Source organism: Shewanella sp. 30m-14, assembly GCF_052977125.1.
In genome coordinates this window covers 115,344-173,014 of sequence record NZ_JBRILW010000005.1, presented here as the reverse complement: position 1 = coordinate 173,014, position 57,671 = coordinate 115,344, and the positions used below count along the sequence as shown (strand labels likewise).

At 45.1% G+C, this 57,671-nt stretch carries 53 protein-coding genes (1 of these 53 only partly in view); 40 read left to right on the top strand and 13 right to left on the bottom strand.

The genetic code is table 11. The features are described 5' to 3' along the window. From ACVBIU_RS05875 to ACVBIU_RS05760, 24 genes are all read left to right on the top strand, one after another. A protein-coding gene (locus ACVBIU_RS05875; RefSeq protein WP_447163287.1) for a GspE/PulE family protein crosses the window boundary here: on the top strand, positions 1-273 show its end. 1,461 nt of this gene lie to the left of the window's left edge; only the last 273 of its 1,734 coding nucleotides appear in the window; the start codon falls outside the window, past its left edge; the stop codon is at positions 271-273. Between the two features lie 2 nt (positions 274-275). Then, positions 276-1,496: a type II secretion system F family protein gene (locus ACVBIU_RS05870; protein WP_447159773.1), complete on the top strand. Its 1,221-nt coding sequence runs from the start codon at positions 276-278 to the stop codon at positions 1,494-1,496. A 36-nt stretch (positions 1,497-1,532) separates the two neighbouring features. Then, positions 1,533-2,024, top strand: a complete 492-nt coding sequence (locus ACVBIU_RS05865; protein WP_447159772.1) for a hypothetical protein — start codon at positions 1,533-1,535, stop codon at positions 2,022-2,024. A 69-nt stretch (positions 2,025-2,093) separates the two neighbouring features. Then, positions 2,094-2,702: a type II secretion system protein gene (locus ACVBIU_RS05860; RefSeq protein ID WP_447159771.1), complete on the top strand. Its 609-nt coding sequence runs from the start codon at positions 2,094-2,096 to the stop codon at positions 2,700-2,702. A 63-nt stretch (positions 2,703-2,765) separates the two neighbouring features. Then, on the top strand, positions 2,766-3,287 hold the full coding sequence (locus tag ACVBIU_RS05855) for a type II secretion system protein (RefSeq protein WP_447163286.1): 522 nt from the start codon (positions 2,766-2,768) through the stop codon (positions 3,285-3,287). A 26-nt stretch (positions 3,288-3,313) separates the two neighbouring features. Continuing rightward, a complete protein-coding gene (locus tag ACVBIU_RS05850; RefSeq protein ID WP_447163285.1) occupies positions 3,314-3,829 on the top strand; it encodes a type II secretion system protein in 516 nt (171 codons plus the stop codon). 26 nt (positions 3,830-3,855) lie between these two features. Next, the gene (locus ACVBIU_RS05845) at positions 3,856-4,377 is read left to right on the top strand and encodes a type II secretion system protein (protein WP_447163284.1); all 522 of its coding nucleotides are present in this window, start codon (positions 3,856-3,858) and stop codon (positions 4,375-4,377) included. 344 nt (positions 4,378-4,721) lie between these two features. Beyond that, positions 4,722-5,207 (top strand): pilus assembly FimT family protein, encoded by a 486-nt coding sequence (locus ACVBIU_RS05840; RefSeq protein WP_447163283.1) that lies wholly within the window; start codon positions 4,722-4,724, stop codon positions 5,205-5,207. Then, positions 5,194-5,769, top strand: coding sequence for a type IV pilus modification PilV family protein (locus ACVBIU_RS05835; RefSeq protein WP_447159766.1), 576 nt, complete (start codon positions 5,194-5,196; stop codon positions 5,767-5,769). The genes ACVBIU_RS05840 and ACVBIU_RS05835 overlap by 14 nt, the downstream gene beginning before the upstream one ends. Beyond that, positions 5,769-6,707, top strand: coding sequence for a PilW family protein (locus ACVBIU_RS05830; protein ID WP_447163282.1), 939 nt, complete (start codon positions 5,769-5,771; stop codon positions 6,705-6,707). Before ACVBIU_RS05835 ends, ACVBIU_RS05830 begins: the two co-directional genes overlap by 1 nt. Then, the gene (locus ACVBIU_RS05825) at positions 6,697-7,227 is read left to right on the top strand and encodes an MSHA biogenesis protein MshP (RefSeq protein WP_447163281.1); all 531 of its coding nucleotides are present in this window, start codon (positions 6,697-6,699) and stop codon (positions 7,225-7,227) included. The genes ACVBIU_RS05830 and ACVBIU_RS05825 overlap by 11 nt, the downstream gene beginning before the upstream one ends. Next, positions 7,220-11,656: a DUF6701 domain-containing protein gene (locus tag ACVBIU_RS05820; protein WP_447163280.1), complete on the top strand. Its 4,437-nt coding sequence runs from the start codon at positions 7,220-7,222 to the stop codon at positions 11,654-11,656. Before ACVBIU_RS05825 ends, ACVBIU_RS05820 begins: the two co-directional genes overlap by 8 nt. 172 nt (positions 11,657-11,828) lie before the next feature. Beyond that, entirely contained in the window at positions 11,829-12,878 is a 1,050-nt protein-coding gene (locus ACVBIU_RS05815) for a rod shape-determining protein (RefSeq protein ID WP_447159762.1), read from the top strand. 41 nt (positions 12,879-12,919) lie between these two features. Further along, the gene (gene mreC / locus ACVBIU_RS05810; protein ID WP_447159761.1) at positions 12,920-13,807 is read left to right on the top strand and encodes a rod shape-determining protein MreC; all 888 of its coding nucleotides are present in this window, start codon (positions 12,920-12,922) and stop codon (positions 13,805-13,807) included. Beyond that, entirely contained in the window at positions 13,804-14,292 is a 489-nt protein-coding gene (gene mreD / locus ACVBIU_RS05805; protein ID WP_447159760.1) for a rod shape-determining protein MreD, read from the top strand. The genes mreC and mreD overlap by 4 nt, the downstream gene beginning before the upstream one ends. Positions 14,293-14,404: 112 nt before the next feature. Continuing rightward, positions 14,405-15,013: a Maf family protein gene (locus tag ACVBIU_RS05800; RefSeq protein WP_447159759.1), complete on the top strand. Its 609-nt coding sequence runs from the start codon at positions 14,405-14,407 to the stop codon at positions 15,011-15,013. 201 nt (positions 15,014-15,214) lie between these two features. Beyond that, entirely contained in the window at positions 15,215-16,681 is a 1,467-nt protein-coding gene (gene rng, locus ACVBIU_RS05795) for a ribonuclease G (protein ID WP_447159815.1), read from the top strand. Beyond that, a complete protein-coding gene (locus ACVBIU_RS05790) occupies positions 16,681-21,042 on the top strand; it encodes a YhdP family protein (RefSeq protein ID WP_447163279.1) in 4,362 nt (1,453 codons plus the stop codon). Before rng ends, ACVBIU_RS05790 begins: the two co-directional genes overlap by 1 nt. Next, the gene (locus ACVBIU_RS05785; protein ID WP_447159757.1) at positions 20,966-21,796 is read left to right on the top strand and encodes a carbon-nitrogen hydrolase family protein; all 831 of its coding nucleotides are present in this window, start codon (positions 20,966-20,968) and stop codon (positions 21,794-21,796) included. The genes ACVBIU_RS05790 and ACVBIU_RS05785 overlap by 77 nt, the downstream gene beginning before the upstream one ends. A gap of 89 nt (positions 21,797-21,885) precedes the next feature. Next, a complete protein-coding gene (gene tldD, locus ACVBIU_RS05780) occupies positions 21,886-23,334 on the top strand; it encodes a metalloprotease TldD (protein WP_447159756.1) in 1,449 nt (482 codons plus the stop codon). A gap of 113 nt (positions 23,335-23,447) precedes the next feature. Next, complete coding sequence (locus ACVBIU_RS05775; protein ID WP_447159755.1) at positions 23,448-24,839, top strand: TolC family protein; 1,392 nt, start codon at positions 23,448-23,450, stop codon at positions 24,837-24,839. Further along, on the top strand, positions 24,829-25,800 hold the full coding sequence (locus ACVBIU_RS05770) for an HlyD family secretion protein (protein WP_447159754.1): 972 nt from the start codon (positions 24,829-24,831) through the stop codon (positions 25,798-25,800). The genes ACVBIU_RS05775 and ACVBIU_RS05770 overlap by 11 nt, the downstream gene beginning before the upstream one ends. Positions 25,801-25,830: 30 nt before the next feature. Continuing rightward, complete coding sequence (locus ACVBIU_RS05765; protein ID WP_447159753.1) at positions 25,831-26,994, top strand: ABC transporter permease; 1,164 nt, start codon at positions 25,831-25,833, stop codon at positions 26,992-26,994. 1 nt (position 26,995) lies between these two features. Beyond that, the gene (locus tag ACVBIU_RS05760) at positions 26,996-28,132 is read left to right on the top strand and encodes an ABC transporter permease (RefSeq protein WP_447163278.1); all 1,137 of its coding nucleotides are present in this window, start codon (positions 26,996-26,998) and stop codon (positions 28,130-28,132) included. 320 nt (positions 28,133-28,452) lie between these two features. On the opposite strand, the gene ACVBIU_RS05755 is transcribed toward ACVBIU_RS05760, so the two are convergent. Continuing rightward, entirely contained in the window at positions 28,453-31,047 is a 2,595-nt protein-coding gene (locus tag ACVBIU_RS05755; RefSeq protein WP_447163277.1) for a hypothetical protein, read from the bottom strand. 187 nt (positions 31,048-31,234) lie between these two features. Next, on the bottom strand, positions 31,235-31,777 hold the full coding sequence (gene yjgA, locus ACVBIU_RS05750) for a ribosome biogenesis factor YjgA (RefSeq protein WP_447159750.1): 543 nt from the start codon (positions 31,775-31,777) through the stop codon (positions 31,235-31,237). A 217-nt stretch (positions 31,778-31,994) separates the two neighbouring features. Here yjgA and pmbA point away from each other — a divergent pair, with 217 nt between their 5' ends. The 6 genes from pmbA to ACVBIU_RS05720 all read left to right on the top strand — a co-directional run bounded on the left by pmbA (position 31,995) and on the right by ACVBIU_RS05720 (position 39,325). Then, positions 31,995-33,335 carry a metalloprotease PmbA gene (pmbA, locus tag ACVBIU_RS05745; RefSeq protein ID WP_447159749.1) on the top strand — a complete coding sequence of 447 codons (1,341 nt, stop codon included), beginning with the start codon at positions 31,995-31,997 and terminating at the stop codon, positions 33,333-33,335. Between the two features lie 215 nt (positions 33,336-33,550). Further along, the gene (locus ACVBIU_RS05740) at positions 33,551-33,895 is read left to right on the top strand and encodes a metalloregulator ArsR/SmtB family transcription factor (protein WP_447163300.1); all 345 of its coding nucleotides are present in this window, start codon (positions 33,551-33,553) and stop codon (positions 33,893-33,895) included. A gap of 58 nt (positions 33,896-33,953) precedes the next feature. Further along, the gene (gene arsB, locus ACVBIU_RS05735; protein ID WP_447163276.1) at positions 33,954-34,997 is read left to right on the top strand and encodes an ACR3 family arsenite efflux transporter; all 1,044 of its coding nucleotides are present in this window, start codon (positions 33,954-33,956) and stop codon (positions 34,995-34,997) included. 182 nt (positions 34,998-35,179) lie between these two features. Then, complete coding sequence (locus tag ACVBIU_RS05730) at positions 35,180-36,190, top strand: ArsJ-associated glyceraldehyde-3-phosphate dehydrogenase (RefSeq protein ID WP_447163275.1); 1,011 nt, start codon at positions 35,180-35,182, stop codon at positions 36,188-36,190. A gap of 235 nt (positions 36,191-36,425) precedes the next feature. After that, a complete protein-coding gene (gene arsJ, locus ACVBIU_RS05725) occupies positions 36,426-37,643 on the top strand; it encodes an organoarsenical effux MFS transporter ArsJ (RefSeq protein WP_447159746.1) in 1,218 nt (405 codons plus the stop codon). Between the two features lie 302 nt (positions 37,644-37,945). Next, positions 37,946-39,325, top strand: a complete 1,380-nt coding sequence (locus tag ACVBIU_RS05720; protein WP_447159745.1) for an alanine/glycine:cation symporter family protein — start codon at positions 37,946-37,948, stop codon at positions 39,323-39,325. Between the two features lie 78 nt (positions 39,326-39,403). On the opposite strand, the gene ACVBIU_RS05715 is transcribed toward ACVBIU_RS05720, so the two are convergent. The 5 genes from ACVBIU_RS05715 to ACVBIU_RS05695 form a co-directional block, all read right to left on the bottom strand. Continuing rightward, positions 39,404-39,583, bottom strand: coding sequence for a PA3496 family putative envelope integrity protein (locus tag ACVBIU_RS05715; RefSeq protein WP_447159744.1), 180 nt, complete (start codon positions 39,581-39,583; stop codon positions 39,404-39,406). A gap of 330 nt (positions 39,584-39,913) precedes the next feature. Next, complete coding sequence (locus ACVBIU_RS05710; RefSeq protein ID WP_447159743.1) at positions 39,914-40,606, bottom strand: TorF family putative porin; 693 nt, start codon at positions 40,604-40,606, stop codon at positions 39,914-39,916. A gap of 241 nt (positions 40,607-40,847) precedes the next feature. Beyond that, positions 40,848-41,120, bottom strand: coding sequence for an HU family DNA-binding protein (locus tag ACVBIU_RS05705; RefSeq protein WP_447159742.1), 273 nt, complete (start codon positions 41,118-41,120; stop codon positions 40,848-40,850). 136 nt (positions 41,121-41,256) lie between these two features. Further along, the gene (locus tag ACVBIU_RS05700; RefSeq protein ID WP_447159741.1) at positions 41,257-42,054 is read right to left on the bottom strand and encodes a response regulator; all 798 of its coding nucleotides are present in this window, start codon (positions 42,052-42,054) and stop codon (positions 41,257-41,259) included. Between the two features lie 120 nt (positions 42,055-42,174). Beyond that, the gene (locus tag ACVBIU_RS05695) at positions 42,175-42,567 is read right to left on the bottom strand and encodes a hypothetical protein (protein ID WP_447159740.1); all 393 of its coding nucleotides are present in this window, start codon (positions 42,565-42,567) and stop codon (positions 42,175-42,177) included. Positions 42,568-42,745: 178 nt separating this feature from the next. On the opposite strand from ACVBIU_RS05695, the gene ACVBIU_RS05690 reads away from it, so the two are divergent. Beyond that, positions 42,746-43,255 (top strand): DUF4240 domain-containing protein, encoded by a 510-nt coding sequence (locus ACVBIU_RS05690; RefSeq protein ID WP_447159739.1) that lies wholly within the window; start codon positions 42,746-42,748, stop codon positions 43,253-43,255. Positions 43,256-43,337: 82 nt separating this feature from the next. Here ACVBIU_RS05690 and ACVBIU_RS05685 read toward each other — a convergent pair whose 3' ends face one another. Together ACVBIU_RS05685 and ACVBIU_RS05680 are read right to left on the bottom strand one after the other, a co-directional pair. Continuing rightward, on the bottom strand, positions 43,338-43,646 hold the full coding sequence (locus ACVBIU_RS05685; RefSeq protein WP_447159738.1) for a hypothetical protein: 309 nt from the start codon (positions 43,644-43,646) through the stop codon (positions 43,338-43,340). A gap of 402 nt (positions 43,647-44,048) precedes the next feature. Then, the gene (locus ACVBIU_RS05680; protein ID WP_447159737.1) at positions 44,049-44,351 is read right to left on the bottom strand and encodes a hypothetical protein; all 303 of its coding nucleotides are present in this window, start codon (positions 44,349-44,351) and stop codon (positions 44,049-44,051) included. Between the two features lie 291 nt (positions 44,352-44,642). Between ACVBIU_RS05680 and ACVBIU_RS05675 the strand changes: the two genes are divergently transcribed. Continuing rightward, positions 44,643-45,167, top strand: coding sequence for a DUF3016 domain-containing protein (locus ACVBIU_RS05675; protein ID WP_447163274.1), 525 nt, complete (start codon positions 44,643-44,645; stop codon positions 45,165-45,167). Positions 45,168-45,238: 71 nt separating this feature from the next. Here the strand turns inward: ACVBIU_RS05675 and ACVBIU_RS05670 are convergent, their stop codons facing one another. Further along, positions 45,239-46,981 (bottom strand): EAL domain-containing protein, encoded by a 1,743-nt coding sequence (locus ACVBIU_RS05670; protein WP_447163273.1) that lies wholly within the window; start codon positions 46,979-46,981, stop codon positions 45,239-45,241. A gap of 152 nt (positions 46,982-47,133) precedes the next feature. Then, complete coding sequence (locus tag ACVBIU_RS05665; RefSeq protein ID WP_447159734.1) at positions 47,134-47,445, bottom strand: prephenate dehydrogenase; 312 nt, start codon at positions 47,443-47,445, stop codon at positions 47,134-47,136. Between the two features lie 45 nt (positions 47,446-47,490). Between ACVBIU_RS05665 and ACVBIU_RS05660 the strand changes: the two genes are divergently transcribed. From ACVBIU_RS05660 to ACVBIU_RS05650, 3 genes are all read left to right on the top strand, one after another. Continuing rightward, the gene (locus ACVBIU_RS05660) at positions 47,491-48,375 is read left to right on the top strand and encodes a TraB/GumN family protein (protein ID WP_447159733.1); all 885 of its coding nucleotides are present in this window, start codon (positions 47,491-47,493) and stop codon (positions 48,373-48,375) included. Positions 48,376-48,482: 107 nt separating this feature from the next. Next, a complete protein-coding gene (locus tag ACVBIU_RS05655) occupies positions 48,483-49,349 on the top strand; it encodes a MaoC family dehydratase (protein ID WP_447159813.1) in 867 nt (288 codons plus the stop codon). Between the two features lie 259 nt (positions 49,350-49,608). Continuing rightward, positions 49,609-51,321: a formate--tetrahydrofolate ligase gene (locus tag ACVBIU_RS05650; RefSeq protein WP_447163272.1), complete on the top strand. Its 1,713-nt coding sequence runs from the start codon at positions 49,609-49,611 to the stop codon at positions 51,319-51,321. A gap of 71 nt (positions 51,322-51,392) precedes the next feature. Here the strand turns inward: ACVBIU_RS05650 and ACVBIU_RS05645 are convergent, their stop codons facing one another. Continuing rightward, positions 51,393-53,009 carry a mechanosensitive ion channel family protein gene (locus tag ACVBIU_RS05645; protein WP_447163271.1) on the bottom strand — a complete coding sequence of 539 codons (1,617 nt, stop codon included), beginning with the start codon at positions 53,007-53,009 and terminating at the stop codon, positions 51,393-51,395. Between the two features lie 245 nt (positions 53,010-53,254). Here ACVBIU_RS05645 and ACVBIU_RS05640 point away from each other — a divergent pair, with 245 nt between their 5' ends. Beyond that, complete coding sequence (locus ACVBIU_RS05640; protein WP_447159730.1) at positions 53,255-53,524, top strand: hypothetical protein; 270 nt, start codon at positions 53,255-53,257, stop codon at positions 53,522-53,524. Between the two features lie 230 nt (positions 53,525-53,754). Here ACVBIU_RS05640 and ACVBIU_RS05635 read toward each other — a convergent pair whose 3' ends face one another. After that, positions 53,755-53,880, bottom strand: a complete 126-nt coding sequence (locus tag ACVBIU_RS05635; protein WP_447159729.1) for a hypothetical protein — start codon at positions 53,878-53,880, stop codon at positions 53,755-53,757. A 231-nt stretch (positions 53,881-54,111) separates the two neighbouring features. Between ACVBIU_RS05635 and ACVBIU_RS05630 the strand changes: the two genes are divergently transcribed. From ACVBIU_RS05630 to ACVBIU_RS05615, 4 genes are all read left to right on the top strand, one after another. Beyond that, positions 54,112-54,393 carry an ABC-type zinc uptake system zinc chaperone gene (locus ACVBIU_RS05630; RefSeq protein ID WP_447159812.1) on the top strand — a complete coding sequence of 94 codons (282 nt, stop codon included), beginning with the start codon at positions 54,112-54,114 and terminating at the stop codon, positions 54,391-54,393. Between the two features lie 77 nt (positions 54,394-54,470). Continuing rightward, positions 54,471-55,667 (top strand): hypothetical protein, encoded by a 1,197-nt coding sequence (locus ACVBIU_RS05625; RefSeq protein ID WP_447163270.1) that lies wholly within the window; start codon positions 54,471-54,473, stop codon positions 55,665-55,667. Next, entirely contained in the window at positions 55,651-56,577 is a 927-nt protein-coding gene (locus tag ACVBIU_RS05620; protein WP_447159727.1) for a metal ABC transporter solute-binding protein, Zn/Mn family, read from the top strand. Before ACVBIU_RS05625 ends, ACVBIU_RS05620 begins: the two co-directional genes overlap by 17 nt. A 99-nt stretch (positions 56,578-56,676) precedes the next feature. Continuing rightward, complete coding sequence (locus ACVBIU_RS05615) at positions 56,677-57,480, top strand: metal ABC transporter permease (RefSeq protein WP_447163269.1); 804 nt, start codon at positions 56,677-56,679, stop codon at positions 57,478-57,480. The last annotated feature ends 191 nt before the right edge of the window (positions 57,481-57,671 follow it).

Below are 57,671 nucleotides of genomic sequence, written 5' to 3'. Positions count from 1 at the left end.
AAAATAGGTACGGGTTGTCAAAGCTGTAATGGCAGTGGTTATCGCGGCCGTATTGGTGTGTTTGAGATCTTAGAGCTTGATGAGCCTATGATTGAGGCGATGCGTAGTGGTAACCCACAAGACTTTACTCACGCAGCTTACCAGAGTCCAAACTTTACTCCGCTTGCAAAGTCGGCCCTAAAATATTTAGCACAGGGCATGACGACCATAGAAGAGGTCGCCAAGTTGGTTGAAGATGTTAGCGATAATTCATTAGATTTGGGTGAGGCTTAAACATGCCTACATATCAGTACCGCGGTCGAAGCGCTCAAGGTGAGCAGATAAAAGGGCAAGTTGATGCTAGCTCAGAGAGTGCGGCTGCCGATCAACTGATGTCTCGTGGCGTGATCCCCTTGGAGCTAGTATTAGCGAAAGAAGCTAAAGAGTTTGACTTAAAGTCTTTATTTAAAGGTAAGGTCGCCTTAGAAGAACTGCAGATATTTACTCGGCAGATGTACTCCTTGACTCGTTCAGGGATCCCGATCTTAAGAGCGATCGCAGGGCTTTCGGAAACGACGCATTCAGTGCGCATGAAAGAGGCGCTCGATGATATTTCAGCACAGTTGACCTCAGGTCGCCCTCTATCATCAGCGATGAATCAGCATCCCGATGTATTCGATGCACTGTTTGTCTCTATGGTTCATGTGGGTGAAAACACCGGTAAGCTTGAAGACGCCTTTATTCAGTTGTCGGGTTATATCGAACGCGAGCAGGAAACCCGCAGACGGATTAAAGCGGCGATGCGTTACCCGATATTTGTCTTAATAGCGATCGCGATAGCCATGGTTATCTTAAACATCATGGTGATCCCCAAGTTTGCAGAAATGTTCTCGCGTTTTGGTGCCGATCTGCCATGGGCGACTAAACTGTTAATTAATACATCAAATATTTTCGTTAATTACTGGCCTGCGATGATCCTGGTTATTGTTGCGAGTTTCGTGGGCATTCGTTATTGGCATAACTCTGAAAAAGGCGAGAAGCAGTGGGATAGATGGAAGTTAAATATCCCCATAGTTGGCAGTATTATCGAACGTTCAACGCTATCGCGCTATTGCCGCAGCTTTTCAATGATGTTGAGTGCAGGCGTGCCAATGACGCAAGCATTGAGTCTTGTTGCTGACGCCGTAGATAATGCCTATATGCACGACAGTATTGTGGGTATGCGCCGTGGTATCGAGTCAGGCGAGTCGATGCTAAGAGTATCGAATAACAGTCAGCTATTTACGCCTCTTGTACTACAGATGGTGGCAGTAGGTGAAGAGACCGGTCAAATTGATCAGTTGTTAAATGATGCGGCTGACTTTTACGAAGGTGAAGTGGACTACGATCTTAAAAACTTAACCGCCAAGTTAGAACCCATTCTGATTGGCTTTGTTGCCTGTATTGTATTGGTGCTAGCACTGGGTATTTACCTACCTATGTGGGACATGCTCAATGTCGTTAAAGGTGGGCGCTAGTGAAGTCATTGTCAATGAACGCATGGGCTGGTTAACGTGCTTAGCCAACAAAAAGCAGAAGCAGAGCTGATCACTATCTATGGCAAAGTGATTGCCTTGATTATTTTGCTCATTATTTTATTTTTCTTAGGCTTTCATTACTTTGGCGGCATTAAGCAGCTTAGTCAGCCAAGTATTCGGGTAGAGCATACACGACTGCTTAATGTTATGGCGGTGGCGCGCTCACAATGGCTGATGCGTAGTAAGCCAGACGTTTTATTGTTGGATTGGTACTCAGATAGTGAAGATCGTGTTTCATCCACGGGGCAAGTGCGTATGGCTGCTGGTGGTTGGCCCATTTTGAATGAGACAAGTGTTGCTGGTTGTCAGCAGTTATTGTCCGAATTGTTGGGTCAAGGTTATGTGCAACAAATTGATACTGAGTTCAACTTAGATACAGGAGTATGCCGATATATTGGCGAGTCTGGCGATAGTATTAGCTATCAAACTAGCTCTGGACGGGTCATTTTTTTGACTAGGGCCGACTAAAGAGCGAAATTATCTGTTTTCTAATTTTAACAAACTGCTAGAATAGTCGCATACAACACTGGGGGTAAAATGAAACAACAGTATCAAAAGGGGTTCTCCCTTATCGAATTAGTCATAGTCATAGTGATCTTAGGTTTGTTGGCTGCGACGGCTATCCCCCGTTTTTTAAACGTAACTGATGATGCTGAAGATGCCAGTGTCGACGGCGTAGCAGGTGGCTTAAGCACCGCTGTGAGCTTTGTTCGCTCACAGTGGGAAGTCGATGGTCGTCGTAATAATACCGTGTTGCTAGATGGTACAACGGTATCACTCGATACTCGTTTTGGTTATCCAACGGGTGCAACTAACACAGATGCAAAAGGCATGGACCAAAATTCTTGCCAACAAGTGTTTGATCTTGTTTTACAAAATTCACCAAGAAGCGTAGTTTCAGGAGAAGATGCGCGTAAAGCAAGATATGTAGTGAGCGTGGCAAAAGGAGCGGGTGGTAGCTCAAATACCATAGATGGCGTGCTTGTTAGCGATCTTGATGTTTGTTTGTATTACCTAGCCTCATCACTCGTGTTAAATCCACAAACGGGAATACCGTCTGGGGATTTGTCTGATTTGAACAATTTGGCAGGTAAAGGGGTGACTTACAACCCAGGTTCAGGCCAAGTAGCGAGTTTTATTGACTAAATTTTTTACAACTTAACGAGTAGATTCGTTAGTTGTATTTGTTACGTGATCGAGGAATTTTATATGCAAAAGCAAAATGGTTTTACCCTAATCGAATTAGTGGTTGTGATCATCATTCTTGGTATTTTGGCTGTTACAGCAGCGCCTAAGTTTATCAACCTACAAAGCGACGCACGCGCATCAGCACTGCAAGGTGTTAAAGGTGCCATTCAAGGCGCTAATGGCCTAGTGTTCGCTAAAGCTGCTTTAGCTGGTGAAGAACGAGCGAGTGTTATTACCGGAACTGATGTAAATATCGGAACGGTTGCAGCTCCTATTAATGTGAAGACTCTTTACGGTTACTTATTAGCAACAGGTACTGATTTCAATACTGCTATTGATGCTTCATTTGAAGCCAAAGCTGCTACACAAACAGGCAATGCTGATTGGATTTACACCGTGACTGCAGGTACAGCGAGTACTCCAGGAACTATGGTTATCAATCAAGTTGACGCCCCAAATGACAGTAATACTTGCCAAGTAACATATACAGAGGCTACAGCAACAACTACGCCTACTTATGTAATTGTAGACACTGGCTGTTAATCGGATCTATTTAAGAGTAACTGAAAATGCAAAAGCAAAATGGTTTTACCCTAATTGAATTAGTGGTTGTGATTATCATTCTAGGTATCTTGGCTGTTACAGCTGCGCCTAAGTTTATCAATCTACAAAGTGACGCGCGTGCATCAGCACTGCAAGGTGTTAAAGGTGCCATTCAAGGCGCTAACGGCCTAGTGTTCGCTAAAGCTGCTTTAGCTGGTGATGAGAAGAAAGCGGGTTCATCTTGGGCTACTGATGAAGGTGTAGAAATTGGAGCTGAAGACCCAGCGCAAACTAACTTTGGTTACCTGCAAGCAACTTTAGCAGAGCTAAATAATGCTGTTGATGCTGATTTTGGTACTGCAGATACTGATTGGATTGTGACTTTTGCTGATGTAGGTGGCGTAGCTACGGCCACAATTACGCAGGCTGGTGCTCCAGACCCTGTAACTGGACCGCCAGCAAAAGCTTGTAACCTTGTTTATACTCAAGCAAAAGATGCGAGCACTGTTCCAACTTATGTAATTACAGATAACGGCTGTTAATCGGACCTGTTGAAGAGAAAATGAAAATGCAAAAGCAAAATGGTTTTACGCTAATCGAATTAGTGGTTGTGATCATCATTCTAGGTATCTTGGCAGTAACCGCAGCACCTAAGTTTATCAACCTGCAAGGCGATGCGCGTGCATCTGCGCTTCAGGGTATGAAAGCGGCAATCCAAGGCTCAAATTCGCTTGTATATTCTAAAGCTGCGATTGCTGGTGAGGAGAGAGACGCTTTTGACGCGACTCCGCCTCCTGCAGTTATCATTGCTCCTGGTGTAACGGCTGTAACTCAATACGGCTATATGCAGGCGACACAAACTGAATTGCAAAAAGCATTAGATGTAGTGTTTGATGCAGGTGCTGATGGCAAACCTACAGCGACTTCTGGTACAGCAGATTGGATTATTAAAGATACTGCAGGAACACCTAAGTCTGTTGAAATTTGGCAGAAAGGTGCACCGGCTGCATGTAAGTTGACTTATACAGAGGCTACAAGTACTTCAGTAGGTCCAAGCTTCTTAGCTTTACCTTCAGCCTCTGACTGCTAAATAGTATGATTTTAAAAGGCCTGCCTAGCAGGCCTTTTTTGTATCTAACGCGTTAATGATGGCTTTATTTGCCATAATTATTAAACTGTTGGGAAATCAGGTTTAAGATGGTGAAAAGCCGGAAAAGCCGGAAAAGCCGGAAAAGCCGGAAAAGCCGGAAAAGCTAGACTAGACACCAGCTTGTGGTTTCATCTTTTATAGCAGGGCGCAGCCCGCTCTAGCCGTCGCAACGCGGCGTCCTAGACTCTCGATTCTAGCGTCAAAGATCGTGAGTTTGCTTTAGCAGCAAAAAATAAACGGCAATCAATACAACTTACAACTGCACATATCAATCAGGACGAGTAATGCATAGATCGCAGCGCCACACAGGTTTTACGCTAGTCGAGCTTGTGACGACGATAATCCTTATTGCCATCCTTGCTGTGGTGGTGATTCCTCGGCTGCTGACCTCTTCAAGCTACAGTGCTTTTACCCTACGTGATGAGTTTATTAGTGAGCTTAGAAAGGTGCAGATCATGGCGATGAATAATCAAGATCGCTGCTACCGTTTATCTGTCACCGATACCAATTATCAAGTCTCTCGCTACCAAGGCGCTTACAACAATGCTTGTTTAGGCGCTCTCATTCGTACCGATATGCCACAGACGTTTCAAGGTGGTGCTAGCTTAGCTTTGCTCAATGGCGCGAGCAGTTTCAATATTGAATTTAATGCCCAAGGCGTACCCATAGTGAATGGTGCGCGCTGCAATGGTAATTGCATTAGCGTGATTGCCGATGAAACTCTATTGCTTGCTATAGAGTCAGAGGGGTATATTCATGATGGGCAATAGATTCTTAAGGTTTAAATTGCACAGTCAAAAAGCCTTTACCTTGGTTGAGCTTGTTGTCGGCATGGTGGTGATAAGCATCGCCTTTGTGTTACTTAGCACTATGCTATTCCCTCAAGCGGAAAGAGCCGCTGATACCTTGCATCGAGTACGTACAGCAGAACTTGCCCATTCTATTTTAAATGAGATCTGGGGTAAGCGTTTTGATCAAAATACCAATGCTAATGGTGGGGTGCCAGCATGCGGCGCACCAGCAAAGCCTACGTTAGGTTTGCCAGCGGGGAAGCCTTGTACAGCCAAAGGCAATTTGGGACCTGATAAGGTTAATGGCGCCGAAGAAAGCCGTAATAATTATAACGATGTCGACGATTACAACGGACTTAATATCAACAGTCTGATGCTTGATAGCAGCGAAACTTATGCTCAGCGCTATGTTAATTATGGCCTTAACGTTGAAGTGACATATAACAATTTACCTAGCCTTAATACCAAGCTTATTACGATTAATGTGACCACGCCTAATGGCGAGGTGATGACCTTCAACGCGATCCGGAGCAACTATTAATGCAATCGTTAATACGCCCAGCTTCGAGGTCGAAATTGAGTCAACGAACTCAATTAAATCAGTCTCAGCTAACTCAGCTAACTCAACTTAAGCAACTTAAGCAACTCAAAAATAGCGGTTTCACCTTGGTGGAGATGGTCACAGTGGTGATTATCCTCGGTGTATTAGTGCTTGGAGTCAGTAGCTTTCTTATTTTTGGTACACGGATATTTATCGATGCCACCTCGGTCGACAAGGTGATGAGTCAAAGCCGATTTGCTATTGAGCGCATGACCCGAGAGATCCGTAATACAGCACCAAACAGCATTCGAGTTCGCGATAGCGGTGATGGTGCTTGGCAATGTATCGAGATGATGCCGATTATCTCTAGTGCATCTTATATCGATATGCCTATCGCGCCAGCTTCAGCAGTGAGCAGTGGTACTGCAATGCAATCAGCCGCCAGCGCCCCTTTAACGGCGGATCAATTATTGCTGATTTATCCATTATCACCCGCCGATGTTTATACCTCAGCGGCTGGTACCCAAGGCAAGCTATTTAGCATTAAAGCCATTACAGCTAATGCAACAACGAATGATCTCAGTATCGATTTTGGCCGTGCAGTACGTTTTGATGCCGCCTCACCAAGGCAGCGTTATTTTGGCGTGAAAGATGCGGTGAGCTATTGTTTCGAGCAGGTCACTTCCGAGTTGAGCTTATTAAAACGCTATACGGATTACGGCTTTAACCATCCAAGTTTACAACCTGCACCTAATGATATGGGCACAGGGATATTGATGGCAGAAGATATAGTCAATACCATAGCTAACAACAGCCCTATTGCTTATACCCCTGGCACGCTTAGAAACAACGCTATGGTTCACTTAAGCCCACTGTTTAATGTGCAAGGGCAAACGTTTCAATATCATCATCAAGTGCAGGTGATTAATGTCCCGTAACCAAATGCTTTTGCCCACTCGTCGTAAGCCTATCTCTATGAGTTCTATTAATTGCTCTAGGCGCTCTATTAATTGCTCTAGGCAGCGCGGTAGCGCCTTGGTTATAGGTGTTTTCATTATCACAGTGATGTTTTTACTGGCTGCGACATTGATTAATGTCTTAGATGATGCTGACCAAGATATCAGCCTTGAAGTCTGGGGAACACGCGCCTTTGCTGCAGCAAACACCGGCGCCGATCGCGCTTTAGCCACTTTGTTTCCAGTTGATGGCAGTAGCGGTAGTTGTGATGCTCAAACTACGTGGAATATTGGTACTGCAACTGGACTCGTGGGCTTTAACGGCTGCACTGTAGTGATGACCTGCTCTGCGATAACAACAACATTACCGCAAAATAATATGACCCAATACCTCGTTACCAGCACAGGCACTTGCAGTACCGGGCAATGTGACTCAGGCACTAATAGCGATGCCAGTTGCATTCGCGTGAGTCGTCAAGTGGAGGTTGAAGCCCGTGATTAGATTTAAATTCTTTAACCAGCTCGTGTTATCAATTTCTATCACGTTATTGTTAACTTGTGCTGTGTGGGCGGCTGATTGGGAGGACACCTTTAAACAGGGAGTGAACTCTTATACGAGTTCCGGACAAATACGATTTCATAGTGGCTCTAAGCTCTTCAATTCTCCGACGAATGGTAATCTTCCATCTTACTCAGTGACGGATCCTGCCAAGTCTGCTTGTGTCCCCTCTAATGGCAATTCAAAAAAGTGTAAGGCGGGTCGATATACAGCAGAGCTACCCAGTGACAGGATCCCTTTTGCGCAGTGCGCTTCAACTAGTAATAGGAATTTAGGTCCGTCAGATGCGGTTAATTATGTTATCGAAGTAGCTGAAGGTGAGTACGACACTATTTCTTCATATTATTACTATCACACAGTAAAGTTTAGCGCTAATGACGACGATGGCGTTTATAAAATTAAATCGTTAAACGTTCAGGACGGTACTTTAGATTTTGCTCCTGGACAGTACTGGATCGATGATTTACAGATAGCAGAGGGAGTCAATGTTACATTTCCCCCAAATGGTACCGTAAGCCTCTTTGTTAAAAACCACTTTGTTCAGTACAACCGTATACTGCCTTATCGCTCAGAACTGTTTATGCTTTATGGTTATTCAGATATTGATTTAGCAGAAGGCGCTTATCTGCGTGGTCATATTGTCTCTGAAGGTGATTTAATCTTTAGTGATGAGGCAAGAGTTGAAGGTGCTGTTACTTCTGATTATATCAGCATTGCTGATGATGGTTGGGTGCAGTTCGATGGCCGTGCAGGTTTAATTGATTTAGTACCGAACTGCGATATTGATGTTACAAAGCCGGCAGTTATCCCTCAGTGCCCTGCAGAGCAGAATAATATTCAAGGCTTAACTTATCGCACCTATGATGCGCGAAGTTGGTATTCGGATAATTATAGCCCGGCAAATAACAATGAATTTCTGGAATTAGTTAATTCAGTGAGTAAAACTCGCTATCAGATTGGCGAATCTGTCGAGACAAACTTAAATCAGAAAGGCAATGGTATTAACCCCCATTCAAACGCTGCAGCCGATCAAGACCTGTATTTAGGTATATTTGAAGGCTACATCGATGCACCTGAAACCGGTGAATACACCTTTGCCATTGATGGCGATGATGCAATTGAGTTATTGATAGATGGCGAGGTTATCACCGGTTTTTATGGTGTCCACGCGACCTGTGATTGCACTCGATACCAAGGTAAAGTTTCATTAGAGCAAGGCGCTCATACTATTGAGCTTAGGTTTCATGAGACCTTTGGCGCAGAAGCCTTTAGATTGTATTGGCAACCTCCCTCTTCAAATAGCTTTGAGATAGTTCCGTCGAGCCAGTTGCTGACTTGTCCGGCGCCGCAGTTTGAGTTTGGCCGCGCCGAGCTTGATGCCAACGGCAATGCGGTTATCAATTTTGATAATACTTATTCTACAGCTCCTGTCATCATGGTTATGCCAACGATTGATGGCAGCGATGCCAATGCTGACCACTCCTCTACAGTAACAGTCGATAGTCTTAGCTCGAGTAATGCCTCCATTAAGCAGGTGAACTCAGGCTCCTCGCAAGTGCTAGATAAAAAAATGGATAAAATCGATTATTTTGTGATGGAGCAAGGTTACCGTTTTCTAGAAAGAGGCAAGGCACTGCAGGCGGGATCGATATCAACCGAGTTGTATCAAGGTAAAAATCTGCCAAGCTCAGGTCGGGGTTACGAGAATATCGAATTTGAGCATGATTTTGGGCTCCATCCAGCAATGATTGGTCAAGTCTTAACCCATAACAATAATCGTTTTATAACCACGGTTATTAATAATGTTGATACCGATGGCTCACAGTTTGATATCGCTATTGAAGGCTCTGAAATGAGCTCGGGGATCACTCGCCCAGAACTTTTAGGCTATGTTGCTGGTGTGGGTAAAGGCGTGATGACGGTTAATGGTGAAAGCTTAAAGTACGAGTTTGCCAACGGCTTAAATCATGGCAATGGTAGTTCAACTCGAACACTGAGTCAGCAGTGCGCTTTTAATAACAACTATCAGCAAACCTATTTTGACCAACCCTTAACTATCGCCAATAAAAATCAACGTCGTGGTGGTGATGGCGGTTGGGTAAGACGCTGCACTAAAGAGAGTTTTAACAATCAGGTGAGCTTTGCGATAGATGAAGATCAGCAGCGAGATGATGAGCGCAGCCATCTAGCTGAGAGTATTGGTTACTTTGCCTTTGAGTATGCGCCAGACGCGCCAGCCGTTAATCATTATCGAATTAACTTTGATTCTGGCGCGCTTAGCTGCGCGGCTAAATCAATCACCCTTCAGGCATGTGCTAATCCAGACTGTACATCTTTACTTAGCGATCCCGCTTCTGTGACGCTGACGAAAAACAATACCAGTTATACTCGTGAAACCTTTACCGGCAACACAACAACAGAGTTGTGGCACCCTCAGGGTGGCTTGGTCACGCTTGGGTTAAGCTCGACCTTGCCGACGGCTAACTACAGCTGTTATATCGATGGAAGTTTTGTTGCCAACAGTCAATGCCAATTGAACTTTGAAGATAGCGGCATCTACTTTAATATCGATGATTCTACAGCCTGTAAAAATTCAAATAACTTCGAGCTGTTCGCGGTTAAAAAAGATCAAACCACTCAGCAATGTGTACCGCTATTTGCCAACAAAACAAAACCGATTTCAATGGCATTTAATTACATTACCCCCGATTCATCAGGGATAAATGAAGCGGCCAAGCTGACCATTAACAGTCTCAATTCGCCAACGGCGAGTAAAGAGATTACAGGCGGGGCAAGTCAACAGCTACAAGTACATTTTGATGCCAACGGTAAGGCGCTACTTAATGTGAACTACCCTGAAGCGGGTAAAGTTGAGCTTGCAGCAACGCTTACTGAAACGATTAGTTCTCCCGATGGCAGCACGAGCGAGACCTTAGTGCTTGAACATAGTGAGCAGTTTGTCTCTAAGCCCGATGGATTCCATTTTTTTAATGATTCCGGCACTAATGGTTGCAGCGGTGCAAGTTGTGACTTGTTTGCTAAAGCTGGCGCTGATTTTAAGATGAATGTAAAAGCGGTGTGTGGCGTTGATAACGGGGCGACCTATAAGGATCGCCCTGCACTTAAAAATTTCCAATTTTCAGACTTAAACATTAAGCCTGTGCTACAAGCGCCATTAGTCACTAATGGGGATGATAAAGATGGAGGACTTGGAGGTCTGGGGCTCACAGGCTTAAACTTTACCAAGACTAACAGTGCACCATTGAAAGTGACCAATCAGACTTATTCTGAGGTGGGCGCGATAAGCATTATGCTTGATGGCGAAGTTAATTACCTCGGCGCGACGATTGCTGAGGCGAACTCTAGCAGCGACACGTTTGGTCGCTTCTCTCCTTACTATTTAACCTTAACGGGCAATGATCCTAGTCTTGAAGCTCAGTGTGGCAGTTTCACCTATATGGGGCAGCCGTTTGGCTTCTTAACGGGTAAAGAGCCAACCTTGTCTATTGTCGGTAAAAGTAAGAGCGGGGCGATAACTAATAATTACCAAATTGGTGATTGGTGGCGCTATAAGGGGAAGCAATGGCTGGATCGCAGTTATAGCGATACCTCAGGCGCCACTTCGTTTAATGGTGTAGCGCTGCAAATAGCAGATGAAACACCGATTTCTGGCGTTGTTGATTACTACCCTATTAATGATACTAACAGTGTTCAAAGGGCTTATCTAAAGGGATCAGAGCTGCATTATGTCCGTACGGCCTCATTAGCTGTGCCATTTAATGCGCAGTTTGATTTAGACCTTTCTAAGACCGATGTCACCGATATCGACGCAATTTGTTATCAAGACTCCGCATCTGGTGCCTGTATCGGCTTTAGCTTTGATGATATTGGCAAAGACGAGAGTTTTGCTATGCGCTATGGTCGATTTGTGAAGCAAAATGCTTACGGCCCCTCATCGGAAGAGTTGCGAGTTGAGGTAAGTACTCAATATGTGGCTGCTAATGTTGATGGTAAAGCGCAGTGGGTGACTAATACTAGTGACAGCTGCTCGGTTTTCGATACGACCACAGCCACAGAGTCAGCAGATACAGGCTTGAATTTAAAACCAGATGCAGGGCTTGAGTTAGTGCAAGGTTTTACTCAATCAGGGGGAACCGGAAAAGCCGGTACTATAGAGTTAGGTAAAAGCTTTATTTATTTGCCAGCACCTAATAGCGATGGCGAGGTGCTCTTACAGCAGCATGTTGATAAATGGCTACAGTGGTATTGGAATTATGATGGAAATACCGGCCTGCAAGACCCTCGAGCAACGGCTTACTTTGGTACTTATCGAGGTCATGACCGGATTATTTATTGGCGAGAAGTTAACTAAATGTCAGTAACAGGGGGCGAGACAAGTTATTGACTCGCTCTTTTGGTAGAAGATCGCAAAAAACAGCGTTTCATTAGCAATTGTTAACCTCTGTGGTCTTGTGGATTTTAAGAAGCATGATAAAGTTACCTGATTTCTTTTTTCTACGACTCCACTGAGACAGGCTGGTTACATGTTCAAGAAGCTACGCGGCATTTTTTCTAATGATCTTTCGATCGATTTAGGTACAGCAAATACACTAATTTATGTCCGTGAAGAAGGCATAGTGCTAAACGAACCATCAGTCGTTGCCATTCGTGGAGAGCGAAACGGTTCTGGTCAGAAGTCGGTTGCGGCCGTCGGTACTGAAGCTAAGCAGATGCTAGGTCGTACGCCTGGAAACATTCAAGCAATTCGTCCAATGAAAGACGGTGTTATCGCCGACTTTTATGTCACAGAAAAAATGCTACAGCATTTTATCAAGCAAGTTCATAACAATAGCGTATTTCGTCCAAGCCCTCGTGTTCTAGTGTGTGTGCCAGTGGGTGCAACGCAAGTTGAACGTCGTGCAATCCGTGAATCGGCAATGGGCGCTGGTGCGCGTGAAGTGTATTTGATTGAAGAGCCAATGGCTGCTGCAATCGGTGCCGGTCTTCCGGTTTCTGAAGCAACAGGTTCTATGGTTGTTGATATCGGGGGTGGTACTACAGAAGTTGCGATTATCTCGCTAAACGGTGTGGTTTACTCATCTTCAGTGCGTATCGGTGGTGACAAGTTTGATGATGCGATTATCAACTATGTACGTCGTAACTACGGTAGCTTGATTGGTGAAGCAACAGCAGAACGTATCAAGCACACAATCGGTACCGCGTACCCAGGCGATGAAGTACTAGAGATTGAAGTACGCGGTCGTAACCTTGCTGAAGGTGTACCACGTAGCTTTACGCTAAACAGCAACGAAATCCTAGAGGCGCTACAAGAGCCACTATCGGGTATTGTCAGTGCCGTAATGGTTGCGCTAGAGCAGTCTCCACCAGAATTGGCATCGGATATTTCAGAGCGCGGTATGGTGTTAACTGGCGGTGGTGCACTTATACGTGACCTAGACAGATTACTGATGCAAGAAACGGGTATTCCGGTAATGATCGCAGAAGATCCATTAACGTGTGTTGCTCGTGGCGGCGGTAGAGCTTTAGAGATGATCGATATGCATGGCGGCGACCTGTTCTCTGAAGAAAACTAACCACGGTTAAAAAGGGCGGTATTGAACCGCCCTAGTTTGTTATGAAGCCTATTTTTGCTCGCGGTATTTCCAATCAATTTAGATTAACACTGGCTGTTATCATGTCGGTGATCCTGCTTGTCGCTAATGACAGGCTTGAACCTGTGCGTAACTCCCTCTCTTCGTTATTAAGTCCGTTGCAGTATGTCGCTAATATTCCTGGTGCATTACTCGATCTTTCTGCTGAAAGTTTGGCAACGCGAAACATGCTCGCGAAACAAAATAAAGAATTATTACGTCATCAACTGCTGATGAGTGAGCGTTTACAGCGATTTGAACATTTGCGTCAAGAAAACGATCGTCTACGTGGTTTACTGGGATCTCCGGTACATATGGATGCGAAGAAGGTCGTTGCTGAGGTGATGGAAGTCGCCAGCGATCCTTTTCACCAATATGTAGTACTAAACCATGGATCACGCAGTGGCACATTTGTCGGTCAACCTGTGGTTGATGCTCAAGGTGTTGTCGGCCAGGTGGTGCAGGTGAGCGAGCTCACTAGCCGAGTACTGCTGCTTTCAGATACCACCCATGGTATTCCGGTACGAATTACCCGTAATGATGTGCGCCTTATGGCTGTCGGCACTGGTGTGCTCGATGAATTAGAGCTCAGGCATGTGGCTAAGAGTACTGATGTGCGGGTTGGCGATCTTCTGGTGTCATCAGGCTTAGGCAAGCGTTTTCCTGAGGGCTACCCGGTGGCTCGAGTGATCAGCGTCGAAAAAGACGATGGTAAGAACTATGCTACCGTCGTTGCTCAGCCGTTAGCCGCATTAGATAGAATTCGTTATTTATTATTACTTTGGCCAGATATTGAATCTGACAGTGCTGAACTCACGCCGCCTGAGGGTGTCGAAGAAGCGGTTAAGGCGAGTCAAGAGGTCACACAATGAGTTTACATGTGGCAAATGGCCGCTGGGTCGTTTGGTTAAGCCTATTAGTGGCGATGCTGTTTCAAATCATGCCACTGCCAGACTTGGTAGAAGCATGGCGTCCCGACTGGTTATTGCTGGTCATTATCTATTGGGCGATGGCGCTGCCTCACCGATACAATATTCTCACGGCATGGGTGCTGGGTGTGATGCTAGACATCTTGCTCGGGGCCACATTAGGGATCCGTGCGTTTGCTATGTCAGTCGTCGTATATGTGGTGGTACTGCATTTTCAGCGCTTACGTAACTTCCCTATGTGGCAACAGTCGCTGCTGGTGGCTATGCAGGTGGCACTTTATAACCTAGTGGTATTTTGGGTGCAATTTGTTAGCGACTCCGCCGTTTTCGATATTAGTTTGTTCTATCCAGCACTTTCTAGCCTTGTGATGTGGCCGTGGATCTTTTGGATTTTACGCCGTGTAAGACGTCTTTATAAGGTCAGATAGCAACAATTGGTTTTAGGTTATTTTCTTCGTTAGCTTATGACGTTAGCTTATGACTTTAAGTTAATCACTAGAATAAGTTAGCTCAGCTAGAATCTTAAAAAAGGTACTCATTATGAAGTTAGTACTTGCCTCGGGCTCGCCTCGTCGTAAAGAATTGTTAGGCCAGTTAGGTTTTTTGAACACTAACAGTGCGAGTCCATTCGAGTTCGAGATTTTAGCGGCGGATATTGACGAAAGTCATCAAGCAGGAGAGTCTGCTGAAGCGTTTGTGTTAAGACTTGCTGAAGAGAAAGCACTCGCAGGATTAGCGCTATATAGGGCGGAAAGTGGCGCCGATAACCAGGCTGTAGTGTTAGGTTCTGACACTATCGTAGTGCAAGGCGACATCATTTTAGGCAAGCCAAAAGATGAAGCCGATGCGGCGCAAATATTGGCAAGTCTGTCAGGATTGCAGCATCAAGTGATGACTGCTGTGGCGTTAACTGATGGCACCAAGACGGTGAGTCGCCTGGTTAAAACTAAGGTGCAGTTTTGCCAGCTAACCCAGGCGGATATCTTAGCTTATATCGCAACGGGTGAGCCGATGGATAAAGCCGGTGCATACGGGATCCAAGGTTTGGGTGGAAGTTTTGTTGAAGCTATCGAGGGAAGTTATTCCGCGGTAGTCGGGTTACCTTTGGTAGAAACCCGCGCGTTATTGTGTGAGATGCAAATTTTATAGCCATAAAATAGCGTAATAAATAGGCCTTAATTGCCAAGCTATAAAACATCATTCTTTGCAGACTTTAACTGGCTAATCGGTATTTTACCTCTGTTTAGCTAGATCACGATCTACGCCAAATCCTTTTTAAATTAGCTATTTCCCTAAGTGGGGTGAGTTGTGAGTAGAAGTCGATTCGCGCAAAGCCGAGTGCAGAAAAAAATAGGCTCTGAGCTCTTAATCAATGTAACACCAACAGAAGCTCGAGTTGCATTAGTCGAGCATGGCGTGCTGCAAGAAGTCCATATTGAACGACGCATGAAGCGTGGTTTAGTTGGCAATATTTATAAAGGTAAAGTGAGCCGCGTACTACCGGGTATGCAGGCGGCTTTTGTTGATATCGGCCTCGATAAGGCTGCATTTTTGCATGCCTCAGATATTGTGCCGCATACCGAATGTGTTGCCGATGTTGAAAAAGGCAATTTTGTGGTGCGCGACATTGCCGAGCTTGTTAGGCAAGGGCAAGACATCATGGTGCAAGTGGTTAAAGATCCGCTAGGCACCAAAGGCGCGCGCTTAACGACAGATATCACCTTACCCTCTCGCTATCTGGTGTTTATGCCAGGCTCTAGCCATGTGGGTGTGTCGCAACGCATTGAGTCCGAAGAAATTCGGGCTCGCCTGAAAAAAATAACACAACCCTTTGTTGATGATGATGGCGGCTTTATTATTCGCACCGCAGCTGAGAGCGCGGGTGAAGATGAACTCGTGCAAGATGCGGGCTTTTTAAGACGTGTGTGGGCCAAAGTTAGCGAGAGACGCAAGCGCCGTGGCGTGTCTTTATTGTATCAAGACCTCGCCCTACCTGTGCGTATTGTGCGCGATTTTGTGGGTACTGAGCTGGACCAAATTCAGGTCGACTCAGCGCAAACTTATGAAGAGCTGCAGCAGTTTGCGCAAGAGTTCATGCCTGAGATCGCCGATAAGCTTGAGCACTACAATGGGCCTATCCCCATTTTTGACCTTTATGATGTCGAAAATGAAGTGCAGCGCGCCTTGGGGCGTAAAGTCGAGCTTAAATCTGGCGGCTACTTGATCATAGATCAAACCGAAGCCATGACCACGGTAGATATCAATACGGGGGCGTTTGTTGGCCATCGTAATCTTGCAGAAACCATTTTTAATACCAACCTCGAAGCGACCCATGCCATAGCACGTCAATTACGTCTGCGTAATTTAGGCGGCATTATCATTATCGACTTTATCGATATGATGAATAACGACCATAAAAAGCGTGTGCTAGCCAGTTTAGAAAGTGCTTTGTCTAAAGACAGAGTGAAAACCAATATCAGTGGTTTCTCTGGCTTAGGCCTAGTGGAGATGACCCGTAAACGTACTCGTGAAAGCTTAGAGCATGTATTGTGCGGTGAATGTCCAGCTTGTTTCGGCACGGGTAATTTAAAGACGGTTGAAACTGTCTCTTACGAAATTTTCAGAGAGATCATTCGTTTGAATCGTGGCTACGATGCTGATGAGTTCTTGGTTTACTGCTCGCCTGCTGTTTATCAGAGTCTGAAAGGTGACGAGAGTCATCTACTGGGAGAATTGGAGGTCTACATCGGTAAACGAGTGAGGCTGCAAAATGAACCTATGTATGCGCAGAACAAATTTGATGTGGTGATAATGTAGTGTCATCAGAGACTTGCGCACCTAAAAAGCGCTTTTTTAATTTGACTCGTTTTTGCTGGCAATTTCTCGCCATCATTTTAGTGCTGTTTGCACTTATGGTCAGTCTATTTAGGGGCTTGTTACCACAACTTGATCAGGTCCGTATGGAGCTGATCAGTTTTGTTGAGTCTGAGTATCAAGTCAAAGTGGACATCGGTAACCTCGCTGCGGAATGGCAGGCATATGGCCCTGCATTAACGGTTAAAAACTTCGTTCTACCCGCGCAGGACAACCTTCCTGTCACCCTGTTATTTAATCAAGTGCATGTGAAATTTGATTTTTGGCAGTCGTTAGTCACAGCGTCACCACAAATCGAGGATGTGATCTTCGATGGGGCAAATGTCGCCTTAGATCTGGATCGTTTAAAGGCGCTTGAGCCTCGCGAGTCGACCACCCAAATGCAGACGGATTGGATCTATAAGTTGTTATTAGAACAACTGGATCGCTTTTCAATTACCGATGCTAGATTTCAGTTGCTTAGCAAAGAGCATGATTATCGCCCCATCTTTATTAAAGATATGAAGTGGCGCAATACCAGTGGCCGGCATCGAGCTGAAGGCAAGGTTGTACTCGATGAAAATGCCTCAGAGGTAGAGCAGTTGGCATTAAGCGTCGATATTAAGGGTAATGGTAATCGCCCAGAATCTTTAGTGGGCCAGTTCTACTTAGCGGCGCGCTCACTGGATATTGGCGAGTGGGCCTCCAGACAACCTAATCCATATGACATGACAACAAGTCTGCCACTGGAAGGCGTTGTCAATCTTCAGGCATGGGCTGGATTTGCAAATAGAAGCATTGAGGGAGTAACGGTCGAGTTTCAACCTAGCTGGTTAGAGTGGTTTCTTAATGAAAAACCGCAGAAATTTACCATTAACTCTGGCGCAGTCCTGTGGCAGCCAAAAGCACAAGGTTGGTCATTAACAAGTCATGGACTTGATTTTTCAACCAATGAATCCTCTTGGCCTGCATTATCGCTGGTCGCCGAAAAAACAGAGCAAGGTATTGATGCGACTGCAAATCAGCTGGCGCTGGATATGTTATTGCCTTTGCTGCCGCTCATTCCCGGTGTAGAGCTCGATAGCCTAAATACCTGGCAGGCATTAAAGCTAACCGGCAAGATTAAAAACATTAACGCCCATTGGGGTGAGCTGCTGAAACAGCCTGAAGTGTCGCTTGAACTCGATAGCGTCGCTTGGCTTGCTTATGATGGCATTCCTGGTGTTGCTGCGATTGATGTCAAAGCGAATATACTTGATGACACGCTGAGATTTTCACTGCCTGAACAAAGCTACCTCCTCGACTTTAATGGTGATTTTGCCGCGCCAATACAGCTTAAAGGCGATGCATTTTGTGGTGATGTTAACTTCTCAGATTTATCGCTATCTTTACCAAAGATACACTTTAGTAATGCCGACTTAGACATTGATGCTGGCGTACGCTTTGAGTTTGCCGATGCGGTGCATATGGCCTTACTCGCCAACATAGATATTAATGATGTGGCTAACGTGCATCAATATTTTCCGTTAAATGGCATGAGTAGCGAGCTGGTTACTTACCTAACTCAAGCGCTTAAAGCGGGTAACACTGATGATGCGGTTGTAGTGTGGCATGGTGCATTTAGTCGTTACCCCTATGCTCAGCACGATGGTATTTTCCAGGCAGATTTTACGTTAACAAACGCTAACTTTGAATTTCAGCCAACCTGGCCTGCAGTGAGTCAGCTTAACTTGTCAGCCTTGTTTGAAAATGATGCGATGGATCTTCGGGTCAATCAAGGCCAGTTATTAGATGTTAAAGCGGACGGTGCTTATATCGGCATTCCTTCGCTGGGCGACAGAAGCTTATTGCAAGTGAAAGTAGACTTAGCGACAAAGGCTGAAGCTGCTAATGCCGTTATTCAACAATCACCGTTAGTTGATTCTGTTGGAGCAACGCTTGATGTAGTGCAGATAAGTGGTGATATTACCGGGCAGATCGATCTCAGCATTCCACTTTACGATGGTGAAAGTGAGGTGATTAAAGGGACGGTTAATTTTAAAGATACGCCTGTTTACGTGGCTGAACCTGGGATCCAACTCGATAAGGTCACCGGACAGATTCAGTTTGTCAATGATGTGGTCACAGGCTCAAACCTTAACGCTGTTATGTATCAGCAGCCGCTGCAATTTAGCTTTAATACCAAAAGCATGAATAAGAACTATGGGGTGAACGTCGATCTCGCTGGGCAGTGGCAATTAGCCGATTTGCCACCAGAGCTGCATAATCCCCTTAGCGATTATTATGACGGTCAAGTTGATTGGAATGGTGATTTGAGGTTGATCTTCGATCCCATAGGTTACCGAATTCAAGCGCGAGTCGAAACCGATCTTATTGACGCCGCCCTTAATTTACCAGCGCCTTTTTCTAAGGCAAAAGGCGAAGCTAAGCACTTAGTTGCCGAGTTAATTGGTGATAATAAACAAGCTTCTTTAGGCATTAAGCTGGATAAGCAGATGGAGTTTTGGGGTGGCTTTGGGGCTGACTCAGGCAATGCGCTAGCGCATTATGACTTGTTACTGGGGCGGTTATTTAAGCCTGGAGACAAGTTACGTAAGCACCAGGGTCACTTGCAGATCGATTTAGATAAGACCGAGCTGTCACCTTGGTTGCCGATTGTGCAGGCCTTTGTGAGTCAAGGCGAGGTTAGTCAAAGCGATATCAGTCAAGATGATGCGCCAAGCGTGTTGACTGATGAGTCCGTGACAACCAAAGCAGCTTTCTTTCCTGCTTTGGTATCAATTGATGCTGATTTAAATGATCTCAATCTTATGGGGCAACCGCTGACGGACCTCCACTTTAGCGCAGAGCCGACTGAACATGCCTGGCGATTCGATGTTAACTCGCAGCAGTTTGATGGTCGTCTCGACTTTTATCCGGACTGGGTTAATCAAGGACTAAAGATCGTCGCAAGTAAGTTCCATATGGCACCAGAATCTCGTACAGAAGAAAATGCGCATTATAAGTCTGATACGATTATGGCTAACTTGCCGCCATTGGCGATCGATGTCGATAATTTTTCATTATATGGTAAGTCGTTAGGCCACTTAGTGCTGCAAGGAACACCTAAGGGAGCGTCATATGAGATCCAAACCGTCTCAATTACCACGCCCAACGTGCAGCTAAAAGGCCGTGGTGACTGGGATATGAATCAAGGCAAAAACCTCACCTCATTCAAGTTAACTTTGGATGCCACAAAATTTGATTATCTGTCAGAGAAACTGGGGATCGACCCCGGGCTTAAGAATGCACCGACAGCCGTTACCGCAGATATTTCATGGACAGGGGCGCCTTATGCGTTTTCGTTAGAGACGCTTAATGGTGACGTCAGTTTTGAGTTAGGCAAAGGGCATTTATCTGAGGTCAGCGACAAAGGCGCACGCATCTTCTCGTTGTTTAGCTTAGACTCCTTGCTGCGCAAATTATCGTTAGATTTTTCAGATGTTTTTGGTAAGGGGCTCTATTTTGACTCCTTTAACGGTACGCTAAAGCTTGATGACGGCGTGGTTAAAACGACCGACACTGAGATGAACGCCGTTGCTGGAAACATGCGAGTGCGTGGCTATACCGATTTAATGACCGAAAGCCTCAATTATGATATTCGCTTTGTGCCGCAATTGGCATCGAGTGTTCCGACTGTCGTGCTGTTGAGCACGGGCTGGACATTTGGATTAGGGGCGTTTGCACTGACTAAAGTGCTTGAGCCTGTGATTGAGGTGATTTCAGAGATCCGCTTTAGACTGACGGGCACTATGTCAGAGCCTAAGCTTGAAGAGCTTGAGCGCAAGAGCAAAGAGATAGAAATTCCGGAGTCTATTTTACGCAAGCAATCACCGCAGTCGGATGTTCAAGGTCAGCAAACATTGCCTGAAGCCAATGCAGTAATAGTTGGGGTCACTGAAACCCCAGCTCCTGTTGAGGGGAGCCACCAGAAAAGTGCTGCAGTAAGTACTGTTACGGCGTCAGGTAGCCAGTTATCGTCGGTGACAGCGCCAAATATTCAATTTAATAGCGCTGAGGTTGCCAATACTAACAAGCATACCAGCAACAGTAACAGCAAGGCTGATGTCAAGCTTCCAGCACTTAAGGTTATTGAATCCAAGCCTGAAACCGCTCATGATGAGCAGGGCGAATCATCAGATTTACCGCAGCAAGATCTATCGAACGGCAGTTTGTTTGAGTCAGATAGCCGCCAACAGGGAGAGTTAGATGCAAGTCAGCCTACTGCAATGTCAAAGCAGTCGCAGCGTATCCGAGAATCTACAGTTTATCGAGTCGCAGCTTAAATCATTACCTCAAAAGGCCAATGAATCACAGTTGGTGGTATTGCCTGAGTGTTGCCTGTTGTTTGGCGGCGAAGAAAGCCAGCAACTGCAGTATGCTATGCCTGCTGAAGATAGCAAACTCAAGCAAGATTTAGCTAAGCTAGCGGCGCAATACAGGGTCGTTATGGTTGCGGGCAGTATCCCGATTTTAGCCGAAGATGATCGCGTTTATAATCGCTGCTATGTGTTTGATGTCGATGGCAGTGTCTTAGGCCAATACGATAAGTTGCATCTGTTCGATGTTGAGGTGACTGATGGCACTAAGCAATATCGAGAAAGTGATGCGTTTTGTCCAGGCAAGCACATTAGCGTGGTTGATACGCCAGTGGGTAAGTTAGGATTAGTGATCTGTTATGATCTTCGTTTTCCCGATCTGTTTAGAGCGATGCGAGAGGCGGGAGCCGAGCTTATTGCTGTGCCAGCGGCATTCACCAAAGTCACTGGTGAAGCTCATTGGCAGGTGCTGTTACAGGCTCGAGCTATCGAAACCCAATGTTTTGTCTTAGGTGCTGCGCAGTGGGGACAACATAATCAGGGTAGCCGAGAGACCTGGGGGCAAAGTATGATAGTCAGTCCCTGGGGAGAGATCCTTGCCCAAAAAGCACAAGGGACTGGCTGGGTTCAAGCTGAGGTTGATCTGCAAGGCTTGCAAGCGCTTCGGGCAAAAATGCCGGTGATGGCCCATAATCGATTTGTGTCACCACAGCTTAAATAGCTCAATAAATTTAGGGCGAATAGAAACTTGCTGTGAGCAAGATTCGGTTTGCCGACGTATTTTATCGAATTAATATAAAGAGAGAATAGATGTCATTTTTAACCCAAGTTGGACAAAGCTTATTACAAGATGGGCTAGCAATCGATGATCTACAAAGCTATTTAAAGCGTATTCATGAACATCAAATTGATTTCTCAGATCTTTATTTTCAAGGTAGTCGTCACGAGTCTTGGGTATTAGAAGATGGCATTGTTAAAGACGGCAGTTTTCATATTGAACGAGGTGTAGGTGTTCGTGCTATTAGTGGTGAAAAAACCGGTTTCGCCTATGCCGATGAAATTACACCTGCAGCATTAGAAGCGGCGGCAACCGCGGCGCGTGGAATCGCGACATCGGGCGGTAATGCTCAAGTTAACGCTTGGCAGCAGCAACAGAGTAAGGCGCTGTATATCAGTTCCGATCCGATTGCTGCGATGGAAGAAGTGAAAAAGATTGAGCTGCTTAAGCAAGCTGATGCCTATATCCGCAGCTTAGATAGCCGTATTATTCAAGTTGTAGTGAGCCTGTCTGGTGTTCACGAAGAAATTTTAGTGGCAGCGAGTGACGGTACTCTTGCTGCTGATATCCGCCCGTTAGTGCGCTTTAACTGTAGCGTTATTTTAGAAGAGAACGGCAAGCGCGAGCGCGGCGGCTCTGGTGGCGGTGGACGTCATGATTACAGCGTGCTTTTAGAAGATGATAGCGACGGCTTACCTTATTGCTTTGGCTTTGCTCGAGAAGCGGTACGTCAAGCTCAGGTAAACCTGCACGCAGTTGATGCGCCAGCAGGCGAGATGCCTGTGGTACTTGGCGCAGGTTGGCCTGGCGTGTTATTGCACGAGGCTGTGGGCCATGGCCTTGAAGGTGACTTTAACCGCAAGGGGAGCAGTGCCTTCAGTGGCAAAGTGGGCCAGCAAGTGGCGTCAGAATTAGTAACGGTAGTCGATGATGGCACTATGACTAATCGCCGTGGTTCACTGAGTATTGATGACGAAGGGGTGCCGACTCAAAAGACTGTGTTGATTGAGGACGGGATCTTAAAAGGCTACATGCAGGACAAACTTAATGCGCGCCTAATGGGCGAGCAGTCAACCGGTAATGGTCGCCGCGAGTCATATGCACATCTGCCTATGCCACGTATGACAAATACATATATGGAAGCGGGTGAGTCAGATCCTGCCGAAATCATTAAATCGGTTAAGAAAGGGGTCTACGCGCCTAACTTTGGTGGCGGCCAGGTGGATATTACCTCGGGTAAGTTTGTGTTCTCGGCATCAGAAGCCTATCTCATTGAAAATGGTGAAATCACCCAAGCCATTAAGGGCGCAACCTTAATTGGTAATGGTCCTGAGTCGATGAGCCAGATCTCAATGGTTGGTAACGATTTAGCGCTGGATAAAGGCGTGGGCGTATGTGGTAAAGATGGTCAAAGTGTTCCTGTTGGTGTTGGCCAGCCGACATTGAAGTTAGACAAGTTGACCGTTGGTGGCACCGCATAAAAGTTCATAAGCTAGGATTTAGCGAGTAAATAATCGACTAAGTCCTAGCAGGCAAGATGATGCAATGATAGTATCGACCCATTAAAAATAGAGTAAATACTCTAGAGGTGCTAATGAAACGTTCGCTGTGTGCTCTTTTGCTAGTGTTGCCGCTAACGGCCCAAGCTAAAACCATGGCCTTTGACGAGGCGTGGCAACAGCTAATTAAGGTCAGCGATAAGCTCCAGGCGGGGGCTCAAGAAGTTAACCGCGCTGAAGCTGAACGAAGAGCGGGTGAAGATATGAACCTGCCTTCTATCGACTTAAGGGGCAGCTATACTCGCTTGGAAAAACCGATAGAGCTAGATCTGCGCGATCTTAATCCTCTTGCATCTCTTGACCCTGCCACATTGCCTCCGGCTCTTGGCGGTGCGCTTGCGGGTATTCCAGGCTCGTTATTTGTCACTCCTTTCACCGAACAAGATATTTTCCGCTCAAGCCTACAGGCCATGTGGCCTATCTACACTGGCGGTAAGATCACGGCAGCACAGGCCATTCATGAAGCTGAAGTTGCCGAGAAAGAGCAAGAGCTCAAACTGACGACTCGCGATCTATTTCTACAATTAGTCGATCGCTATTATGCCGTTGCGGTTACCGAAGCCCTAACCAGTACGCAATCTGAGTTAGTTGATTCGCTGACCTTGCATGCATCACATGCTGAGAAACTTGAGCAGCAAGGCCAGATTGCCAAGGTCGAGCGCCTTAATGCGCAAGTTGCACTTGAAAATGCTCGGGTGAATTATGGCCGTGCTAAGCGTCAGTCAGAGATGGCAATGATCGCCTTATCTATGATGCTGCATGAGCGAAAAGTGGATACCACCTCGCCACTATTTATGTTGCACCAATCACCCTCTTTGCCGCAGTTAACCCAGTTGACCCTTAATCAACATCCAGCTTTAAAGCTGCTTGAAGCGAAAGAAGCGCAAGCACAGGGGTTGGTTGATGTAGAGAAGGGCAGCTACTTACCAACGGTATTTTTATACGGTAATTACACTCTTTATGAAGACGACAGTTTGTTTTCACAGATAGAACCAGACTGGATGCTAGGCATCGGGGTCAGCGTGCCTTTATTGAGCCGAGACGGACGCAGCGGAAAAGTCGAGGCTGCTAAGAGCGCACTACTACAGGCTAGATATACCAAAGCGCAGACTCAACAGGATTTGAACTTATTACTCGACCAGAGCTATCGCCAGTTGCTACAGGCACAAGAAGAGGTGGTGTCGTTAAACACTTCAATGAGCTTGGCTGAAGAGAATAAACGTCTTAGAGACATTGCGTTTAAGCAGGGGTTATCAACCTCAATCGAAAAAGTGGACGCAGAGCTTAAGCTCAATGCGGTTGCGACCCAACAGTTGGGCGCGCAATATCGCTACGTTCAATCCTATGCAAGACTGATGGCGATAAGCGGTCAGCTAGATGAATTTATTGGAAGAAGTATTAAGCAAGGGGACACCAATGCGCACTAACCGTATCTTAGCCGCCGCGGCATTTATCGTATTAATAGGTGCCTTGGTATACGGCTTAATCCTTGCTTACACACCGAAACCACAGTTACTACAAGGGCAGATAGAGGCGCGCGAATATAACGTTTCCTCAAAAGTCCCTGGTCGAGTTGAAGAGGTGTTAGTAAGACGAGGTGATCTTGTGACCGAGGGAGACCTGCTTTTCGCTATCAATAGCCCAGAGTTAAAAGCTAAATTGATGCAAGCAGAGGGCGGACGTGATGCCGCAGTTGCTATGCAAAAAGAGGCTGACAATGGTGCGCGTAAGCAGCAAATTTCAGCCGCAAGAGAAGAGTGGTTAAAAGCGCAAGCGGCAGCCAAGTTATATCGCACGACCTATGAGCGCTTAGAAGTGCTGTTCAACGAAGGGGTACTGGCAAGACAGAAGCGAGATGAAGCCTTTACTCAGTGGCAAGCGGCCAAATATACCGAGCAAGCGGCACTGGCTATGTACCAGATGACTGATGAAGGTGCGCGAGTTGAAACTAAAGCGGCTGCAGCAGGTAATACGCGAATGGCTGAAGGTGCAGTGAATGAAGTCTCTGCAATCTTGCTTGATAGTCAAATGCGCTCTCCAAAAAATGGTGAAATTAGCGAAGTCTTGCTCCAAGCGGGCGAGTTAGCACCCAGTGGCTTTCCTGTCGTCAGTTTGATCGATATGAAAGATGCTTGGGCGGTATTCCAGGTACGAGAAGATCTACTTAAACAGTTTAAACAAGGTGATGTGCTAAAGCTGACGATTCCGGCGCTTGAGCGAGATGTTGAGTTTACCGTAACCAATATTGCGGTAATGGGCGATTTCGCAACTTGGCGAGCCACTGAAAGTGGTCATGACTTTGATATGCGTACATTCGAAGTGGAGCTGCGCCCGAATGAGACGATTAAAGATCTAAGGGTTGGGATGTCGGTGCTATTCACCTTATAGGTTAGCTGGAACGGATAAGAGGTTAAGTCTTTGATTAAGGCACTCAAAAGAGAGTTCTCAGCTCTGCAAGATGATCCATGGCAGTTGGCGTTGATAAGCTATATTCCGCTGCTGAGTATTATTGGGCTGTGGTTGCTGTTTAGTGCAGGCTTGCCAAGGCAGTTACCGGTTGCAGTGGTTGATTTAGACAATAGCCAAGTTAGCCGGGCCTTAGCGCGTCAACTACAAGCTAACCCCGTCACTAAGCCAATTAGTTATGCAGGCTTACCGAGCGCGGTTGAGGCGATGAAGCAGGGGGAGGTTTATGCCTTACTTGTGCTGCCTTACGGGCTCAATCGTGATCTGCTGACAGCAAAAACACCCATTATCGATATCCGTTATAACAGCCAGTTTTTGCTGGTCGGAAAATTATTATCGAGCCAATTAATGGCGACGATGGCAGAGGGGCTTAAGCCGTTAGGTGAGCTCAAAATGCTCGCGGCAGGTGTGCCTATGGAGCAGGTTGCGGTTAACTTAAGCCCAATCAGCGCTCAGACTACGGCATTGTTTAACCGCAATACCAACTATGTAGGTTTCCTTGTGCCTCCAGTGCTTATTGCGCTACTGCAGTTGTTGGCGATGATGGTCTTTGCTAACAGTCTTAACCGTGAGCTTCGTTGGAATACGACTGAGCAATGGTCAGAGCTTGGACTATGGAAAGTGATAGGGGCAAAGGTGTTATTTTACACCCCGCTAGTATTGCTCCACGGTAGCTTTATCTTAGCCCTTGTCTATCTTTTTCTAGAGTTACCCATCGCCGGCAGTATTGCAGTGATATTGCTCGCTCAAACGGTGATGTTATTAGCGGTGTGGTTAATGGTGTTAACCATCTTTTTTGCCCTACAAGACAGTGCAAGGGTCATTAGCTTTTGTACCGCGATGTTTGCCCCCGCTTTTGCCTTTATGGGGGTGACATTCCCCGTGCATGAGATGCCCGCCCTTGCTCAGTGGTGGCGAGTGATTATGCCCACCAGCCATTATATTGAAACTCATATTGCGGTGGTAAGTTATGGCCAAGGCTTGATGGCGAGTTTATCGCAAATGACCAGCTATTGGGGATTCCTGTTGTTACTTATTCCAATCAGCATCTTGGCGAAAAGAGATTTTTCTGTGACTGAAGATCCAGTGCTAATCGCTACGGTTAAGGATCAATAACATGAGCTTCTTAGCGCTTATTTGGTCAGAGTTAAAAGCGGTTCTTGCCGATAAAACCATTGTTATTACTGTTTTTGGTGGTGTGCTGTTTTACTCGATTCTTTACCCTTTGCCTTATCTCAATGAAGTTCCGACAGAGCAGCAAGTGGTGGTGATCGATCATGACCACTCATCACTCAGCCGGAAACTTATCCGTGATGCTAATGCTAGCCCTAAAATTGAGGTGATAGCAGAGGTGGGCTCAATCGATGAGGCTAAGCGCTGGATTGAAACTGGCCGGGCCCATGGTTTGCTCGTGATCCCCGCTGACTTTAGGCAAGATCTGTTATTAGGCAAGGGGGTTACCTTAAGCTACGGCGGTGATGCCAGTTACTTCTTGATCTACTCCGCCGTCGTTGAAGGTTTGGTCTCGGCAGGTTTAGATATCAGCAAAGATATTCAGCGTATGGGGTTATTAGCGAAAGGGGGGAATGCTACAGCGGTAAAACAGAGCCTTAATGTGGTCAAACTCAATAGTATTCCAGCTTTTAACCCCAGTTTAGGTTATACGCCTTATGTGGTACCGGGATTGTTCTTATTGATATTGCACCAGACGTTGCTGATTGGCATAGGTATTTTGGGCGCAAGCCAATGGAAGCAACAAGGCTATTGGCGCGAGGTTAGTCCGCTTAAACTTATCTGTGGCCGTATGGTCGCCTTTATGTTGATTTATACCTTATTAAGCAGTTACTACGTTGGTTACTGTTACTATTGGTATGACGTTAGCTTACAGGCAAGTTTGGGGAAAGTCGCTCTGCTGATGTTACCTTTTTTATTGGCAACGTGTGCGGCAGGCATCGCCTTTAGTTGTTTGTTTACTCGGCGGGATTTACCGACTCAAGTATTACTATTGGTTTCTATGCCTATCCTGTTTGTTTCTGGCTTTGTGTGGCCAACAGCACTTATTCCTGAGGCAGTTGTAGCAGTATCACAAGTTGTGCCAGCGGTTCCCGCGATTATGGCCATGTTAGAGCTAAATCAAATGGGCGCATCGTGGCAGAGCATTATGCCGCAGTGGTTACAGTTATGGGCTATGGTAGCGGTTTACTTTGGCTTGGCTTATTGGGGCGCATCTAAGCGGTTAAAGCGGGCAGCTTAGCTCTAGGTTAATTTGAGTACGCTGTTAATTTGGATGCGATGTTAATTCTGATTATTAGCATCGCATTAATTAACGGCTCATCTTGATATTGACTCCGCAAGACGCCGTGAACTCATCAATGAGGGCTTAACCGTAGCATTTATGCTGCAGAGACTTGCTCCCTCAATACCAAGCTGATCTTCATTGGACTGTAAGATTCATCGTGTATTTAATTAAATTGCAATTAGTTGATAGAATCGACGAACTACTGATAAATAAAAAGCCCGCTGTAACTTAAGTTACAGCGGGCTTTTTATTTGTGTGTTGAAAGTGGCTGGTTTTTAGGTGCCGCTTAACTCAACAATTAATGATATGCCTGACTTTACTGCTTTAGGAGTTTCTACATCGATAGAAATAGAGCTGCTCTTGGCGGCTTCGCCTGTGCTTGCAGGATCGATATCATTGGTCAGAGTGAAGCTGGTTGTAGTGCCACCAATGCTATTGGTGTTGGGGACTTCATAGTTTGAAGCATCTAATTCACCTTCACTGGCCGTAGTCGTCAGAGTGGTGCCAAATGGCATAATTTGATTAGCGCTATCGAAGAATTGAATATTGAAAGTCATCGATGCACCAGGATCGATAGTGAGAACATCCATGGACTGTTTGCCATTCTCAAAAATTGTTCTATTACCTTGAGTGATTTTAAAGTACGCCTTTGAGCCTGACATGGTCATGATCAAGGCTTTACGGATATAGGTTTTGTTGGCTTGATTTTCAACTTTGCCACATAAACCATTTTCATAATCTGATGTTTGGCATTGAGGACCATTAAATTTATTATCGCCACAGGTAGCATCAGTTGATTCATCTAAACAGATAAACTCAGAGGTGGAAGCTGTATTAAAGTAGGGTTCACCTTTGTCATATGTGCCACTTTCATTGTCATCACGATAGGCATCGCTTAGATCGATGAAGCCTTCCGAGTGATAAGTATCGATATCCATACCGTTGCCAGAGCAGACTTTCGCTTTACCATCTGCGCCTAAACACGCTGCGAAAATTTTACCTCCGTCATCAAGCTTAACTGGATCGGTTACCTTGTTATCAAACACGTTATTACCGTTGGTATCGAAGAAGGTTTCATGACCTAAGGCATAAGCCAGCACTGTGATGCGATGATCGGGTACGCGTGGGCTAGTTGACGTCCATTCAACGCTACAACTGCCATTTACTGTTACGCAGCTTGGCTCAATTTGACCACCTTCGGCTGTAAAGTTAATGGTGGTGTCATTTGGCGCTGGGTTACCAAAGCTGTCTGATGCGTAAGCCGTAATAGAGGCTGTCTCACCATTGTGATCACCCGCTTCTGGATTAAGTATGCTGCTTGATAAACTAAAGCCTAACTGCTGTGGTAAACCGGTATTGATGGTGAGCTGCTCAGATTGTGTCGTTACAGAACCGTCATCGCTGTTTTTAGCTGTAGCTAGCACACGCACAGGTGTCGGCATGGTGCCAGACAGTACAGTAGCGCTAACCAGACCGGCTGAGTTACTGGTATTGCTGGTGGTATTACTATCATTAGCGAACGTAATATCGCCAACTGTGGTATCTAGCGAGAAATCCACGTTTTGCTGGGCAATAGGTTGGCCATTAGCATCAGCCACTTTAAAGGTGATAAGTGATGATTCACTCGAACCAGTGCCGCCAGCACCTTTGATGCGAATTGATGTCGGCTCAGCCGAGACAAAACTCAAGTTAGCCAGAGTTTGGCTTGCGAGTGCGAAATCAAGTGTTGCCGATAGTGTTTGGTTACCAGCCACGACAGAAGCGATAATTTGATCATTACGCTGGCTATTGCCGCTACAGTTAGTGTTTTGGAACGTTGAGCTGGCAGCGCCCGATAAAGTGGTGACGGGTGAGTCGATACTGGCATCGTTACTGAGTACGCAGCTAGAGCTAAAGCTGACGCTGGTGGGTGTTTGCAACCGGGTGTAGGTGCCATCATCGTTTTTGGTCGCTACATCAGCAGTCACCCCAAATGTACCGCCGGCACTGACAATATATTTATCCGCTTCAAGTGGTAGGGTGGTAGCTAGTTTATTTTCTGTAAACGTGCTGCGGTCTGCTGAGAAATGACCGATGACGATAATGCCGTCTTCACTGACCGCATCTTTTGCTAGTACTTCATACAGACCTGAGCTTTGATAAGTTTTACCGTCATCATCTAAGGTTACAGATAAGTTGGCGGCGCCAAGTTCTGTGTCACTGGGGGTGTAGCTGACTTGGGCAATACCATTTTCTTTCGTGAGGGCAGAGCTTGGATTAAGACTGGCGCTGCCTGCGGTAAAACTAGCTAACTTACCAGCGACTCCTTGGCCCTGCTCATTGAGGAATGTAGCTTGCAGTTGTACGGTTTCACCCGCCTTAAACTGGGTCACAACGGCAGTGCCGTTGATAATGGCGCTATTTAGGCTGAATTTAGGCTCTGATGGCGCAGTTGTCGAAGTGAACTCAAAGTTGCGGTTGGCGTTGGCGCTGCTTTCACCTTCAGTGAAGCTTGCGGTTAATGTTCCCGCGCCTTCTGCACCTGCGGAGTTACTGACGATGATTTCGGCTTGTCCATTGGAGTTAGTTAGCTTGTTGGTAACAGAAAGCTCGCCAAAGGTTGCTGAGAAAGAGATGAGCTGGCCACTACGGTCGCGATTATCTTGCTTAAGATGCGCAACGGCGCAAAAAGCGCTATTAGCGGCAAAACTCAATGAATTGGTTGGCTCGGCACAGGCGCCATCAACAACGGTCTTATAACTTAGAGAGAGGCTGTAGGTACCACCATTGTCGGTATCACTATTGTCATCCGATGCACCATTACAGCCACCGAGTAAAGAAAGACACATTAAAGACAGAGGGAGGGTAGCCAGTTTTGCGGTCAGGCGCATTTGCATATTCCTTTTGCTACAAATTTTTGCTGAATATAGTACCGATGGGTAACTTATATTAACCAATCAAAGGCGCGCTCTGCAGTATAAGCCTAAAAATAGACCCATAAAAAAGCTCCCTAAGTATGGTTAATACTAAGGGAGCTATTGTGTAGCTATATAGCGATGATGTCTATATATGTAACGATTAATCTTTGATCTCGTTACGTAAATATTTACTTAATTCTTTCGCTGTCTTTGACGCTTCAATATCAGGGTTTTTCGTTAGCTCTTTTTTAGTCTGACGAATGTACTGACGAAGTTTTTGTCTATCAAATTCAGGGTGCTGCTCAATTAAGGCTTGTACCGCTGAGTCGCCTTCAGCGAGTAGCTGATCACGCGTCTTATCAGCCATATTGGTTTTAGCACTTTCGTTGCTGTTTTGGTTCAGCACGTTCTTAATCGCGACATCTAACTCTTCGAGATCAACATAACGCATTAGTTTACCAATGTACTGAATGTGACGACGGTGCGCTTCGGTATTAATTTTGATTGTTTTGGCTTTCAAAATATTATCATAAAGCGTTTCATCAAGATTTAGCTTCTGTACTTGGGTCTTACTAAGTGCAACTAATCTATTGCCATATTCTTGATAGATAGCGATTTCGCGTTTAGCGTCCGCTCTACTTTCGTAGTTCTCATCTTTGTCATAGGGCTGGTGGAAGTGTTCTGAGTCACCGACAATCTTCATATCTACAATCTCTTACAAATTCTGTGCTAATAATAACATCTAAACTTGCTTATTTCCTTTCCTATTTTTGAGGCTGTAGACCTTTCTTAGTTCATTTAGTCGATATTTTTATTCTTGAGAAGCGAGCGATTGAGCCTCACATGGCAGGATTATTTAATGTGATTGGGTTTTGGGTTTGTTATGCTATCGCTATTGCCGACAAATAAAGAGTAGATCTGTGTCTTCACCTAGCATTGATATTGAATTGGATTCCTTGAAAGATGCCGTTTCGATGGCGCTGGAATATGCAAAAACATTAGGCACTTCTGGTGCAGAAGTTGCGATCAGTAAGCAACAAGGTTTGTCTGTTTCAACGCGAATGAAAGAAGTTGAAACCGTTGAGTTTAATAAAGATGGCGCTCTGGGCATTACCGTTTTTAGAGATGGATGCAAGGGTAGCTCATCGACTTCAGATTTAAGTCAAGCTGCGATTCAGCGAGCGGTGAAAGCGGCTGATGATATTGCTCGCTTTACCTCTGCTGATCCATTTAATGGTTTGGCTGAAAAGTCATTAATGGCGACTCGGTTCCCCGATCTTGATCTGTACCACCCAGAAGATATCTCTCCAGAGGAGTTAACTCGCCTTGCGGTATTAGCCGAAGAAGCGGCATTAGACACCGATAAGCGAGTGAAAACGTCTGATGGTGCGAGTGCAAATGCCCACTCTAGCGTTAAAGTGTATGGCAATAGCCATGGATTTTTGCATGGTTATTGCAGCTCACGTTACAGCCTAAGTTGTGTAGCTATTGGTGAGCTTGAAGGCAGTATGCAGCGCGACTATGACTATACCGTCGCTCGCAAATTTAGCGAGATGACGGCACCAGAAATTATCGGTAAGAAAGCGGCTGAAAAAACGGCTGGCCGATTAGGTGGACGTAAAATCGCAACCACTCAGCTTCCGGTGCTGTTTTCACCTGAAATAGCTACAGGCTTGATGGGGCACTTAGTTGGCGCTATCAGTGGTGGCAGCTTATACCGTAAGTCGAGCTTCCTGCTAGACGCTATCGATACACAAGTGTTCCCAGATTGGTTTAGCATTCATGAAGACCCATTAATGGTCGGTGCTTTAGCAAGCTCGGCATACGATAGTGAAGGCGTTGCCACTCAGGCGCGCGATATTATCGACAATGGGCGCTTAGCAACCTACCTATTAACCAGTTACTCGGCGCGAAAGCTTGGGTTGACCAATACTGGCCATGCGGGCGGTATCTATAACTGGACCTTATCAACCACAGGGCAAACTTTTGACCAGTTGGTTAAAGAGATGGGCACTGGTCTTATCGTGACTGAAGTGATGGGCCAAGGGGTGAATACCGTTACGGGTGATTACTCTCGTGGTGCGGCAGGTTTCTATGTTGAGAACGGCGTTATTCTGTACCCAGTAGAAGAGATCACCATTGCGGGTAACCTTAAAGATATGTACCAGAATATCGTCGCAGTGGCTAAAGACAGAGATCTGCGCTCATCGATCCGCACTGGCGGGATCTTAATGGATAAGATGAAGATCGCGGGTAACTAATACCCCATATACCTAACGCCTAATATACTTATCGTTACTTGCGGTATTAGGCTTAGCTGCAATCGACTCACAAAAAAGGTTTCCAATAGGAAGCCTTTTTTTATGGCTGTTTTTATTTCAAATAAAAAATGAAAACTTGAATATATGAAAAAACATATATATTATTTTCCATATGTACGGTGTTTCGTGCATAACCGCTGATTAGAGACATGATGATGACACCTTTACAGTTTTTTAAGGCGTTGGCCGATGACACAAGACTGCGTAGCTTGCTGCTGATCCAAGCGGAAACCGAGCTGTGTGTTTGTGAGTTAATGACCGCACTTGATGAGATCCAGCCTAAGATCTCACGACACTTAGCACAGTTACGTAAACTGGGTTTGTTAGTTGATAGGCGCCAGGGGCAGTGGATTTTCTATTGTATTAACCCTGAACTACCAACATGGGCTAACGACATATTATACACTTTGGCTAAGGATCAGGCCGAGCTAATAGGCAGTAATCTAGCCAATCTTATGCAGATGGGTGACCGTCCAGAAAGAGTTAAAAACTGCTGTTAACCATCAAATACTGACTTAGCTTGGTATGGGTAAGAATTTTATTATTAGGTCAAATATTATGGGTATTTTTGAACGTTATTTAAGTGTTTGGGTGGGGCTGGCTATTTTAGCGGGTGTTTTTCTTGGTAATTTAACCCCTGATACCTTTGCTGTGGTTGCAGGGCTTGAGTATGCCCATGTCAACTTAGTGATAGCAGTCCTTATTTGGGTAATGATCTACCCGATGATGGTGCAAATCGATTTCTCTGCCGTGAAAGATGTAGGTAAAAGCCCTAAAGGTCTGGTACTGACACTGGTGATCAACTGGCTGATTAAGCCGTTCACTATGGCGGCATTGGGCTGGTTATTCTTTAAGGTGTTTTTTGTTGATTGGGTTGAGCCTCAGACTGCGAATGAATATATCGCAGGTATGATCTTGCTAGGCGTAGCACCATGTACAGCTATGGTATTCGTGTGGAGTCAACTGACTAAAGGCGATCCTAACTACACCTTAGTGCAAGTGTCGGTAAACGATCTCATTATGGTGGTCGCATTTGCACCGATTACGGCGCTGCTACTTGGGGTGAGCGATATCCAAGTCCCCTGGGCGACACTGTTATCTTCTGTGGGTTTATACGTCGTCTTGCCTTTAGTGGCTGGTGCTATAACAAGGCATTTTCTGCAGCAAAAGGGTGATGACACTAAGCTCAATACCTTTGTGGCGACATTAAAGCCGTGGTCTATGGTGGGCTTGCTGGCAACCGTTGTTTTACTGTTTGGTTTTCAAGCTGAAACCATAATTGCCCAGCCTCAAAACATTGTACTTATTGCGATACCATTATTAATTCAGACTTATGGCATCTTTTTTATTGCGTTTTATGCGGCAAAAAAAATGAAGCTTACCCATAAGATAGCTGCGCCAGCATGCATGATTGCCACCTCTAACTTTTTTGAGCTAGCAGTTGCAGTGGCCATCTCGCTGTTTGGCCTGCACTCGGGCGCCGCGCTTGCGACAGTTGTCGGGGTGTTGGTTGAAGTACCCGTGATGTTATCGCTCGTGGCAATTGCTAATCGCAGTCGTCACCTATTTGCTGATGATGAGGCTGCAGAGCCATCAAGGTAAATTTGGGTTATGGGGCCTATTGATAGGCTCGAGTGATATTGCCAAGATAGATAGATAGATAGAATTTAATAAAATATTCTAGTTCTGGGCTAGCTCAATTAAGTTAGGCAAGAGCAAAGTCGCGCAAGAATTTGAACAAGATCTATACCTTACACCATTCAATAACAGGTTAAGAAACGACTATGACAATCAAAATAGGTATCAACGGCTTCGGTAGAATGGGGCGTTTAGCACTGAGATCGGCTTGGAATAATAGCAATGTTGAGTTTGTACACATTAACGACCCTGCAGGTGATGCCACGACCTTAGCGCACTTGTTAACGTTCGATTCTGTACATGGTCGTTGGTCTGAAGAGGCCACCGCTGATGGCGACATTATTAACATTGGTGAACGTCGCATTGCAACGACACGTAACAAAGCCATTGCTGATACTGACTGGTCAGGCTGTGATGTGGTTATTGAAGCCTCTGGGGTGATGAAAACCAAGGCGTTATTGCAAGCTTATCTAGATCAAGGCGTTAAAAGAGTGGTTGTGACGGCGCCAGTGAAAGAAGAAGGTGTATTGAATGTGGTAATGGGTGTGAACCATGATCTTTATGATAAAGATATTCACCCTATCGTGACTGCAGCGTCGTGTACCACTAACTGCTTAGCGCCAGTAGTCAAAGTGCTCCATGAAAAAATAGGCATCAAGCATGGCTCAATGACAACGATTCATGACATTACTAATACTCAAACGATCTTGGATGCACCCCATAAAGATCTGCGTCGTGCCCGAGCCTGTGGTTTAAGCCTTATTCCAACCACCACTGGCAGCGCCACGGCAATTACCCATATCTTCCCTGAGCTTAAAGGAAAGCTTAACGGCCATGCAGTGCGCGTACCGTTAGCTAATGCATCGCTAACTGACTGTGTCTTTGAGTTAAACCGCGATACGACAGAAGCAGAGGTGAATCAGTTATTACGCGAGGCAGCAGAGGGTGAGCTTAAAGGTATATTAGGATACGAAGAGCGTCCACTTGTGTCTGTGGATTATAAAACTGACCCTCGTTCAAGCATTATTGATGCACCATCGACTATGGTCGTTAACGGTACTCAGGTAAAACTGTATGTCTGGTATGACAATGAGTGGGGCTATGCCAATCGCACCGCCGAGCTTGCGATTATGGTCGGACGAGTGGATCAGGCTTAAATAGAAGGTGCTAGGTTCTAGGAAAAGTAGGGCGCTTCGCTTCTAGGTTCTAGGTTCTAGGTCCTAGGAAAAGCAGGAAAAGCCGGGCAGAGCTGCGATGGTTTAAGCTAAGACGGTGATAGTCTGAGTCAGCCTGCTGTTTTAGTTTTTGCCTTTGCTTTCCTAGCAGCGCAGCGTTCTAGTAGTGGCGCAGCCACGTCCTCGTATCCTAGTTCCTTTTTTAAAGGTGGTAAGCGTGTTAGCTAAATATCGTTCTTTGCCAGATAGCATTAAGCAATATCTATTGGTCACCGGTAACTACTGGGCATTTACCCTTACCGATGGTGCCTTGCGTATGTTGGTGGTGCTGCACTTTTATGACCTAGGTTACACGCCGTTGGCGATTGCTATGCTGTTCCTGTTTTATGAAATCTTTGGTGTGATCACTAACCTTGTCGGCGGCTGGCTAGGGGCGAGGCTTGGGCTGAATCGCACCATGAATATCGGTTTAGGTTTGCAAATTGTCGCGCTAGGTATGTTATTGCTGCCAGCAGCGATGCTCACAGTGCCTTGGGTGATGGCGGCGCAGGCGCTGTCAGGGATCGCTAAAGATCTGAATAAGATGAGTGCTAAGAGTGCGATAAAAACCTTAGTGCCCAAAGATGCTGAAGATAAGCTTTATCGTTGGGTGGCGATGCTGACAGGCTCTAAGAATGCCCTGAAAGGGGCTGGCTTTTTTCTTGGCGGGCTATTGTTATCGCTTACCGGTTTTACGGGGGCGATAGCCATTATGGCAGCGGCTCTTTGTGTCGTTTGGCTTGGCAGTATAGTTAGATTGAAAGCTGATTTAGGCAAAGCGAAATCTAAGCCTAAATTTACCCAGATATTTTCTAAGAGCGAGAGCGTTAATATTCTTTCCGCCGCGCGGCTGTTTCTGTTCGCCGCTAGAGACGTGTGGTTTGTGATTGCATTACCTGTGTTTCTTGCCAGCCAACTGGGTTGGGAGCACAGTAGCGTTGGTGCTTTTCTTGCGCTGTGGGTTATTGGCTATGGCATGGTTCAATCTATTGCGCCATCTTTAACGGCAAGAAAGGCGACGCCAGATGGACAGGTTGCCACGCGTTGGGCGGGGTTACTAACCTTAGTCACCTTGGTGCTCGCGGTGCTGCTCTTTACTGACTGGGTAGCCCCTCAAATCGCGCTTATTGCTGGCTTAATGGTGTTTGGTGGCGTCTTTGCCATCAACTCTTCACTGCACAGTTACTTGATTGTGAGCTATGCAAGCGATGATGGTGTATCGCTTGATATTGGCTTTTATTATATGGCTAATGCGCTTGGAAGGTTACTGGGCACGATTCTATCGGGTTGGGTGTATCAAGAGGCTGGGTTGTCTGCTTGCTTGTTTATTTCGGCGGCCATGCTGTTTGTGACCTTTGTTATTTCCTTTAAATTACCTCGAATACAGCTTAGATAAAGGCCTTCCTACAGCTAGTAATGACCACAATCGATTATTGTCGTAGCGCCGTTGTGCGCTACGGCAAACCTCGTTAGTTTATTTTTCAGCCTTTCCAAAGGTTAACAATTCGTTGTACTCTGTTTGAAAGTTTGAGTGTTTTTATCTTTTGGGTGTGAGCGTTCGCTTTATTAGGACCTTTTGATCTTGCTAATCTAATTCAAGATAAAAAATGACAGATCAAAAAGCCCTAAATACATGATTTTAAATATAAGTATAAATATAAATAATAACGATAAATTCTCTGTATCGACGAGGTTTGAATGGAAGCTATTACTGATTTTGTAGGCATGGTCAACGGCGTGGTCTGGGGGACACCAATGTTGGTTATGATTCTGGGAGTGGGCTTGTTCTTAACGGTGGGTTTGCGCTTGATGCCTATCCTAAAGTTAGGCACAGGTTTTAAATTATTGTGGTCGGGTCGCATCCCTGACAAAGATAAAAACATGAAGGGGGAAATTAGCCCTTTTAATGCCTTAATGACCTCTCTGTCGGCCACCATAGGTACAGGTAATATTGCAGGTGTTGCCACCGCGATTTTTATTGGTGGACCCGGTGCACTATTTTGGATGTGGTGTACGGCGTTGGTCGGTATGGCAACAAAGTTTGCCGAAGCTGTATTAGCGGTTAAATACCGTGAAGTGGATGACAATGGTAACCACGTTGGTGGCCCAATGTACTACATTAAAAATGGTCTAGGTTCGAAGTGGGCCTGGTTAGGTACTGCTTTTGCACTGTTTGGCTCGCTAGCAGGTTTTGGTATTGGTAATACTGTGCAGGCTAATTCAGTTGCCGATGCGCTTAGCAGTAACTTTGGTGTGCCTAATTGGGTTACCGGCGTTGTGCTTATGGTATTGGTTGGTGCGGTGTTAATGGGTGGCATTAAGCGCATTGCTGATGTTGCAGGCAAATTAGTACCAATGATGACAGTATTTTATATTGCCGCAGGTATTGCTGTATTGGTGGTCTATGCCGCAGAGATCCCAGCAGCCATTGAGTTGATTTTATACAGCGCATTTAACCCCGTGGCGGCTCAAGGCGGCTTTGCCGGCGCAGCAGTTTGGGCCGCGATTCGCTTTGGTGTTGCTCGTGGTGTGTTCTCCAATGAGGCTGGTCTAGGTAGTGCGCCTATCGCGCATGCGGCGGCGCAAACTAATAATCCAGTTGCTCAAGGTTTAGTGGCGATGCTAGGTACATTTATTGATACCTTGATTGTCTGTAGCATTACGGGTTTGGCCATTATCGTATCGGGCGCTTGGACCTCAGGTGAAAACGGCGCGGCGTTGACCTCGTTTGCCTTTTCTCATGCATTCCCGCTTGGAAACTATGTGGTGGCGATTGCACTAACGGTATTTGCATTTACGACCATCTTAGGTTGGAGCTTTTACTGTGAGAAGTGTGTGCAGTTCCTATTTGGTGTGAAAGCGATTAAGCCATTTAGAATTGTTTGGACCTTAGTAGTGCCATTAGGTGCGGTGAGTTCACTGGAGTTTATCTGGCTACTTGCTGATACGCTCAACGCTATGATGGCGATCCCTAACTTGATTGCCTTAGCACTGCTAAGCCCTGTGGTATTTGCGTTAACTAGAGAGTATTTTCTGAAGAAGCGTGAGACTGATTTGGAATCACAAAAAGCGAAATAGTCGCTCATTGAGCGCTTAAAAACTAAAAAAGCTCCTGGATAATATCTCAGGAGCTTTTTTTATCACATGATTTTAAGCCTATGCCCAAAAGTCATCTTCACTTAAATCACGTTTTAATTGCGCTCTTTCAAGGTAGGCTTCGAGGCGTTTTTTTACCTCTTTTTTGTGCGCTAACTCGTCAGCGGCTTGCTGATTTTTAGGCGTTGTATACGCCTCCATCTCTACATCGTTGGGCACAAAATCAATAGTCTGAGCCATCACGAATTCCTCTTAGCTAGGTATCCATTGTTCCGAATCGCTTGCATAGCGTTAAAAGGGAATACTCTCGATACCATCGGGTTAATAACTAAACAATGTCTGCACTCATTGGCTTACTTGATTAAACCTATTAGTAAGTGCTTAATTTGGAATTTAGCAGGGTGTGATTTAAAAATATGCGATCCATGTAACAAAATTACATTTATAGTTGTTTTTTTATTATTTTGAATGGTTTTTAGCTACTTAATGAAATTAAGCAACACTTGTGGGGTTACGCATTATTGGCCATTTACTCTTAATTAATGAGTAAATGGCCTTTATTGCAGTGAGTTATAGAGCAAAACTGTAGCTGTAACCGAGTAAAACCTTGGCGTCGTCATTTTTAAGATCTGTGTCACTGACAGTAAAAGAGACACTGCCCAAATCGGTATCTTTACTCAGCGCAATGGAATAGTCGGCATAGTTGTTAGTGTCAAACCAAGCGGTGACGACATCGCCTGTAGAGTAGCCATAATGAGCGGAGATCGATAGCGTATCTGATAGTGGATAAGTCAGGGTCGTTTGAATGTAACCCATGTCGGTATTATCAAGATCTGCGGCGGTTACATCGTTGCCAGCATTGACTAAGTGAGAGTAACTCACGGCTATCCATCTCCAGCTCACCGCTGCGGTTATTTCGCCTAAGTCTATACTGGCATCGGCATCAGGATAAGCGTAATAGAGGTAGCTTAAGTCATACTCAAATTCATCGCCGATGGTCCCCGCAAAGCCTGCATAAAAATCAACTTCATAGCTCGTCTCATCGCCAAAATCGACATTCGATGCCCAAGTACCAGCATAGAAGCCTGAATCGTGGCTGTAATCGATTCCACCTTGCACGGCTACAGCATCATCTGTTTGTGTTACACCGCGCCATAGGTAGTTGGAAGTGGCGCCTATATTGGCCTCCACCGCGGCATGTGCAGTGGTGCTCAGTAGTGATGTAAGAAGGATTGCGGTGCTGTTAATTAGTAACTTGTTCATTCTATTCCCCTTTGCAGAAACATTATTGTGTTTTTTATGCTCACAATTTATTTAGCAAAGTCTAAGCCAAAGTTTTTAGTCATTTAAAACAGTTGGTTAAATATGTGGGATCCGATGCTGATAGTTAGATTGAATCAAACTGGGGCAGGTAGCACCGTGATAGGGCAGAGGAGGGGGCAATGATACAGGCATAAAAAAACCCCCGTAAGGAGGTTTAGTTATCAACTGCGGAAACAGTGATTTAGTTAACGCTATCTTTAAGCGTCTTACCAGCTTTGAACTTCGGAACTGTAGCTGCTGGGATTTGGATCTCTTTACCTGTCTGTGGGTTACGGCCAGTACGCGCTGCGCGTTCTGTCGTTTCAAAAGAGCCAAAACCAACGATAGAGATTTTCTCTCCATTCTTCATTGCTTCTGCAACAGTTTCTTCAAAAGATTTTAAGGCGCGAGCGGCTTCAGCTTTAGTTAGTTCTGCAGATTCAGCCATTTTTGCAACAAGTTCAGTCTTATTCATTTGAATAGTCTCTTCTTTCCGTAGATTTATTTGTTAGTAGCGTTATGTAACATGCCACAAGCATTTGCATTTGAAAAGCGCTTTAACCCCATGAAATAAGCATTAAAGTCAAAAATAGGGGCAATTTCTCAGTTTTTTACTCTTCAAGCAGCTGATAAAGGATCTGTTTGACGACATTGGGCTCAAAAGGTTTGTCGCAAAGCGCATTCACTCCGGCTTGAGACACGTTACTTAAATGAGTTTCATTCGCTTCAGATGACACCATTAAAATCGGAATATGGGATTGTTGGCTGTCGTTACGAATAAACTGAGTCAGGGCTAAACCATCTACGCTGGGCATGTTGTAATCGGTAATCACTAAATCAAACATCTGCTGTTGCATCAGCTCAATAGCTTCTTGGCCATCTTGGGCCTCAGTGATCATCCTTAAGCCGAGATTGGTAATAGTACGCTTAATAATATTACGGGCCATTTTACTGTCATCGACCACTAACACTCGCAGATCTTGTACATCAAAATGAGTTAAATCTAATTCATCATGAGTTAGTAGATCGATGGTGGCATTGAGCGCCTTACCTAAATGTTCGCTAGAAAAAGGTTTAGGCAATATCGCAACGACCCCCGATTGACGATAGTGTTCTAACTGCTCGCGTCGACACTCACTTGAAACCAACATAAATTGGATTTCGTTAAAGTGAACCGATGCTTTAAGTTGCTGCAGTAATTCTAAAGCGGTTCCGTCTTCAAAGTGCATGGCACTGGCGACAAGATCTGGCTGGTGACGGTTGATAATATGCAGAGCTTCAGCAAGCGTGGTGGCTGTTTGTATGTTGCTAACACCTTCTTGCATTAAGCGCTGGCTGATAATTTTTCTTTGCGTATCTGAAGGCTCAACCAGCAAGATTGATAGTTCGCTGGGCTGTAAATGACTCATAAATTTATTACCGATCTTATTGCTATTATGGCGTTAACGTACGTTAAGCATTGTTGCTTATCAAGTAAGTAACAGGCTGTGTGCTTGGCTTAGTCTGAGATCTTGTTCGTCATTGCGCTGTTAACTCACAAGGTTGGGCTTTAAGTATTGTCGTGTCTTTGCACTAAAAGCGACCCAGTATTGGAATGTCATAGCGATGATTGCAGCAATGACGATGCCAATAATAGGAATATTCTGGCCGTTATATACGACTTTTACATCCTCAGGGGTAATTTGGTAGGCGATAACGGCAGCGGTTGCTAATGCAAGTAAGGCAACGGTTTGAATGGCTAGGTAGATTTTAAGTACCACACCGGCCCAAAATTGGCGCATGATTAAGCCATAAAGCACAGGAAATACACCTAAAGTTAATAGATCGAAGGCTTGGGTGGTAAAGGTTCGCCAGAGCGCGGCAACTGCGAGTAGAGCGTAGAAAAACATTAAAATGGCTAATAATGGGTGAGGTTTGGTCATGGGATATTTCAAGCCGTTATATTTTTATAGGTTTGTTGCTCGAAGTTTAAGAAAAACCGCTGTCCGCGTCTACAGCGCGTTGTTAATTGGCCAAGTCGATGAATGATATTGTTTAGCTAAGATGGCGAGTAATGCGATAGAATAGCGACTATCACAGCGTACAATTTTAGAGAATCCGATGACAGAGTCTGAGTTTTGGGAATTAGTCACCCGAACATCACCACAACAAGAGCAAACTGAACTTGCAGAAGCGCTTAAGCAAAAGCTGAGCCCGTTAACGAATGAAGAGTTGCGTGACTTTGACAAGATATTTGGTCAACAGATGCGTCGTTCATACTCTTGGTCAGTGTGGGGCGCGGCTTATATTATTACCGGCTGTGATTCTGAGTATGCCTTTGCTGAGTTTCGTTGCTTCTTAATTTCATTAGGTAAAGACTGGTACGACAAAGTGATTGAGTCGCCTGATGCGTTAGGCTCTCTAACGCTTTGGCCTGAAAAAGATGGCTCTGCCTATCCTTTCCTCGATGAATACGATCTTATTGCTGGCCAGCTTTATGAAGATCGTAGCGATGACGAGCTACCTTATGTGCCATCGGGCCAGGCTAACCCAGCAGGTAAGAAATTTTCTCATAAGAAAAAACAGCTTAAGGCTGCTTATCCACTATTGAGTGCCGCATTTCCTTTCTAAAGCAATCTCGTCGGCGCTAACAGCAATAAAAACGAGGCATGGCCTCGTTTTTATTGGGGATTCAATCTAATACCGATTGCTATTACTCGTAGCAAACTTCAGTTTCACTGTCGAAGTCTAGTCCGTAAGCTGTGCAAGTTAACTCCATAAACTCCTGTTCAGACTCCTGCACCTGCTCATCAAACTCAGATTGTAACTTAGACTCTAATGCTTGATCTGACTTAGCTTGATGTTGGTCTAAGATTTCATAGTGGCCTGCGATCGCTGCTTTCTCTTTGGCAGTAAACTCCTCTGCGCTGGCTTGGCCGATGAAGCTGAAAGAGATCAATATTGCAGCGATAAATGCCATGCGGCCAGAAAACGGAATGTTGGTAATATTCGAATAGTTCATAGTGACTCCAAACAATTAAATAGATGACCCAATTTAGGAACCGTTTGCTCTTAGCTGCACATTTGCTCTTATTAGCATTAGTGGCAAGCTTGCGAGTATTCCTCTGTGGTGCGTGTTAACTTGATACGTATGTTAGCGAATGCAACATGTACACAGGCTGAACAAAAAACGAACTACCGGCTTTTACATGTTAAGTTGCTAATCTAGGTGCTAATTCAGGTGCGAGTTAAGGCCTGGAGGTTGTTTTGCAGAAGGGGAGGTGTGTCAGACGGCTAATGATAGTGGTCTTAGTGATCCTAGTGATCTTATTGAGAAGCAAGTCTTAGTGAACTTATTGAAGAACAAGGTTTAAAAGTCTTCGATAATAAGGATTACCTTTTATTCATTCGTCAGGATTACATACTATTCATTTGTCATCGTTTCACAATGAAAGCCTTGACGCATTGAATCAAAACGACAGTTTAAGCCGCACTCCCAGGCTACACCGCCCAGTTTATCAGATGCTTGCTGAGCGTATGCTTTACAGCTTGGATAGCTGTCAAAGTCATCTTTCTTGTCATATTTACCAGAGTTGTATCCATTTTTATAGATAAAAGCTGACCATGTTTCAGACTCTGATGTCTCGGATTGGTTGATACTAAAAATGGCTGCAGCTAGGCCGGCAAATAATATTATGACAAACAAAATTGGAGTGAACTTCTGCATGGACTCGTTTCCAATAACTGGTTGGTAGTAATTGCACTGTAATAGCTTAATACTTAGTCTTTGTAGCTTAGTCTTTGTAGCTTATGAGCTGTGCCAAACAAAGCAAATCATAAGCTGATAAATGATGCTTTAATAGGGGAACACTGCAATTAACGCAACAAAGTGGCTTATCGCATTGTCTACTAATATTATCGTGGTAACGGTAAAGTGCAGAATTAAGCTTAGGTACAGGTGCTACATTGTATAGTTTACTTATTAATCATCCAGTCACGCTCGACTGTGGAGGCACATATGAAGGTTAAACATATACTGATCGCGGGGATACTTGCATCTAGCTCTGCTTGGGCCGCAGATGAAGCGATTGAAAACCCTATAACTGAAGATGGTGTTGTCAAAATTGAGTGGCAAGATCCCAACAGCTTTAGAGACATAAGATCGGGCGGAGAAATTCAATCTCGTTTTGAAAAACGCACCTTCGAACAACTGACTAAAAGCTTAAACAAGGAAGCGGTGAAGGTTCTCAAGCCTGAACAGAAACTAGAGATGGTTGTTACCGATCTCGATTTAGCTGGTGACGTTAGGCCCACATTTGGCGCGACTACTCACGACCTTCGGGTGGTAAAAAATATCTATCCACCACGTATTACCTTCAGCTACAAAATTCTACAAGATGATAAAGTGATTATGGCGGGTGACGAGAAGCTAACAGATATGAACTTTATGTATTCGGTTAATGCGAGGAATGACAAGCCCTATCGCTACGAAAACACAATGTTAGCCTCCTGGCTTAAAAAAACGGTAAAGCCTAACCTTTAACGCGTTTTATTATTAAAATATTAAATTTCAATTGGTTAAGTAGTTTTGCGGCTAAGTGTGAACTGCCAGTATTACGAACTCATTGCCGCTTCTTGTGTAAATAGGCTAAGTGAGCTTTCAGCTTGCTTCGCCTGTTTTTTTGCTTGAGCGCTGTAAAGAGACAGTTGATGCTCATTGCAGCCAAAGGTGATTGAGGGGGGAAGTATACCCGCCGTGAGTGAGATCAGCCCATGATAGCACTGAACACCATTTCTATCTTCAGCCAGCATCTGCTTATCTTGCCAATGTCGCTTTGAATAAAAAGAAGATTTTACGGTATCGAACTCGTCAATAATTTCTTTAGCCTGACGCTCTATATCAACACAAGTGCTGATTATCACAAAGTCATCGCCCCCTATGTGGCCGATAAAGTTACTGCTTGTTTGCTGGCATAAAAGTAACCGAGAAACCTCCATAATCACTTCATCACCACGACAAAAGCCATAGATATCGTTGTAAGGTTTAAAGTGAGACAGGTCAAAGTAGGCGAGATAAAAACGTTTTTTTTGTAGTCGTAGTCTTCGCAGCTCTTCTTGGATCGGAATATTGCCAGGTAACCCGGTTAGTGGGTTCGCATGCCTTGCGATTGCAATTTTTTGCTCAGTGATTTTAGCTAACAGCTCTTTGGTATGGCCGATACCTAAGAGCTTACCTTGCTTGAGAATAATAAATTGCTGGACCACTAAATCGGTCGACTCCATAGTCAGCCGTTGGCTGACTTGAGAAATGGGCATTTCGGCTTCAATACTAATGAGCTCGGTTGTGAGCACTTCATCTACAGCTCTATGTTCGTGCAATGCCCGTCCGTAAGGAGTGCTGAACAGCTCGATTACCTGACTTCTTTGTACCATGCCAATCACTTGTTCGCCGCGCATCACAACGATGGCTTGTAGGTTTGAGTACTGGTTAAATGTCTCACCAATTAGCTTGAGTTTGTTATCGAACTGGCAGGTTATAGCCTTGCTAGACAGGCTTTCTGCCGATTCAGCAAAACGCACTCTGGGGATTACGGGTTCGATAGAGGGGCTAAATGGAATATGGCGGTTGGGGGTTGGTTCTGGTCTGCCGAGTAAAAATCCCTGACAATAAACAATCCCTAGCTGCTTTAGCACAGCTAACTCTGATTGGGTTTCTATCCCCTCGGCTATCACCTTACAACTAAGATTTTGACAAAGGGAGATGATGGAGCGAACAAACTCCTGTTTTACTGATGAGGTGTCTATCGACTCAATAAAATGCCGATCAATTTTTACATAATCTGGAGCCAGTTCGGACCATAGCCTTAAACCTGAATAGCCTGCTCCTAGATCATCAATCGCAGTCAGAAACCCCTGGCTTCGATAGTGGTTTAAGCAGGACTTTAACAGATCGATATCATCGGCAGGATACTGCTCTGAAAGCTCTATCACCACCTGGGATGGGTGTAAGCCTAATTCCTGTACTAGGCTCAGAGTGAGGCCTTTAGCGTGGTTAGGCTCTAAAAGTGCTTTAGGAGAAATATTTAAAAATAGTTTGCCGGGAAGTTGAGTATGTTTAAATTGTTGAATGGAAATTCGTCGGCATAAACTTTCGAGTTCTGAGAGACGTCCTTCGTAGGCAGCGGTCTTAAATAATGGAACCGGTGAAAATAGTGGACTATGCTCAGGTCCTCGGCTTAAGGCTTCAAAGCCGTGAATTTGGTGAGTCGTTATATTGCATATGGGCTGAAAGACCGCTTTAATTTTTTCATTATCGATGATCTTTGATAGTTCATGTTGTAGATCAATTGCAGACATCTTTCCCAGCCAAATATGGATTATAAGAAAGAGTCTATGACATAGGTATTACATTGATATGACAGGTCGTTGGGGCGGAGTAGTAGAGGCTGTTTTTAAGCTAAATCAAGCATTAAAAAACACCCTCTCCTAATAACAAGCGGGCAGATAAACTATTTTGCGTTTGATTTAAACGCCAGCATGGTTTGCAGTAGTAAGCCAAGTTTTGGGATATAGCTTTCTAACGCCTTTGCAAGCGTCTCTGGCTCTTGAATAAACCCTTCCATATCGGCAGCAAGTTCTTGCACATATGGCGTGAAACGGTTGCTTGTGGTTGTAAATCCTTCTGATTCACTAAAGATGGCATCAAACTTTACGTGACCGGATTTTTTCAGTTCGTCCAGTCTAGCATCTGCATCAATGGCTTGGCGGTAGGCGGTTTGCAAACTGGCTTTTAGTTGCTCGATAACCTGTGTGTGTGGCATAACAGCCTCTCAATTTTAAATTTTGCTGAATTATAAGGGGCAAGCATGATAGCAACAAGTGTCGCTAGACGTTTATTCTCACTACTGGGGCTTAGTCTGTTATTTGTGTCAGTAACAATTCAAGCTGCACCGGATGATAAACCGCCGTTTTATCAAATATCTTATCAAGGTAAAACCGCTTATCTTCTAGGCTCTATCCATATTGGCCAGCAGAGCTTTTTCCCACTAGCAAAGCAAGTTGAGCAGGCGTTTCAAAAGTCGGCGGCGCTAGTTGTCGAGGCCGATGTGAGAGATGCGAATGTGCCAGCATTGTTGGCTAAATATGGCTCTGAGAAAATACCGATAGATGCACAGACCGAGAAGGTATTGACTCAGTATTGCCAAGATAAGCAGCAATTTTGTACCGCGATTGAAAACTATGCCCCCTGGTTACAGTCTATGCAGCTTAGTATTGGGCGTTATACCGCACTTGGCTATAGCGGTCTTTATGGCGTGGATTCGGTGTTAGTGAGTCAGGCTGGAAATCGACCCGTCTATGAGTTAGAAAGTACGGAGTTTCAATTTGAACTGCTATCCTCTTTTGACGCTGATACGCAGTGGAATATGGTCAGAGAGGCTATTGAAGCTCCCGATTCTGATATGCTCAAATTAATTTCAGCGTGGCGTAGCGGCGATGAAACAGAGCTTGCCGATCTCATGGAAGGTGAGATGCTGCGTGACGGTGAAACGCAAATGGTTGAGAAGATGCTCTGGGATCGCAATAAAACGATGGCTCAGGGAATTGTTGACTTGATGCAATCGCCCAATACATTACAGCCACTATTTGTCATCGTCGGTGCCGGGCATTTAGTAGGACAAAAAAGTGTTCAATCTTACTTGCTCCCTTTGGGTGTTAAGGCTAAAAACTGTTGGCAACAAACCTGTAGCTAAGGTGTATCGAATCCGGTCGGTTAGGGCGATTATCGGGTTTGGGAGTTTTGATGTATAATACGCCGCTTGTTTTGGCTCACTGTGTTACTGCAAAAGGTTCTATCGGTTTGAATAAAGAATACTGTATCGATTTAAAGGCGTTGCCTTCGCTATTCACCCTTTATCGCAAAATATTTTTTGGACGCAAGCCCGGTTGGGACCAGCAGCCATTGCCTATGGTCAAGGTGACGAGCCCGAATGTATCGATTTCGCCAGATAAAGTAGTCCAATATGCGAAAGTATGTGGCTTTGATTTTGACGGTAAAACGCTACCGCCGACCTATCTGTATGTGATGGCATTTCGATTACATGCGGTGATTTTTACCCATGAAGCGATCACCTTCCCACTGCTTGGCATGATCCATTTAAAAAACAGCATCACTGTGCACCGTAGTGCTCGCGTAGATGAAAAGTTCGAAATTCAATGCGCGTTAACCACGAGTTGTATGACTGACTCAGGCCTTGAGTTCGAGTTAGTTTCTAAAGCGTATGTAGGTAGTGAGCTAGTTTGGGAATCATTGTCGACTTATCTATACCGCATCGAAGGTAAGGCGAAGCGAATTCGTCCACCTAAAGCCAATGATATGACTTGGCAAGAGCCAATAAGCTGGAGCTTAGCCGAAGACTTAGGTCGTCGCTATGCTAAAGCCTCTGGTGACTATAATTTGATCCACTTACATCCCGTGATGTCTAAACGCTTTGGTTTTGATCGTGTATTGGCTCATGGCATGTGGTCAAAAGGGCGCTGTATTGCACAGTTAATGCCTAATATTGGCGATCGCGCCTGCCAGATTGATGTGGCATTTAAGCTACCGTTATTTATGCCAAGCAATGTGAGCTTTTCAGCTGAGGAGCAGGACGATAAAACGGTATTTGAATTGAGAGATCAAAAAGGCCGTCGTCCCCATTTAAGCGGTGAAATTACCTTTTTATAATCGTTTATTGTTGAATAATTAAAGGCGCTGAAAGCGCCTTTTTTGTTGCTAAAATCTAATGCAAACACGGTATTTTTGGCATTATAAAAAAGCCTTATATTGTAAAGTTGAACGTTAAATCGACAAAAAAATGACCAGTTTGTTGACGTAGATTACAAAAAGCTAAAATAACATCGGATTGTTATTTTCTAGCTATCAGAGATCACCTATATTGCAGCGGTAATTACCCTACATAATAATAGATTGTGGAGCCATAAGCATGCAGTCAGATATTGAAATTTCACGCCAACATACCTGTTTACCCATCACCAAGATCGCAAACGATCTCGGACTGAACCCAGATGAGTTTTCCCCTTGTGGCGTTAACAAAGCTAAAGTTTCCTTGTCCGTAGCTAAAAGGTTAGCTGATAAACCCAATGCCAAGTTAGTGATTGTAACAGCCGTTACGCCTACACCTTTTGGGGAAGGTAAAACCGTGACCACAATTGGCCTCACTCAAGCGATGAATCTCAATGGTGTTAAAGCTTGTGCCTGTATTCGTCAGCCGAGCATGGGACCGGTTTTTGGTACTAAAGGTGGCGCTGCAGGTGGCGGTTTTGCACAAGTCGTACCTATGGAAGAATTGAACCTGCACTTGACCGGTGATATCCATGCCGTGAGTAGCGCCCATAACTTAGCTGCGGCAGCAATCGATGCGCGTTTATTCCATGAAACTCGTTTAGGCGCTGCTGACTTTACTAAAGAGTCAGGCTTACCGGCGCTCAATATCGATGCGGATAATATCCTCTGGCGCCGAGTGGTGGATCACAATGAGCGTAGTCTACGACAGATAAAAGTAGGCTATGGCGCGATGAATGGCCCAGTGCATGAGTCTGGATTTGATATTACAGCGGCATCAGAGCTGATGGCTATCTTGGCGTTAAGCCAAGATCTAAAAGATCTTCGACAGCGTATTGGCCGTTTAGTATTAGCACTTAACACTCAAGGTGAGCCGATTACCGCAGAGAACTTAGGTGTTGCTGGTGCAATGACGGTGATTATGATTGATGCGATTGAGCCGACTTTGATGCAAACCTTATCTGGTGATCCTTGCTTTATTCATGCGGGTCCTTTTGCCAATATCGCCCATGGTAACTCTTCGATTATTGCCGATACGATTGGGGCCAAGTTGGCTGATGTTGTCGTCACCGAAGCGGGCTTTGGCTCCGATATGGGCTTTGAAAAGTTCAGTAATATTAAAGTCAGAGAGTCTGGTTATGCACCAAGTGCGTCGGTTGTTGTCGTGACGCTTAAAGCACTTAAGGCTAACAGCGGTATCGAGTCAGATATCGATATCAACCAGCCAGATATGGAGCGACTACAAGCCGGTTTTGCTAATCTAGAATGGCATATCAATAACGTTAGCCAGTATGGCGTGCCAGTTGTGGTGGCGATTAATCGCTTTCCAACGGATACCGACGAGGAACTTGAGTGGCTGAGCCAGCGTATTAAGCAAACTAAGGCTTTTGGTAGCGAGATCAGTGAAGCCTTTGGCAAAGGCGCAGAAGGCGCAAGCAAACTCGCTGATATGGTGTACCGCGCCACACAAACACCGTCAGACTTTAAGCTACTTTATCAAAGTGATACAAGTTTAGAGGCTAAGTTGATGACCTTAGCTGAGGTCGGATACGGCGCATCGAGTGTGACGTTATCGGATAAAGCGAGATCGCAGCTAAACTGGCTAACTAAGCATGACTATGCTGGTTTACCTATCTGCGTGGCTAAAACACCGATGTCGATAAGTCATGACCCTAATATTAAAGGGATCCCAACAGGGTTTGAATTGCCAATCACCGAGCTAAGGCTGAATGCCGGAGCGGGTTTTGTTACGGCATTAGTCGGACAAGTGATGACCATGCCGGGTCTTGGGGTTAAGCCGGGTTACCTTAATGTCGATATTAATGATGCTGGTGAGATCATTGGTCTGGCTTAAGGGCGATTATAAAATGAAAAAAGCCCCGACAACTTAGGTTGTCGGGGCTTTTTTCATTTTATCTTTGTAGCTTATTTTTCTACAGCTGTTTGATAAATATGTACATCGCGCTGCGGAAACGGAATGCTAATACCTTCAGCGTCAAAGCGCATTTTAACGGTACGAGTAATATCCCAGTAAACATCCCAGTAATCTTCTGGCTTAGTCCAAGGACGAACAATAAAGTCGACTGAAGACTCGCCAAGCGTGTGCAGTTTAATCGTAGGCTCTGGATCTTTTAATACTAAAGGATGCGCCATTACGATATCGCGTAACACTTTTTCAGCATGCTCAATATCATCGCCATAACCAATACCAAAAGTCAGATCAACACGGCGTTGATGCTCAACGGTGATGTTGTTGATGGTGTCACCCCAGATCTTATTGTTTGGAACGATAAGTCTTTGGTTATCTAAGGTCTTAATCGTAGTCGATACCAAGCTCATGTGGCTTACACGGCCAGTAACACCACCGGCATTGATCAGATCACCCACATCGAATGGGCGGTAAATCAAAATCATCATCCCAGAAGCGAAGTTTGATAGGGTATCTTGCAGAGCAAAACCGATAATCACACCAGCGATACCGAAACCAGCAAGCAGTGGCGCAAGCTCGAACCCAAGTTGCGATAAGGCAATCAGTAAACCAAGCGCAAATACCACTTTACCGGAAAGAGAGATAAAGAAGTCTTGCAGTAGCATGCTGAATTTAAGCTTTGAGTTGCTGACGGCTTTTTCTACTACACGCTTAACTATTTTGCCGACTAGGCTCGACAGGATAAGGATTAAGCAGAAAATGATCAGTTTAAACATGATCCCCGCACCATTTTCCATGGCTTGAGTTTTTGCAATCGTCATCCATTCAGTTAACAAGTTACTCGCAACATCAAAGTTCAACACGTCTTGAGTGATGTCACCCGATACGCTAAACAGAGTTTGCTTGTAAAGTGCAGTATCTTGGCCTAGATGATCCAATAGGCCAATCGTGGTTGAAAGGCTAGTAGAGCTTTGATCTAGGCGTTCTTTTAACTCAACGACCAAAGACTTTTGCTCTGCGCTAACATCAGCTCCAGCAATTTGCACATCTGCAACGGCTTGGTTTAGGCGTTCTTGGTTGTAGTAAACAAAACTGTTTAAGTCATCGGCACGAGTGATTAACGTCGAGATAAACACTTTCGTTTTTTCATCAACATTAATGCCTACGGCTTTTGCCCAAGTCAGCAGTTCACTTTCTGAACTAAATAACTTGTCTTGCTCGCGCTGGATCTGCATTAGATCGAGCATGATCTCTCGATCACCCTTGCTACCCACTTCACTCATGAGCGTCGCTTTTTGTTTGGCAAAATAAGCTTCAACTGCATCAGTAAAAGCAAGTTGCTTAACAATATAAGGCTTTAGATACGGAAGATCAGGCTCCGTCTTATCCATCTGTTCTTGTAACGTTTCTTGCAACAAGCTGGCATTGCGTCCAATACGATATTCAAGAAATGTCTTAATTTCGCCCTTAGCATGAGGCAGTGCATTTACATCGCTGTCGATTAAGCTTTGGAGTTTATTTAGATTGTTAGTTAATTCAGTATTTTGCGCATTTACTACAAATGAGCAAAAACACAAAACAAGCATCAAAATTTTGGGGAGCATTTTATGCATTTGGTATGTCCGTTAGTTCCCAGGATCTGGTAATAATATTACGCCTTTGGAAAACTGTCGATTTGTTATTGTGATAGTGATAAGCATGATAGCGAATACACGGCTAAATCTGCTAAACTTCGGCACCTTAATATTAGGCGAAAACTGCGCCAATATGCAGCTAAAGAGAGATAAGCTTAGTGATATGCGCCCATTGTTCAAAATCATTTGCGATAGATAAAATTGAAAACCAAAGAGGCAAAGGGTTGAGCACCGAGATCCAATGTCCGTTTTGTCAGGCTTGGTTAGGTAAAAGTGTTGTTTTATCTTGGGTCAAAATCGTTAGCTTTTATGCTGGGGTTGGGCTATTTGTGTGGAGCTATTTTGATAGCGATATTCGCTCGTTTGGTATTCCGCTCGCTATTTTTTCCATCATGGTGATGTTAGTGACTCATCTAATGGATAATCTGAAAGTCATTGAAGCGCCCGAAGTTGAGCTGGTGGATAATAGCGAGCATCTTAAAAAGTATCGCTAATCCCGCCGCACGAGTTGTGCAAAAGACGTTTTTGATGAGTGACTGCAAAAGGTTTATCGCAGAGATAAACATCGCAGGGATAAACCTGAGCGAGCGCTTGTTAAGACTGTTTACGATAAACGTTTCAACGATATCCTAGATTCTCGACAGAACCGATACACTCCGATGGTATTTGGCCACCAGAGTGTTACTGAGCAGTGACTAAATAAATTGCTTAGTCGATAACTTAGTTAGTCAACAACCTGAACTTGCGCTTCTAACGCAGCTTCTACGTAGTAAATCCCGCCAAGTATTGCGACAAAAAATAGCGTAGTCATGATGATCAATTTTAGGTTTGAGCGAAGAACTTCAAGCATGATAGTTGCGCCTTTTAATGGGTCAAATCTTGTTAAATATCACTATGGATACCATTTCACGCTAGCAATATTAGTTGTTAGAGCTTAAGTCAGTATTAATTAGCATTCAAGCCAATGTGATCTGCCTCACAAACACTTTTTAACGCTTTGCCTGCATCAATACTTGACTTCAACTGTCAGCGCAATAAACTTGGTCACGTTTTAACACATAAGGTTAACACTGTGATTCGAATGAGTAGCGTAAAGCAGAAACTGGTAATAGGGCTTGTTGCCGTATTCCTGTGTCTGTCGTTTGCGGCGTCCGCTCATAGTCTGAGTCATTTGGACGACGGCGCTAAAAACCATTGTACTCTGTGTTATCACCAACACCAGGTCAATAACCTGCTGCCCAGTTGTGAACTTAAGCTTGCTATTGAGCGTCAGGGAATTGAAAGCCAAGAGTACATCCTGCCACCTTCATACTCACGTCATGTGAGTTTCTTTAATAGCCGCGCCCCTCCAGCTTCAGCGTAATTCTTCATACCAAACAATAACTAAGAATTTTTTAAAGTATTCCCACAGGGAAGGCTTAGCTGTATTTCGGAGAAAAGATGACTATTTCAACTATGCGCCTAACTGGCGTAGCAGCAGCGTGCGCACTATTTTCAACTCAAGCTTTAGCAAGCGATCCCAGTTTAACTAACCCGGCGATCAGTGCAGTACTTGATGGCTATTATCAAAGCGCCGAGCGACCGATGTCAGAGCGTGTTGAAGGGTTTGGCTTAGGCCATACTGAGGTCGCAATGAGCGCCAACATTGACGATATGTTTTACGGTAAATTAACGGCTGTCGTCGAGATGCATGACGGTGAAACTGAGCTGGGTTTAGAGGAAGCCTTTATTCAAACTCTGGCGATGCCCGCTGGTTTTTCGGTGCGAGCGGGTCGTTTTCTGTCTGACATTGGTTACTTGAACAATCAACATGTACATACGGATGCGTTCTCAGATAGACCCGCGGTTTATCGTGCTTTCTTGGGCAGCCACTATTTTGATGATGGTGTGCGCTTGAACTATGTTGCACCAACAGATCTCTACTGGACCATGGGAGTCGAGAGCTTTAAGGGTGACAAAATGCGCGCTGCTGATGAGCATGGCGAGCGCGATTATAAAAACCTTGGGGTTTACACCGCCTTCACCAAATTAGGTGGCGATGTGGGTGATAACGGTTCTTGGCAAGCAGGATTAAGTTACCTACGTAATGAAAATGGCCGTATGACAGCGGATGAACATGAGCACGTTGAAGTGCAAGATGACCATAGCCATGATCACAGCCATAACGCCCAATACACCGGAGAGAACACTTACATTGCAGACTTTGTCTATAAGTGGGCTCCTAATGGTAACTATAAGTACCAATACCTAACGTTAAGTGGTGAGTATTTCCGTGTCACCGATTTTGCCCCACTTGAAGAGCATCATGACGAGCATGAAGAACCGGGTCACGATGATTCAGGCAAAGATTATCAAGATGGATGGTACTTGAGCAGTGTTTTTCAATTCTCACCTCGTTGGTCTGCCGGGCTACGTTATGGCCAGATCGACACTCAAATGATGCATAGCGATCATTTTGACCCACAAAAATTGAAAGAAACTGAAGTGAGTCTAGCTTGGCATCATAGTCACTTCTCTACTGTGCGCTTGCAGTACACCAACCAGCAGGGGACAAACTTTGATGGGATCGAAGATGACAACGTCATCACTTTACAATATGTCATGACTCTGGGGGCTCACGGTGCGCATCAATTCTAAGCCGTTTTTATCAAAAGGGGTTCAAGCCCTAACATTAGCACTGGCATTAGGTGTGAGTAACAATGCCGTTGCTGCGTTAAACATTTTTGCTTGTGAGCCTGAATATGCCGCATTAGCGAAAGAGCTGGCGCCCGGTGCAAAGATCTACTCTGCCACGACGGCGATGCAAGATCCGCATCAAGTGCAGGCGCGTCCAAGTTTGATCGCTAAAATGCGTCAAGCCGATCTGGCAGTCTGTGCCGGTGCGGATCTTGAGGTTGGCTGGTTGCCAATGTTGCAGATGAAGTCTGCCAACGCGAAAGTGCGATCGACCGATCAGGGGTTGTTCTTCGCATCTGAGCAGATCGATACGCTAGATCAGCTCGAATCGGTGGATCGCTCTATGGGTGATGTGCACGCAAAGGGCAACCCGCATCTACATTTCGATCCTAATCGTTTACTGGGCGTTGCCAGTGGCCTAACCCATAAGCTTATCCAGCTCGATCCCGATGGCAAAGCTGATTATGAAGCGGCCTTGGCCAGTTTTACTAAGCGTTGGCAAGCGGCTATCCCTAAGTGGGAGGCGAAAGCCAAATCGCTTCAGGACAGTAAAGTGATCGCTTACCACTCTAGTTTCAAATATCTGTTTAACTGGTTAGGGCTAGAACAGGTGGCGGATCTTGAGCCAAAGCCTGGGATCCCGCCTAGTAGCTCGCATTTAGCCAGCTTACTTAATCGTGCTAAGCAAGGTGATATTTTAGCGATCATTATCGCGTCATATCAGAGCGAGCGTGGGGCAGAGTGGTTATCGGAGCGATCGGATCTACCTGTGCTGATATTACCTATGTCAGTTGGGGGCAATGATCAGAGTGTCGATCTGTTTAGCCTTTACGATAGTGCCATCGATCTCTTGTTGAGTGCTAAGCGTTAACGCCTATAGCTTGATATTGATTATTGTTACTGAGTGAATAAGGCGGATCGTGCTTGAGCGATCCGCCTTAGGTTTATCTATTATGATAAGAGTCTAACTATGTTTGATCTCGATCTACTTTCAATTTTATTCCCCGCTTTTGTGGCGGGCGTCTTGGTACTGTCGACTCACGTTGTCTTGGGGCAACAAGTATTAAAGCGCGGCATTATCTTTATCGATCTGGCTATCGCGCAAGTCGCAGCGTTAGGCGCCATTGTTGGCCACCTTAATCATGATATCGAGGCGCTGCCTTTTTCACATGTGTGGATGCCAGCGCTGTTTGCTATAGCTGGTGCAGGATTTATCGCGTGGCTTTCTAAGCGAATGGCCGATGAGCTAGAAGCTATTATCGGTTGTTTCTATGTGCTGGCGGCAGTGGCTGCCATGTTACTGTTATCAAATGATCCTCACGGCGCCGAGATGCTAAAAGAGCTGATGTCTGGGCAGATCCTGTGGGTGAGTTGGAGTCAGTTAATTTTGCCTGCCAGTGTGTATTTGGCAATCTTACTGGTATTGTTTTATAAGCCAGACTTGCTGAGTGGCCGCGCTTTTTATCTTATTTTTGCCATCGTGATTACCCTTTCTGTAGAGCTTGTTGGGGTGTATTTGGTATTTAGTAGTTTGATATTGCCAGCGCTGGCCGTTAACCACTTCTATGGCCGATTTAAACTATTTTGGGCTTATATGGTAGGGCTTCTAGGATACATATCGGGGCTCGTCTTGTCGGCTAGCTTAGACTTACCTAGTGGTGCTGCGATCGTATCGACCTTAGCCTTGAGTGCTATCGCCTTTAGGTTGGTACTTAAGCTTAAAGGAAAATCAAAGCAGTCTGTGAGCGGCGAGACTCGATACGAGCACTCTTAGTCGATGACGGGTAGCCGATAACAGATAGCACAAGCGCTGTCGCAATATGGCCAATAACAGTGACTTGATCAGAGCTCGTTAAGCATAAACGTGGCAGGTCAGACCTTAAGGGGTGGGGAACTAAGCTAAAATCTTCCAAAATATTTGAGCATGGTTAAAGTTCGTTTAAGCCGTTTACGCTAAAGTAGCAT

What these genes read in the sequence shown, in the direction of transcription:
- ACVBIU_RS05680 (WP_447159737.1), bottom strand. Translation starts at nt 44,351, where the DNA reads ATGCAGAAGTTCACTCCAATTTTGTTTGTCATAATATTATTTGCCGGC.
- ACVBIU_RS05760 (WP_447163278.1), top strand. Translation starts at nt 26,996, where the DNA reads ATGAGCTTCTTAGCGCTTATTTGGTCAGAGTTAAAAGCGGTTCTTGCC.
- arsB (WP_447163276.1), top strand. Translation starts at nt 33,954, where the DNA reads ATGGGTATTTTTGAACGTTATTTAAGTGTTTGGGTGGGGCTGGCTATT.
- ACVBIU_RS05710 (WP_447159743.1), bottom strand. Translation starts at nt 40,606, where the DNA reads ATGAACAAGTTACTAATTAACAGCACCGCAATCCTTCTTACATCACTA.
- ACVBIU_RS05645 (WP_447163271.1), bottom strand. Translation starts at nt 53,009, where the DNA reads ATGCATAAAATGCTCCCCAAAATTTTGATGCTTGTTTTGTGTTTTTGC.
- ACVBIU_RS05800 (WP_447159759.1), top strand. Translation starts at nt 14,405, where the DNA reads ATGAAGTTAGTACTTGCCTCGGGCTCGCCTCGTCGTAAAGAATTGTTA.
- ACVBIU_RS05755 (WP_447163277.1), bottom strand. Translation starts at nt 31,047, where the DNA reads ATGCGCCTGACCGCAAAACTGGCTACCCTCCCTCTGTCTTTAATGTGT.
- ACVBIU_RS05615 (WP_447163269.1), top strand. Translation starts at nt 56,677, where the DNA reads ATGTTTGATCTCGATCTACTTTCAATTTTATTCCCCGCTTTTGTGGCG.
- ACVBIU_RS05690 (WP_447159739.1), top strand. Translation starts at nt 42,746, where the DNA reads ATGACAGAGTCTGAGTTTTGGGAATTAGTCACCCGAACATCACCACAA.
- ACVBIU_RS05715 (WP_447159744.1), bottom strand. Translation starts at nt 39,583, where the DNA reads ATGGCTCAGACTATTGATTTTGTGCCCAACGATGTAGAGATGGAGGCG.
- ACVBIU_RS05775 (WP_447159755.1), top strand. Translation starts at nt 23,448, where the DNA reads ATGAAACGTTCGCTGTGTGCTCTTTTGCTAGTGTTGCCGCTAACGGCC.
- ACVBIU_RS05835 (WP_447159766.1), top strand. Translation starts at nt 5,194, where the DNA reads ATGATGGGCAATAGATTCTTAAGGTTTAAATTGCACAGTCAAAAAGCC.
- ACVBIU_RS05860 (WP_447159771.1), top strand. Translation starts at nt 2,094, where the DNA reads ATGAAACAACAGTATCAAAAGGGGTTCTCCCTTATCGAATTAGTCATA.
- ACVBIU_RS05675 (WP_447163274.1), top strand. Translation starts at nt 44,643, where the DNA reads ATGAAGGTTAAACATATACTGATCGCGGGGATACTTGCATCTAGCTCT.
- mreD (WP_447159760.1), top strand. Translation starts at nt 13,804, where the DNA reads ATGAGTTTACATGTGGCAAATGGCCGCTGGGTCGTTTGGTTAAGCCTA.
- ACVBIU_RS05665 (WP_447159734.1), bottom strand. Translation starts at nt 47,445, where the DNA reads ATGCCACACACACAGGTTATCGAGCAACTAAAAGCCAGTTTGCAAACC.
- ACVBIU_RS05705 (WP_447159742.1), bottom strand. Translation starts at nt 41,120, where the DNA reads ATGAATAAGACTGAACTTGTTGCAAAAATGGCTGAATCTGCAGAACTA.
- ACVBIU_RS05870 (WP_447159773.1), top strand. Translation starts at nt 276, where the DNA reads ATGCCTACATATCAGTACCGCGGTCGAAGCGCTCAAGGTGAGCAGATA.
- ACVBIU_RS05695 (WP_447159740.1), bottom strand. Translation starts at nt 42,567, where the DNA reads ATGACCAAACCTCACCCATTATTAGCCATTTTAATGTTTTTCTACGCT.
- ACVBIU_RS05660 (WP_447159733.1), top strand. Translation starts at nt 47,491, where the DNA reads ATGATAGCAACAAGTGTCGCTAGACGTTTATTCTCACTACTGGGGCTT.
- ACVBIU_RS05815 (WP_447159762.1), top strand. Translation starts at nt 11,829, where the DNA reads ATGTTCAAGAAGCTACGCGGCATTTTTTCTAATGATCTTTCGATCGAT.
- mreC (WP_447159761.1), top strand. Translation starts at nt 12,920, where the DNA reads ATGAAGCCTATTTTTGCTCGCGGTATTTCCAATCAATTTAGATTAACA.
- ACVBIU_RS05730 (WP_447163275.1), top strand. Translation starts at nt 35,180, where the DNA reads ATGACAATCAAAATAGGTATCAACGGCTTCGGTAGAATGGGGCGTTTA.
- ACVBIU_RS05700 (WP_447159741.1), bottom strand. Translation starts at nt 42,054, where the DNA reads ATGAGTCATTTACAGCCCAGCGAACTATCAATCTTGCTGGTTGAGCCT.
- ACVBIU_RS05635 (WP_447159729.1), bottom strand. Translation starts at nt 53,880, where the DNA reads ATGCTTGAAGTTCTTCGCTCAAACCTAAAATTGATCATCATGACTACG.
- ACVBIU_RS05785 (WP_447159757.1), top strand. Translation starts at nt 20,966, where the DNA reads ATGCAAGTCAGCCTACTGCAATGTCAAAGCAGTCGCAGCGTATCCGAG.
- ACVBIU_RS05855 (WP_447163286.1), top strand. Translation starts at nt 2,766, where the DNA reads ATGCAAAAGCAAAATGGTTTTACCCTAATCGAATTAGTGGTTGTGATC.
- ACVBIU_RS05670 (WP_447163273.1), bottom strand. Translation starts at nt 46,981, where the DNA reads ATGTCTGCAATTGATCTACAACATGAACTATCAAAGATCATCGATAAT.
- ACVBIU_RS05630 (WP_447159812.1), top strand. Translation starts at nt 54,112, where the DNA reads ATGAGTAGCGTAAAGCAGAAACTGGTAATAGGGCTTGTTGCCGTATTC.
- ACVBIU_RS05825 (WP_447163281.1), top strand. Translation starts at nt 6,697, where the DNA reads ATGTCCCGTAACCAAATGCTTTTGCCCACTCGTCGTAAGCCTATCTCT.
- ACVBIU_RS05840 (WP_447163283.1), top strand. Translation starts at nt 4,722, where the DNA reads ATGCATAGATCGCAGCGCCACACAGGTTTTACGCTAGTCGAGCTTGTG.
- yjgA (WP_447159750.1), bottom strand. Translation starts at nt 31,777, where the DNA reads ATGAAGATTGTCGGTGACTCAGAACACTTCCACCAGCCCTATGACAAA.
- ACVBIU_RS05740 (WP_447163300.1), top strand. Translation starts at nt 33,551, where the DNA reads ATGACACCTTTACAGTTTTTTAAGGCGTTGGCCGATGACACAAGACTG.
- tldD (WP_447159756.1), top strand. Translation starts at nt 21,886, where the DNA reads ATGTCATTTTTAACCCAAGTTGGACAAAGCTTATTACAAGATGGGCTA.
- ACVBIU_RS05770 (WP_447159754.1), top strand. Translation starts at nt 24,829, where the DNA reads ATGCGCACTAACCGTATCTTAGCCGCCGCGGCATTTATCGTATTAATA.
- ACVBIU_RS05720 (WP_447159745.1), top strand. Translation starts at nt 37,946, where the DNA reads ATGGAAGCTATTACTGATTTTGTAGGCATGGTCAACGGCGTGGTCTGG.
- ACVBIU_RS05625 (WP_447163270.1), top strand. Translation starts at nt 54,471, where the DNA reads ATGACTATTTCAACTATGCGCCTAACTGGCGTAGCAGCAGCGTGCGCA.
- ACVBIU_RS05845 (WP_447163284.1), top strand. Translation starts at nt 3,856, where the DNA reads ATGCAAAAGCAAAATGGTTTTACGCTAATCGAATTAGTGGTTGTGATC.
- ACVBIU_RS05685 (WP_447159738.1), bottom strand. Translation starts at nt 43,646, where the DNA reads ATGAACTATTCGAATATTACCAACATTCCGTTTTCTGGCCGCATGGCA.
- ACVBIU_RS05830 (WP_447163282.1), top strand. Translation starts at nt 5,769, where the DNA reads ATGCAATCGTTAATACGCCCAGCTTCGAGGTCGAAATTGAGTCAACGA.
- ACVBIU_RS05850 (WP_447163285.1), top strand. Translation starts at nt 3,314, where the DNA reads ATGCAAAAGCAAAATGGTTTTACCCTAATTGAATTAGTGGTTGTGATT.
- ACVBIU_RS05650 (WP_447163272.1), top strand. Translation starts at nt 49,609, where the DNA reads ATGCAGTCAGATATTGAAATTTCACGCCAACATACCTGTTTACCCATC.